Here is a 57,356-nt window from a genome sequence, read left to right on the forward strand (position 1 = left end):
CACCGGAGTCCGGATCGCGATGGTCGCACTTGTCGGTGCCGCCCTGCCGATCACCGCCGGTGGCCTCGCTCAGGCGGCCACCCCCGGCGCCACGCACTCCGCGGACGAGAACGACCAGCAGGGCGGCCAGGCCACCGCCGCGGCGGCCCAGAAGCAGGGCACGCAGCAGCAGTTGCAGTCCACCGGGGTGGGACGGCACGCTGCCAAGGGCAGGCCTGCTGATGCGCAGGACGCTCCCCAGATCAAGGCCGACCACGCCTTCCTGCTGGATGCCCGCGACGGCAGCCAGGAGCGGGAGATGTGGGGCGGGGCCAAGGCGGACGAGAGCGTGTCGATGGCCAGCACCACCAAGATCATGACGGCCATGGTGGTGCTCAAGCACCCGGAGTGGCTGAACCGGCAGATCACGGTGAAGCAGGAGTACCGGGACTACGTCCAGAAGGTCGGCGGCAGCACCGCCGACCTCCAGACCGGTGACACGCTGACCGTCGAACAGCTGCTGCACGCCATGCTGATCCCGTCCGGCGACGACGCCGCGATGGCTCTGGCCGACAACTTCGGCGCCGGGGACACCGCGGACGCGCGGATCGCCGATTTCGTGCGCCAGATGAACGCCGAGGCCCAGCAACTGGGCCTGACCGGCACGCACTTCGACAGCTTCGACGGCATCTCGCACGGCAACAACCTCGGCACCGCCCGCGACCTGGCCAAGCTCGGCCAGCGCGCCATGCTGAAGCCGGTGTTCGCCGACATCGTGAAGAACAAGCAGTTCAAGGCCGAGGCCCCGGCCGCCAACGGCCACACCCGGTACTACACCTGGGACACCACCAACACGCTGCTGAGCAGCTACGACGGTGCCCTGGGCATCAAGACGGGCAGCGGCCCGGAGGCCGGCTACGCCCTCGTCTTCGCCGCCGAGCGCGACAACCGAACCCTGGTCGGCGCGATCCTCAAGGACAGCGACGACAAGAGCCGCTTCGACGACGCCACCAAGATGCTCGACTGGGGCTTCGCCCACTGAACGAGTAGCGAGAGCGTGCGAGAGACGAAGCCCTGCCGGAGCACTCCGGCAGGGCTTCGTCGTGGGGCGGGCCACGACGGCGTGCAGCGTGTGACGCAGGACATGCAACCCGCCGGCGGTCCGGCGTGGTCCCTGAGGCGTGCTGCACTCTTCTTCTCTCCCTGCCGCCACCGGCGTGCCGACGGCCGGCACCGTCGACCTGACGGTGGTGGTGCCCGCGTACAACGAGGAGCACCGGCTGCCTCGGACCCTCGATGCGATCTGCCGCTATCTGCGTTCCTCGCCCGGCCGGCACGCCGACTGGGAGCTGATCGTCGTCGACGACGGTTCCACGGACGCCACCGCGGCCGCTGTCCGCGAGGCGGCGGCGGCCGAGCCGCGGATCCGGCTGGTGGGGTCGCCGTCGGGCCCCGGACTGCCTGCCTCGCCCGCGCGCAACCACGGCAAGGGCCACGCGGTGCGCCTGGGTGTGCTCGCCTCGCGGGGCGGCCGGGTGCTGGTGACCGACGCCGACCTGGCCACTCCCATCGAGGAAGTGGCCTTCCTGCACGACCAGCTCGACGCGGGGCACGCCGCCGCGATCGGTTCCCGCGCACAGGCGGGCGCACAGGTCGAGGTGTGCCAGCATCCGCTGCGGAAGCTGCTCGGCCGGGTGGGAAACGGGGTGATACGGGCGGTCGCCGTGCCCGGTGTCCGTGATACGCAGTGTGGCTTCAAGCTCTTCGACGGCGACCGGGCACGCGCGGTCTTCGGGCGTTCGCGGGTCGACGGCTGGGGCATCGACGTCGAGATTCTGCGGATGTTCCACGAGGCGAAGTGGCCGGTCGCCGAGGTGCCGGTGCGCTGGGCGCACCAGGCGGGGTCCAAGGTGCGCGCGCTGGACTACGCCGGAGTACTCCTGGAGCTGGTGCGGCTGCGGGCGCGCGGCGCCCTGCGAAGGATGCGGCCCGCCGACCGGGTGGTGGTGCTCGGCTATCTGCTGGCGTCCGTATGGCTCTTCAAGGGGTTGTGGGACGACCCCGGCGGGAGCTATCTGACCGACAGCGGGCAGGACCAGAACCAGTGGGAGTGGTTCTTCGCGGTCACCGCGCACCATGTCTTCGGGCTGCACGACCCGTTCTTCACCACCCTGCAGAACCATCCGCTGGGTGTGAACCTGATGGCGAACACCGCCATGCTCGGGCTGTCCGTCCCGCTCGCACCCGTCACCGCGCTCTTCGGGCCCGCCGTGACCTGGGCGCTGGTGCTGACCGGCGGCCTGGCCGCGACCGCGGCCGCCTGGTACTGGCTGCTCCTCAAGCGATGCGTACGGTCGCGCCGGGCAGCCGCGCTCGGCGGGGCCCTGTGTGCCTTCGCGCCGCCGATGATCTCGCACGCCAACGCGCACCCGAACTTCGCCGTGCTGTTCATGATGCCGCTCATCACCGACCGGCTGCTGAGGCTGTGCGCGGTGCGCGGCAAGGACGGTGCCGGCAAGGACGGTGCCGGCGAGGGCTGTCGTGGCCATGACGGTGGCGGCAAGCACGGCGGCGGCCATGACGAAAGTGGCGGAACCACTCGTCGTCGTACCGTCCGGGACGGTGTGGTCCTCGGCCTCCTCCTGACCTACCAGATCTTCCTCGGTGAAGAGGCCCTGCTGCTGGCAGCCATCGGCCTGCTGCTCTTCGCGGTGGGCTACGCGGCCGCGCGCCCCGCCGTCATCCGGACGGTCTGGCGCGCCCTGGCCCGCGGCCTGGCCGTCGCCGCGGGTGTCTGTTTGCTGCTGCTCGCCTACCCGCTCGGCCGGCAGTTCTTCGGCGCCCAGAGCTATACCGGTGTGCTGCACGGCCCGACGGGCAACTCGCCGCGTGCGCTGGTGGAGTTCGCGGGCCGCTCGCTGGCGGGGAACCCGGCCACGGCCGACGCCCTCGCCCTCAACCGCACCGAGCAGAACGCCTTCTTCGGCTGGCCGCTGGTCGCACTGACCGTTGTGGTGGTCGTGTGGCTGTGGCGCGATCCCCGGGCCCGGGGGCTGGCGACGGCCGCCTTCGGGGCGGTGCTGCTGTCCCTGGGCCGCACGATTCCGGTGCCGGGCACGGACGTCACGCTGCCGGGGCCATGGCGGCTGCTCCACGACCTCCCGCTGTTCGAATCGGTCATCGAATCGCGGATGGCGATGGCGGCGGCCCCCGCGCTCGGCATCCTCCTGGCCCTCGCCTGTGACCGCTGGGACGCGCAGGCCCGGCCCGCCGGCTCCACCGGGCGCGTTGCCGCCGACGACCGGGCGCTGAGAGCCGTGGGGTGGGCGGCAGTCACCGCCGCCCTCCTTCCGATAGTGCCGACCCCGCTGGCCACCGTCGACCGGGCCGCCGTCCCCTCTTTCATTGCCGACGGCACCTGGCGCGCTTCCGTACCGCAGGGCCGCACTCTCGTCCCCGTGCCGCTGCCCGACCCCGCCCACACCGAGGCCCTGCACTGGCAGACCACCGCCGGCCTCGGCTTTCCGCTGCCCGGCGGCTACTTCAACGGACCGTACGGGCCCGACCGGACCGGCATCTACGGCCCGGTGCCCCGCTCCACCTCCGCCCTCCTGAGCGAGGTCAGCCGCACCGGCCGGACCCCGGACATCGGCCCGGCGCAGCGACGGGAAGCCCGCAAGGATCTGCGCTTCTGGCGGGCGGGGGCGGTCGTGCTCGTTTCGCAACCGGGAGACCAGGCGCTACGTCTCACTGTGCAGCGGCTGATGGGGGCGCCGGGGCGGTGGATCGGCGGCGTCTGGGTGTGGCAGGTGCACGGGGACACCGGCGCGGGATCGACAGCGGCCTGAACGCGAGAGTGTGAGCGGCAAGACATGACCGGGACCGGACCCGAGGACCGTATCGAGGCCGAGCGGGCGTACACGGAGTACGTCTCCGCCAGGCTGCCCACGCTCCGCCGCATTGCACACCTGCTCTGCAAGGACTTCCACCGGGCCGACGACGTCGTGCAGACCACCCTCACCAAGCTGTACGTCCACTGGCGGCGCGCCCGCGCGGCCGACGACCTGGACCGCTATGTGCACACCATGCTCGTCCGGTGCTTCCTCAACGAGCAGCGGCTCGAATGGGCGCGCGTGCGCCTGTCGGGGTCCCCACACGAAACCCCCGGGCTGCCGCCGGCCGCAGGCGTGCCAGACATCGAGACGCGCACCGTCGTCCACACGGCGCTCCTGCGCGTCCCGGCCCGGCAGCGCGCCGTGCTCGTGCTGCGCTACTTGTGCGATCTGCCGGTGGCGGAGGTGGCTGGGATCCTGGGCTGTTCGGAGGGAAACGTGAAGAGCCAGTCCGCCCGCGGCCTCACCCGGCTGCGTGCCCAACTCGGCGGCCAACTGCCCGTATCCGCGGCGTCCAGGAGGGAGGCGTAGCGGCCGTGCACGACGACGAACTGGAACGGGAAGCAGCCCAGCTGCTCACCCCGCTGCACGATTTCGAACCGGGGCCCGGGGCGCCAGGGGTGGATGTGGCCCGCGCCATTCGGCAGGGGCGGCAGCGGCGACGGGTCCGCGGGGCGGCACTGCCGGTGCTCGCGGCAGCCGTGGTCGCGGTGGTGGCCGTGGCCTTCTTGCTGGTGATCCACGCCCTGCCCGGCAGCCGCAGCGTGCCACCCGCCGACCGTCCGCTCACCCCCAAGCCAGGGCCGTCCGCCGCCCGCACACCGACCCCGAGCAGCACCACGGATCCCCCTTCGCAGGCACCGAGCCCGCCCCCGGGCCCCACGGAAACACCGACAGATACGTCGACTCCGACACTGACCGGCACACCGACCGAAACGCCAACCGATACGTCGACATCTCCCACAGGAACTCCCTCGGGTACAGGGACTCCCTCGGGCACGGCGACGCCGAGCTCACGTGCGCGGGTCACTGCGACCCCCACCACCGGTGCCCCGGATCAGAAGCCTTCCGGTGCGGATCTGGTGCGACACGCCTGAACTGGCCCAGACAACGAGCAAGGCCCCGGTCACCGACCTGGGCCTCAACTACGGAGCGGACTACGGGAATCGAATCCGCGCGCTGCGCTCGGAAATCAGGGGCTTTCGGGCGCCTAATATCCGGCCGAGCGATAAAGCAGGCATGACCGGCGGCGAGGGACGGGCCGCCGAGCAGTCGGCCCGTCCCTCGCCGTACCCCTTCTCAAGCCGGTCTTGATCGACGTACTGGTGAAAGGTGCCTGAGTGCAGACGGGTCGGGAAGCGTCCTCGAGGGCTCCGCAAGAAAGCCGGTGCCGGCTTGGCGTCATCGTCGCCTCACCGGACTTTGTACGCCACGGTCCGAGCGGGACGGGCGTAGCGCAGCGGGCTGTACCCGTGGGAGCTTGTACAGCCCGCAGCATGTGTGCGGGCGTGTCAGCCGGGGCGTCGGACCTCAGCGGCGCTCGCAGGCAAGTGTCAGGCACAGCATCAGCACCTCGTAGGGGGTGTTGTCGCTCTGTGCAGGGGGCGTCTCCTCGGAGTCCGCGACGAACCGCCACTGCGATGGCTGGGCGTGCTCGGTCTCTCCCTTCTTATCCACCTCGACGTGGAGTGTGCGGGCCTGCGGATCGTTCGTCTCGACGAGCACTTCGTCGCTGTCGACCGAGAAGTGGTCGTGTAACAGGACCAGACCGAACCGGTCCAGGTTGCCGTGCTTCTCCAGCACGGCCTTGATGTCCCTGGCGAACTCCGCGTCCTGTGGGCCGAGCGGTTCTGCGTCTTCGAAGCGAGGAAGGTGGTGCGATGCGCGGCTGGTCTGCGTAGGCATGCCGATCTCCCTTCGACCGCGCTCTGCGGTCTCAAGACACCTTAGACACATGGTGAGTTGCAGCAGAAGCGCCCGAGGAAGGGATCCCATGCGAGCCGGACGGCGCTGCTGGGACTCAACGCCCACGCCGGGGCGACGAAAAGGCGGTACTGCAGGCCACCCGCATCCCCCTGTGCCTCCTGGCCCATCGAATCCAGCAGTTCACATGTGAAATCGTCCGCGGCCTCAAGCGGTTACGTAGTACGCGACGTCTTCCGCCTGATCCGGCCCGGGAGTACACACCGGTCCGGTGAGAATGAACCCATGGACCGTCTGCTGCACCTCGACCGCACGCTCGACGAGCTGGACCCACCGCGCTGGGTGCCGCCTGCCGATGACGCGACCCGTTTGGTGCGCACCGTGCATGAGTTGCGCCGTGTGCCCTTGGGGGAACTCGGTCCCGTGGATCTGCGTACCCTCATTTCACAGCAGGTGGCGCTGCCCTATGTCCTTCCGCTCGCCGTGCGCTTGCTGCTCGAGGAGCCGCTGCTCGACGCCTGCTTCTACGAGGGTGACCTGCTGCGCGCCACCGTCAATGCCCCTGCCCCGGTCTGGGCCTTCCTGCCGGAGCTCGGCGCCCGGCTGCGGACCGTCATCACGGCATTGCCGGAGAGTGCGGTTGCCGGCCTGCCTCGGGGTACCGCGGAGGAGCTTGCCCGCTTCGTCGGGGGGCCCGCACGGTGAGGCTCTGACCTGGGGGGAATGCCCTGGGTGGGGCGCAGCCGTCGGTTGGGTTGGGGACAGGGCCGGCGGCGTGGTGGTGCCGGCGGACGGGTGCGGGACGTCCGGTCAGGCCGTCAGCATTCCTGACGTGTCGATGACCTGGCGGATGGCGCGGCCCGAAGTCAGCTCCTCCAGCGCGGTGTTGATGTCGCCGAGGGGCAGGGTGCCCGTGTGCATCCGCTCGACCGGCATCAGGCCGGCTCGCCACAGGTCCAGGAACCGGGGGATGTCGCGGCGTGGGACCGCGTCGCCCATGTACGAGCCCAGGAGGGACTTGCCTTCGCCCGCGAAGGTGAGGGCCGGGATCTCCAGCACCCGGTCGGGGGCGGGGAGGCCGACCGAGACGACCTTGCCGCCTCGGGCCACGGAGGTCAGGCACTGCGCCATCACTCGGGGGCTGCCTACCGCCTCCACTGCCAACTCGGCGCCACCGCCTGTGAGTTCGCGTACTGCGTCGAGGGCTTCGGCGGGGTCGTAGGCGTGGGTCGCGCCCAGTTGGAGAGCCAGTTCGCGCTTCTCGGGGACCGGGTCGACGGCGATGACGGGGTAGGCGCCCGCCGCGCGGGCGCCCAGAACCGCGGACAGGCCCACTCCGCCCAGACCGTAGACCACCGCCGACTGGCCGGGACGCAGGGCGGCGGTGTTGATGACGGCTCCGGCGCCGGTCAGGACCGCACAGCCGAACATGGACGCCACCCCGAAGGAGATGTCCTTCGGGATCGGTACCACCGACTCCTGGGCCAGTACGGCGTATTCGGAGAATGCCGAGACGCCCAGCTGGTGGTGGACGGGGGCGCCGGAGGCGTCGGTCAGCAGGGACGGGCCGTGCAGCAGCGCACCCGACCCGTTCGATGCGGCGGCCTGGGCGCACAGCGCGGGCCGGCCGGCCGCGCAGTCGGCGCAGAAGCCGCAACTCGGCACGAACACCATGGCCACATGGTCGCCGGGACGTACCCGGCCCACGCCCGGTCCGGTCTCCTGGACGACGCCCACCGCCTCGTGACCGAGCGCCATCGGCAGCGGGCGGACCCGGTCGCCGTTGACCACCGACAGGTCGGAGTGACAGAGCGAGGCGGCCGCGACACGGACCAGCACCTCGCCCTCGCGGGGGCCGCCCAGCTCCAGCTCCGCCACCTCCACCGGACGGGTCTCGGAGTAGGGGCGGGCGGCCGACACGCGGCGCAGTATCGCGGCACGGGTCTTCATGCCCGCACCTCCGGGCGCGGGGCGCAGCGCAGCACGTCGCGGCTGTCCAGCAGGGGGACGATCAGGCCGAGCACGATGTCCTGGAAGTGCGGCGTGGCGCAGTGGGCGGTGAAGTCGGCCTCGCAGCCGTACTCCTCGTACAGCACGACGGTCCGCGGGTCCTCGAGGCCCTGGTGGACGCGGTAGGCGAGATTGCCCGGCTCCCGGCGGGAGGCGGCGGCCACGGTGTCGAGCAGGGAGAGGACGCTGTTCTCCTCGCCCTCCTTGGTGCGGTAGCGGGCGACGACGACGTATGACATGGGGTCTTACTCCTGGGGTGGTGCGGTGGGCCTCTTCAGGGCGGCGGGCGGGACCGGCGGCAGCTGGTCCCGGCGCAGGTTCCAGAGGCGGGGGTCGGAGGTGGCGGCGGCGACGGACCCGAGGGCCAGCGCCAGCGCCACGTCCGCGGGGGACTCGACGAAGCCCGCGGCGACGGACGGGGACATCGCGCGCTGTGACTGCGGGCTCATCCGGGCGATGACCGGGGCGGGCATGACTTCGACCAGGTCCGGCGCCCCGCGCGAGACCGCGTCCATGGAGCGGCGGAGATTGGACCGGTCGGTGACGAACACCTTCATCATCGTCAGCAGGCCGAGCGGCCGGCCCTTCTCCGCCAGGGACAGCCGGGTACTGACCACGCCGTGGGCGCCCATGGACTTGATGAACTCCAGCGCGCCCCGGTCCTGGGCCAGGCCCGGGCTGCTGTCCACGTTCACGAACACGGTCTTCCCCGCCCGGCCCAGCGCCGGCAGGACCTGTGGCAGCTGCCCGACGGTGAGCGAGGCGACGATGCACAACTTGGCCGGTGCGGTCAGGAACTGCCGCACGGGCTGGGTGCCGACGACCGACGCGACGACCGGGATGTCGGCGAGCGCCGAGGTGAGCCGCGGGTCGAGCGCGGCACCGGACCGGGACGGGGAACGAGTCATGGCAAGGGCCTGTCTGGGGAGTGAGGGGGTGCCGTGACGGAGGTCAGCTCAGCGGGGACGTGCCGAAGCGGCTGGGGAGGCCCAGCTTGCCAGGGTTGAGGATGCCGGCCGGGTCCAGGGCCTTCTTCACCGCGACGAACGTCGCGAAGCCCGCACCGAGGGACTTTGCCATGTAGGGGCCGCGCAGCAGACCGCAGCCGTGGTGGTGGCTGAGCGCCGCGCCGTGCGCGACGAGCACGGCGTTGGCCGCGTCCCACACCGCGCGGTACCAGTCGCGGCGGGACTTGGGGGCCACGTCTCCGCGGAGCGAGAAGTAGACGCACGCGCCGTCGGTGTACGCGTGGGACTGGTGGGCCGAGGCGGCCAGGGTGCCGTCCACCGCCTCGATCGCGGCGACCACCTCGTCGTAGATCACCGGGAGGTCGGTCCAGGACGCGGCCATCTCCAGGGTGTCGGCGACGAAGCCCGGACCCGGCTCGAAGCCCTCGGCGGACTTGCCGACCAGCATCCGCTCGTCCAGCCAGCGCTCGAAGACGGCCCGGCTGTCCAGTTCGGGGCCGTACACCTCGCAGACCTCCTTCGCCACTTCGATGGAGGCGTCGACGAGGGCGGGGTCGCCCTCGTCGGCGATGAGCAGGAGGTTGGTCTCCGGGTGGCCGAAGTGGGTGCCCGACTCCAGGGCGTCGTACAGGCGCAGGACGGCCGGGGTGGCACCACGCTGCATGATCCGGCGGCAGGCCTCAAGGCCCTCGGCGAAGCTCTCGAATCCGTACGCCACGGCAGAGGCGTACTCGGGCAGCGGGTGGACCCGCAGCCGGGCCGAGACGATGACGCCTAGGGTGCCCTCGGAGCCGATGAACAGCTGGCGCAGGTCCGGGCCGACCGCGGCGCGGGCATAGTCGCCGTATGTGGCTCGCGTGCCGTCGGCGTGCACGACGTCGACGCCGACGACCATGTCCTCGATCTTGCCGTACCGGGTGGAGAGCTGGCCGGCGCCGCGGCAGGCGATCCAGCCGCCGACGGTGGAGACGGCGAACGCGGACGGCCAGTGGCCGGTGGTGACGCCGTACTCCTCCTGGAGCTGCTTCTCGAACAGGTCGCCGAACATGCCGGCCTGGACGTCCACGACGTTCGACCCGGCGTCGAAGCCGGTGATCCGGTTGAGTCCGCACACGTCCAGGACGACACCGCCGAAGACGGGCAGTGCGGCGCCGGTGACGTTGGAGCGGCCGGCGGACGGGGTGACCGGGATGCCCGCCTCGTGGCAGATCCGCAGCACGGCCGCGACCTGGTCGGCATCGGCGGCCTCGACGAACACGGCGTCCGGGGTCGCGGGACGGCCCTCGGTCTCGCCGATCATCGAACCGGCCCACCAGTCACGGGTCCGGGTGACGACCTCGTCGCGGGAGGTGTGCACCGCGTGCGCGGCCTCGCGCAGCGCCTTGACCACGGTCTCGGGGACCTCGACCGGGTCGGCCTGAAGCGCGGCCGCGCCGTCGCCGACCGGGGTGTTGCGCGCCCACTTGCTGGGGCTGGGGGCACCGACGGTGTAGTTGCCCCGGTTGAACGGGTGGGTGATGGTCTGACGGCTGATCATGCTGCGGTCCCTTCGAGGAGTACGGACTTTTCGTGACGGACGGCTGCGAGGTACTCGGCGACCGAGCACTCGACCTCCGCCTCCGTGAGGTTCAGTTCCCGGCCGAGGATCGCGCCGACGGCCTCGGCGGCGTCGGCGGAGGCGTCCCGGGCGAACAGGCGGGCGCGGGTGCGGCGGGAGAGGACGTCGTCGACCGAACGGGCCAGCTCGGCCCGGGCCGCGTACACGACCTCCGCCTTCGTGTAGGGGAGCCCCGCGACGACCGGCTCGGCCAGCGACGGGTCCTCCTGGATGAGGTCGCCGACGAACCGGGCCTCGGTGCCATAGCGTTCGCCCAGGTGGGCGGCGATGCCGCCGGACGCGGCGACGGCCTCGGCGTCGTAACCGGCGCCGCCCAGGAGCGGGAGGCGGGTGGTGCGGCTCTTCGCCGTGCGGCCGAGGACCGTCATCACCTTGTCGATGATGAGTTCGCCCATGTGCCGGCTGGTGGTGAGCTTGCCGCCGGTCACCGTCACCATGTGGGTGCGGCCGATGGTGATGTGGTGGTCGCGGCTCATATCGAGGGTGGCGCCCTCCTTGCTGCCGACCAGCGGCCGCAGTCCGCCGAGGGAGCCGACCACGTCGTCCGGGGTGAGCTTCCCCTCGAAGGCGGTGTTGGCGCCCTCCAGCAGGAAGTTCATCTCCTCGCGGGTGCAGTGCACGTCGTCGGGGGAGCCCTGGTAGTCCTCGTCGGTGGTGCCCAGCACCACGCGGTTGCCCCAGCGGGTGCAGGTCGCGCGGCGGGCCCTGCCGGGGATCGGCACGGTCACCGTGCAGTTGATCCGCACCTTGTCCCACGGCACCACGATGTGGACGCCCTTGGCGGGCCGCACCCGCGGTGTGTGGCCGTCGTCCGCCTTCGCGTCGAGTTCGTCGGTCCACACCCCGGTGGCGTTGACCACGGCCCGGGCGCGGATGTCGAAGGTGTCGCCGTCCGCCGAGACCCGGGCACCGGACACCTTGCCGCCCTGCATCAGCAGGCTCCCGGCCTTCGCCCCGTTGAGGACCGTCGCCCCGAGCGCGGCGGCGGTGCGCAGGATGGTGAGGACGAGGCGGGCGTCGTCGGTGCGGGCGTCGAAGTACACCAGCCCGCCCTTGAGGTTCTCCGCGCGCAGCGTCGGCGCCTGGGCCAGGACCTCGGGAACGGTGAGTCGCTGGTGCAGCTTGCCGATCCGCCAGCCGCCGACCAGGTCGTACGTCCACAGCAGACCCTCGAAGCCCTTGGCCAGACGGGCGTCGAGGACGCCTTCCTTCTCCAGGATCGGGAAGAGGAACGGCAGCCGGTGCACCAGGTGCGGTGCGTTCTTGCGGAACCGGTGGCGTTCGAGGAGCGAGTGGCGGACCAGGTTGATGTTGCCCTGCTCGATGTACCGCAGGCCGCCGTGCACCATCTTCGACGACTTCGACGAGGTGCCGGAGGCGAAGTCGTCCTTCTCGACCAGCGCCGCGCTCAGACCGCGCGAGACGGCGTCGAGCACGGCGTACGCCCCGGTGACGCCGCCACCGATGACCAGCACGTCGTAGGTGTCGTCGGCCAGCCGGCGCTTTTGGCCGGCCCGTTCGAGCAGCAGCGGCGTCCGGCGGGTCGCCGCGGCAGTGCGCCGCGGTTTCCTGGCGGGCATGGTGATCACCACATCAACTCCTGGTGTTTCGGTGTGGCAGCCCCGGCGTCGGGTGCGGGCCGCCGGCGCGGCGGCCGGGGGCTGTCAGTGGGGGGGTCGGGGTTCGGGGTTCGGGTGCTTCCGTGCGCGGGGGCTACGACGCGGGGTCGTTGAGATGGGCGCGCAACCCCTCGCGCCAGGCCGCTCGTTGATCACCGCGCACGGCTTCGGTGATCGACGGCTCGAAGATCCGGCCGCGGGGCTGCGCCTCGACGACCTCTTCGAGCGAGGACCACAGCCCCTGGGCGACCCCGGCCAGATAGGCGGTGCCGCGCAGGCTGGCGGTGGCGGAGTCGGTCACCCGTTCCAGTGGCAGGCCGGTCAGGTCCGCCTGGATCCGCATCAGGGGGTCGCCGCCGGAGACGCCGCCGCCGACGCGCAGCCGGGCGAACGGGCCGCCCATGGTGGCGGCGACGGCGTCGATCAGATCACACACCGAGTGCGCGATCCCGTCGACCACGGCACGGGCGAGGTCGGCGCGGGTGGTGGCGAGGGTGAGCCCGGTGAGGGAGGCGGTTGCCTCCGGATGCCAGACCGGCGTACGGACACCGGCGAGCGCGGGGACGAAACGCGGGGTGCGGCCCGGCCGGGCGGGGGCCGGCCCGGCTTCCTCGCAGAGCTCCTTCGGTGAGGCGAACAGCCCCAGGTCGTCGCAGAGCCAGCGCAGCGCCGACCCCGCGGTGGAGGTGTACGCCTCCAGGCTGTAGTGGCTGATGCCGCCCTGCCGACGGCCCGGTTGGGCGACCACCCCGGAGAGGTCCGGCCGGGGCAGGGCGGGTGTGGTGCCGGTCGCCGCGTCGACGAACGCACCGGTCCCGTACACGCACATCCCCTGCCCGGTGGCGAGCCCGCCCAGACCCACGAGTGCGGCGTGCTGGTCGCCCATGGAGGCGGTCAGCGGGACGGCGATGCCGAGGGCGTCCGGGTCGGTCGTGCCGAATCCGGCGTCGTCGGAGCGGAGTTCGGGCAGCAGGTCGAGGGGGAAGCCGAGGCGGCCGATCCATTCCTCGTCCCAGGCGTGCCGCTCCAGCAGGTAGCCGCCGGTGGACGCGGCGTTGGTCGGGGTGGTGGCGTGCACGGCGCCGCCGGTCAGGCGCCAGATCAGCCAGGTGTCGACGGTGCCGAACAGCAGCCGTCCCGCCCGGTGCGCCTCGGCGGCCTCCGGGTGGGCGGCGATCTGCCGGGCGGCCCACAGGAACGGGGAGCGGGCGCCGACCGGCCGGCCCTGCCGGGCCAGCAGGGCGGCGTCCCACTCCGCCTCGTACGCGGCGAGCTCGTGCGCGTAGCGCCGGTCCTGCCACACCACCGCGGGCAGCAGCGGCATTCCGGTCACCCGGTCCCACAGCATCGCCGTGGCCCGCTGGGTGGACAGTGCGACCGCGGTGATCTCGATGCCTTCCTCCCCTGCCCGGCTGACGGCCCGGCGTGCCACCTCGACGGTGGCCGTCCAGATCTCCATCGGGTCCTGTTCGACCGAGAGGTCGTCGGGGTGGCTGACCCTGATCGACCGGTAGAACACCTGCGAGGCGGCGCCCGAGTCGAGGACGACTCCGGACCGGGTGCCCGTGGTGCCCTCGTCGATCGACAGCACACCGCGCCGTGGGGCGGCGCCGGGGAACGTCTGCGTCATGGCAGCCCTTTCCTTGACTCATGGCAGGCATCGACTCATGGCAGGCATCGCGAGCGAGCCGGACGGAGGGATGGTGGGGGTGGGGGTGGGGTGGCGTGGGATTCGGAGGGGAGGGGCCCTGGGGGCGGGGACCCCGGAGTGGGGCGGGGTGGGTCAGAGGGCGGCCACGGAGCCTTCCACGGCGGTGTCGTCGCGGGCCTGTCCGGCACTCTCGTCGGGCGAGGCGGCCTTCGTCGGGTCCCACTTGATCACCAGGCAGGTGATCAGGCCGAGCAGCGGCACGATCGAGAGCACCAGGAAGGTGTCCGCGAGCCCGAGCGAGTCCTTGATCTGCGGGAACACATACAGCCCGACGACACTGCCGAAGCTGCCGACCATCCCGGTGACACCGGTGCCCAGCGCGCGGACATCGCTGCTGTAGGAGAGCGCGGCGATGGACTTGCCGTTGGCCCCGGGGCCCGCCGAGTGGCAGAGGATGAACAGCACAGGCAGCAGGAACGCCACGGCCGTGGGCACCTTTGCGAAGGTCAGGCCCATCGCCACCAGGGCCACGAACACCCCGGCGAAACCGGCGGCGGAGCTGAGCCGCAGTCCGAGGCGACGGCCGAAGTAGGCGGAGAGCAGCCCGCCCACGATGCCGAAGGCGTTGAACACCATCGCCCCCACCGTGGCCTTCTCGAAGCTCTCGCCGAAGATCGCCAGACTGATCAGCGGGAGGTACCAGCCGACCGCGAAGTACTGCATCGACTGTCCGAGCGAGATCACCGAGGAGAGGATCGTGCGCGGCAGGTACTCGCCCTGGAACAGCAGCCCGGCCTGACGGAACCCGACGGCGGGCGCCGCGACGGCGGTGCGGGTCGTCTCGTCGGGGGTGCCGGCGGCGGCCTTGATCCCGTAGATCCTGTCCAGGTTGGCGACCGACTCGTCGAGCCGTCCCTTGCCCGCCAGCCAGGTGGGGCTCTCCTTGAGCATCAGCGCTTGGGCCAGGAGCAGCGCGGCGGCGACGACCGAGGCCGAGCCGACCGACCAGCGCCAGATGTCGCTGCCCACGTTCAGGTGGAAGAAGAGCAGTGCCAGGGCCAGGTTGCCGGTGGTGGCGATGTACCAGACGGCCTGCCACAGGTTCAGCCGGCCGCCCAGCTTCGCGGGCGTGTACTCGGCGAGCAGGGCCATGGCGACCGCGAAGTCGATGCCGTACGCGACACCCACCAGGATCCGGCCGAGCCAGACGGCGTTGAAGTCACCGGCGAACGCGGCGAACAGCGCGCCCGCGATCGCGAACACCTTGGCGATGAGCAGCGGGGGGACGCGGCCGATGCGGGTGGCGAGCCAGCCGCCGACCGGATTGAAGACGATCGCCAGGGCCGGAGCGGTGGCCGTGAGGATCGAGACCTGGGTGGTCGTGAGCTCCATCTGGGACGTCATCGGCCCCAGACCGGCGCTCAGGGCCGCGTTCGAGTAGGCGTCGAGGAACAGCCCGCCGAACACGAGGAACCAGATGATGCGCGCCCGGCCAGTGATCCTTCCCAGCCCATCGATGAGCGCAACGACGTCGGCGGCGCCCTTGACGCCCGGACGTTGTGCCATGATCCACCTCTTTGAGGAAGACCCATCGGTGGCACGGGGAGCACAAAACAGGCATGACGAGACCACCGACAGGTGGTCTATGTCTATGCCTGTCAAAACACTGCGGAGTACACCGCAGCAAGTGCCTTGCGGGAACTGCAACTACGCGGCGATGTTAGGAACATGCCCGGAGGAGCGTCAAGGGTTTCGGCCAGGTTGCCGAAATGTGGCGGGTGCCCCGCGGAGGCCGTCGGTGCGGAAGGGGTGCGCCTGCGCCGTCCCCGCGCTGCCGAAGAGCAGCGCGGGGACGGCGGCCGGCAGGAGCAGCACCCCGGTGCGGAGTGATCGCACGGTGATGCTCCCTCTCTCAGCCCCGGCGCGCGGCCAGGGCGTGGACCGTGCCGTCGTCCGTGAGGGCGACGACCCAGTCACCGCTGACCGAGAGCGCCGAAGCCACTCCTCCGCCGAGGGGGTACGAGGCCCGCTGCCTGCCGGTGGCGCGGTCCAGGACCAGCAGACGGCCGTCCCATGTCCCCACGTACACCAGGGACTTCGACACCAGCGGGTGCATCGTGGGTGATCCCGCGCCGGCCTTGCAGCCCATGGCGCGCCAGGGGTCGTCCAGCGGGCTCTTGCCCGGCAGATATCCGGCCTTGGTCTCCCACACCGGCTTCGAGGGATCGGACGCGCTGGTGTCGTAGGCGCGTACGACACCGTCGCGGCCCGCCACATAGGCGATGTCGCCCCACACGGCGGGGCTGGTGAGCGGGGCCTTCCCGGGCTCACAGGTGCTGCCGCCGCCCAGCTTGGACGCCCAGGTCACGTTGCCCGTTTTCGGGTCGTGTCCGCGGACGCCGTAGGCCGTGAACGTCACCAGCTTCGCCGGGCCCGAGGCGGGTTGGGTCAGCACCGGCGAGGAGTGGCTGTCGATGTCGCCCGCGGTGTCCTTCGACCAGGTCTGTTTGCAGGTCGCGAGGTCCATCGCGAGGACGGAGTTGCTCGACACGGAGTGCACATAGGCGGTGTTGGAGCCGGGCTCGCGGATGGCGGTGCTGTGCGCCTGGCCCCAGGAGGAACAGCAGCACGAGACCGAGCCCGCCCACCGTGCGTATGCATTTCATGGCAGCGGACACTAGCCAGGAATAGCCCCTTTCCAGCCGAGACCGAACGACTTTCACCAGGCCGTCCACAAGAGTTCAGCTGTGGAGCAGAGACGCTGCTGCGAGCCACCGCGCAGGCCACCGCGCAGACCACCGCCCAGGCTGTGGCCCGCGCCCGCGCCGGGATACGCGCTCTGCATCGGGCCCGGAACGAGCCGTACGCGGGCCGTAGGCCGGGTTCGTGATCTGTGCCTGCTGGTCAGCCCACGCGCCCGCTCCACCAGGCGCTTTCGTCAGGTCCGCTCCACAAGGCCCTTCGGTCTGCGGCCAAGTTCAGACTCACGTCTACCCCCATCCTTTTCGCCGCGCTCGGGGGCAGGGCGAACCCCTGCGTCTTCACCTTCGTCATTCCGGGCAACAGGAGCGTTTTTCCCAGCCCGCGGGAATGGTCTTCGCCTTCGAAGACGGCTTGGGCCGTCCGCCCGTTGGCGTCCGTGGCCCCGATGCTGAGGAATTCCTCAAGATCCACCATGTTGGTCGAGCCGTTGCGGATCGTGACCTCCACAGCCCGTGTCCGGTTGCGCGGTGTATACCCGCTTGGCCCGCCGGATTCCGTCGTGCGGGGGGTGTACGGCTTGGGTGCCGAGACCGTCACCTGCACCCCGTTCTTGAAGCACCACGTGGTGCCGAAATCCGTTGTTCGCTGCCGGCCGGCCTGGCACGAGATCTGGTGGAAAGGGTCGGTGGCGGCCACGGCGCCATTGAGGCACCACACGGTGGCCAGGCCCCCGAGGACCGCGCCGGTCAAGCACCTTCCCCGGTTTCCGGCGTAACCCTGCTTCACCCGCCGGGCTCCGAGAATCCCCAGGGCCAGAGCCGTGGTGGTCAAGAGCCCCGCCACCCAGAACAGGACCCGGGCAGGGCCGGTCGAGCCGACGACGCCGAGGGTCGCGAGAATGAGGAGGCCGAGGACGGCGAGGGTGAGGGCTGCAATGCCAAGGCCGTTGCGGGGCGGCCCGGTACGGGGAGCAGGACCTTCGGGGGAGTCCGGCTCGGCCGGGCCACCGGGAACGCCGGCCCCTGTGGGAGACGGCGGCGATATGTCTCCGTGGGAGGGTCCCGCCTGCGGCTTCGGGGAATCTGCCATGGCCACTCCGTTCTTGCGACGCACGGCGCGTGCCTGCTCGGGCACCGTCACCGGGCGGTTGCGTCCTTTCAGGCGTACGGGTTGCCTGGAGAGAGGGGCAGGAGACGCGCCGGGTTGCTTCGCGGCGGTGCACAGGAGGCGGCGGGGGTGTTCGGCCTCGATCATCCGGGCGGGAGCGGGGATCCCGCACCGCCGAAGCCGCATGCCGCATGCCGCATGATTTCGCCCGGTTCGATCTGCTGCGGCTGCTCGGTGGCAGCAGGCGTGTGGTGCCGCTCCAGGCCGGCCCGCTGCACTCACACGTCGCGGCGCCTCACGACAAACACGGCGAGAGCGACGGTGATCAGCGGCCAGAGCGCGTACACGATCCAGGAGCCGGGAACTGTGGCGGTGTAGCCCAGGGATCCGGGTTCCGGCCCCCAGTTCTGGATCAGGCGGCTCCAGGCGGCCGACACCAGCGCGTGTTTGACGTCCGCCGACCAGCGGTTGCTCTCCGAGAACATGGTGGGCAGCATCAGCAGAGTGAAGACGCTGGTGACCATGGTCCCGGCGGCGTGCCGGAGCAGAACGCCGAGGCCCAGACCGACCAGGGCGCAGACCGGAGCCAGCAACGCGGATGCCACCATTTGGGCGGCCACCTCAGCGCCGGGCCGCGCCCCGAGGGCGGCTTCCGGGGGGCCGCCAGGCTGCCGCTGCCCGCGCCCATCGGAGTTCCGGTGGAGGCCCGATGACCGTCCGGGTGGTGCTCGCCGACGGCCAGCCGTTGGTGCGGTCCGGCCTACGTGTGATCATGGCCGACTACCCCGACCTGGAGGTCGTCGGTGAAGCCGCCACCGGCGCCGAGGCCGTCCGACTCGTCAGGGATGCCAGTCCCGACGTCGTGGTCATGGACATCCGGATGCCCGGCATGGACGGGATCGAGGCCACCCGCCTGGTCACGGCCGGTCCGGCAACCACCCGCGTCCCCGGCTCCCCGTGGCGAGCCGGAGCCGACGATCTCCTCGATGACCTTCGTCAGCTCCGGACGATCTTGCCCGGAGAGGGTGAGGGACACGACTGCGCCTCCGTACCGGCGGATCATGATGAGCTACGACGAGCCGGGGCCCACCCGCCATGAGTTCCACCGCAGTAGTGATTCCGGAATCCCGCCGGGAAGGCCGTTGGCCCTCGGCTTTCTGCCGTGTGTGGCTCTCCGGAGTGCACCGGCCTCAGGTTTCTCAACTTTGCGACCTCCCAAGACTGAGCAACATTATTTTTCTTATGGCTTTCCGGTTGTTTCGCCAGGTAGAAAGGACGCGGCAGTGAAAGGCATTGCCGCGTACAACAGGGGGAGGAATTGTTATGGCTTCTGAGAACGTATTCATGGATGACGCCGAGAACCTGATCGCCGGCTACTCGACCTACGCGACGGCGGAGGAGCTCGACGCGGACATGGGTGACCAGGCGCCGGCGAACACGCCGTCGGTCGTGGTTACCAGCACCATCGCCTGGAGCTGCTGACCGGCACGGTGCAGGCGGGCCCCGGTGCGAGCAGAACGCACCGGGGCTCTTTCCTGTGGTGGTGATCTCCGGGTGGGTGAGCGGTGCGTCCCGATGTCGCTCCGGGTGACGGGAGGTGCATCTCAACCGCATGAGGCGGCCAAGTCAGCAGACTGCTCGGCCCCGATGACGACGCCGGTGAAGCGGGCGGGGGCGTAGAACTCCTGCGCCACGTTCACGACGTCGGTGCGGGTGACGTCTCTGAGGGCCGCCACATGGCCGTGCAGCCATTCCGGGCCGAAACCACTCGCCATGGAGGTGAGGAGAAACTCCGCCATGCCTGCCTGGGACGCCGCGCCGGCGGCGGTCGCGCCGATGATGAATTCGCGGGCGGCGTGAATTTCCGTGGACGACGGCGGATCGGCCGCGAATCTCCCCAGTTCCGTCTGGATCTCGCGGAGTGCGGCGCCGGTGGCGCGGGTGGCCGTGTCGGCCTGGACGAGGAGGAACGTGTTGCCGCGGTGTTCGTCGAGGGTGGCCGAGGTGCGATAGGCGATTCCCCGCGTTTCCCTGATGCCGAGCGCCAGCCGTGATGAGAACGATCCCCCCAGGGCGCAGCCTGCCAGGCTGAGGGCGGGGAACCGGGGGTCGGACTGACCGAAGGCGGGGGCCGCCAGCAGGATCTGGGACTGGACGGCCCCGGGGCGGGGGACGGACGCGATGCCTTTTCCGGTGATTGTCGGCGTGCGCGCAGGGCTGGTGTCGGCGTGCGCCGGGGAGGGCCACTGCGAAAGCTCCGCCGGCAGGTTCCGGATCGCCGCTTCCGGGGCGAGATCCCCCACCAGGACGAGCGTGGCGCCCTCTGTCCCCATGAGTTGGGAGTGGAGGGCCGTCAGGCGCCCGGCGGTCACAGCGGCGAGGTCTTCATCGGACGGCAGGAGGCGGTGGAACGCGTCCCCGTATGCGTGGGCGAGCAGTGCCTCTCGCGCGTGTGTTGCCGGCTGGACACGCGTGAGTGCGCTGTGCGCCGCCACTCTCCGGACTGCCGCCCGGCATACGTCGTCGTCGTACCGACGTGGTGTCAGGGCGGTGGCCAGGCTCTCCAACAGTGGGAGAAGGCCTGCGGCCGACGTCGTACCGGAGAGGGTGAGGCCGGTGCTGTCGAGTCCGGCGGTGAGAGCGGCGCCCGGCCAGGCCGGTGCGCGCCCGTGCAGGAGAGCGCGGGCGAGCACCTCTCGGAGGGCCGGCGGATGGTTCGGGCCCGTGGGCAGAGGTGTCCGTAATCTGACTTCCACCAGGGGGACCGAGGGAGCCTTGACGGCCACCACCCGGAGCCCGTCGCCGAGGACCGTGTCCGACCAGGGGGGCATCGGGAAGTGCTCGTCGGGACCGAGGGCGGGGAGTACGCGTGGCGTACGCGGCGGATTCATCGGAGCCCTCCGGGGACGAGGGTGAGGACGCCCCGGCGCTGCCCTGCGAGGTGCTCGGCGGCTCGGGAGATATCCAGGGAGTCGAGGGTGAGCAGTAGTCCGGAGAACTCGTCGACGAGTTCGGCCCGTCCGTGCAGGACTTCGTACGCCCCGGCGTTGCGGACCCGGGTCAGCAGGGTGTCATGCGCACGGAGGATCTCCCGGTTCGCCCGCGCGCCCGCCTGTCGCAGGTGTCCCGGATCGGGGCCCCGTCCCGCCAGCTCCTCCAGTTCCCGGTCGACGGCGTCGAGGACCTGCTCCACGGAGTACGGCTGACGGTGCGTCACCGAGACGCCGAAGGTGTCCGGGAAGTGGGCCTGGAACGGGCCGAAGAAACCGCAGTGGGTGCGGACCGATGCCGCGGCACCCGAACCGTCGACCAGGGCCCCGCGCAGCCGGTGCCCGAGCAGCCGGGCCAGCAGTACGTGCGCCAGGTAGGCCCGCTGTTCGGCCGCCGGGTCGGGCAGCCGGTAGCCGACAGCGACCGCCGGGAGCGGGGCGAAGGGGTCGTGGTGCGTGCCGTGCCGGTCCGTCTCCGGTGCGGGCTCCGTCTGCCGGGGCCGCGCCGCACCCGGTCGCCCCGGCAGATCGCCGAAGTGGCGGTCGACCAGGGCTGCGACCCGCTCCGGATCGAACCGGCCGGTGAGCGTCAGAACGGCGTTGCCCGGGGCGTAGTGCGCGGCGAAGAAGTCCTCCGCCTCCTCCACGGTCGCCCGCTCCAGGTCGGCGAAGTGGCCGTATCCGTCGTGGGCATTGGCGAACTCCCGGTAGAGGACCTGCGGCAGAAGGGGCCAGGGGAAGCCGCCGTACGGCTTGTTGGTGACGTTGAGCCGGATCTCCTCCTTGATGACCTCGATCTGCGTCCGCAGGCTCTCCTCGGTCAGCCGGGGCCCCCGCATCCGGTCGGCCTCGAGGAAGAGGACCCGCTCCAGAGCCCGCGGCGGGACGGCCTGGAAGTACTCGGTGTGGTCGGGGTGGGTGGCCGCATTGGCGACGCCACCGCTCGCGTTGACGATCCGGTGGTGGTCCGCCCTGCCGACGTTCTCGCTGCCCTGGAACATCAAGTGCTCGAAGAGATGGGCGAATCCGGAACGGCCCGCGGGCTCCGACCTGTACCCCACGTGGTAGTGGACGGCGATCTCGGTCACGAGAGCGGACGGTCTGGGGTCGAGGACGGTCCGGAGGCCGTTGTGCAGCGTCAGCCGGTGCACGGGGTGCTGCCGGCGCTCTCTCCTGTGTCGGCCTCGTAGACGGAGACATGGCGCGTGCTGCGGAAGGTGTAGGGCTGCCTCGTCCAGTCCTCCCAGCGTTCCACCAGGCGTAGGCCGGAGAGCTTGGCCAGCAGGTCCAGCTCGAAGGGGAAGGCGTACCGGAGCAGATGGCGCTTGGTCTCCGGCGGTCCGCCGTCGAGGATGGTGTGCGTACCGAGCATGATCTGCTGGGAGCGGTCCACCGTCAGGGTGTTCAGCAGGACGCCGTTCTCGCCGAGTGGCTGCATGGAGAGTTCCTGTTTCTCCATGGTGTGGTAGACGGCGGGGTCGAACGCTTCGAGGATGAAGCGGCCGCCGGGCGCCAGCTGATCGGCGGCGTTCCGCAGGCAGCCGAGCTGCTGCTCCTGGGTGATGGCGGAGAAGAAGGTGTTCATCACCACCGTGATGACATCGAAGCGCAGCCCTGTGCTCCGCTCGGTGAAATCACCCAGCACGGTGGACACGGCACCCTTGGCGTCCTGCTCCTTGAGCTTGGCCAGCATGGCCTCGGAGCCGTCGATCCCGTGCACCTCGAAGCCGCGCTCGGCGAGCGGCAGGGCGATACGCCCCGTCCCCACGCCGAGTTCGAGCACCCGGCCGCCGGGCGGGGCGAGGTCCGCGATCAGCGCCACGGCCTGCTCGGTGTCGGCCGTGACCGGATACATCTGGTCGTAGACCCCGGCCAGCTTCTCGTCGTAGTGGGCGTGATCAATACTCATGTCGTCCTCGGGGTCATCGGGTGTCCGTCCGCGCACAGCGCGGCGGCGCCCTCGGTGTCGATCAGGTCTGCGGCGAGGTCCAGGTGGTGGCGGAGGTCATCGGCCCATCCGACGTACGCGGCGAAGTCGTGCGCGTGGGTGAGCACGCGCAGCGCCGCCATCCGGCCCGCCCGCGCGGCGTCGAAGGAGCCGGTTCCGTATCCGGCCAGGAACTGCCGTACGGCGTGGGCGCAGTGCGACGACGCCTCGGGGCGTGCGGTGAGATGCCGCAGCCTGAACTCGGCCAGCTCGCCGAGGAGCCAGCCGATGTCGTACTCGGGCGGGCCGGCGGCGAATTCCTCGCCGGCCAGCAGCGTGCCGTGGCCTGGTGCCCCGGCCCCGCCCACGGCCGCCGGAATCAGTGAGCCCATGCTCACCCCGCCGCACAGGAACACCGCGTTGGCCCGGTCCGGGACGGCCTCCTCGCACCATGTCCGCGCGCGCTCCCAGCGCTCCGGGCCGAGCCGTGCGCGCGCCGCGGTGTGGAGGGCGGGCCCGGCTCCCGGCCCCTTCTCGCCGTCCAGCCAGAGCGAGAGCCGCGCGGCCCCGGCGGGCTCCCGGGCGGCCCATGCCTTGGGCAGAGCAGTGTGCAACCGGTGCAGCAACTGCCCTACCCCATACATCAGTTGACTCAGCCCGTGCCACCCGGCGTTGTCGGGTCCACCCGCGAGGACATGTCCCGCCGACCGGTCCGCGCCGGCCGGGTAACTGCGTCCTGCCCCGGCCGGCACGCCGAGGTTCAGCACGACCGGTCCACCGGACAGCCCTGCCACCGCCTCGCGGATCGCGGGCGTCACGGGGGAGAACGGCCGAGGGCGCCGCGGGCCGGGGAACCGCACCCAGACGTACGGCTCGCCGCCTTCCGGGCCGACGGCAGCGATCCTGGTGGCGAGATACCCGGTGGCGAAGGCGGCCCGCACCGTGCCCTCGGGGGTGCCCGTGGGAGCGGTCACGGTGCCCCTCCGCCGTTCCGGAGGGCCTCCGCGGCCTCCACCAGCTCCGGCAGCGGAGCGGCGACGGTCGCGTCCATCCGGCCGGTGGTGGTGCTCAGACCGGGCATCGGCGGTACCACGACGACGTTGCGGTGCTCGGCGAGCGCCCGGCAGTGCCGCCGGTAGGCCACGGATTCCACCCCGCCCGGCGGCAGCGCCGGAGCGACGACCACGGGTGCGGTGGTGCATTGCAGCGCGAGCAGCACCGGGGTGTCGGCGCTACCGAGGGCGAACCTGGCGAGGAAGTTCATGCTCGCCGGATTGACGATCACCGTGTCCGCCCACTCGGCCAGTTCGACGTGGAGCGCCGTGGCCGTCGGCCCGTCGGGCCAGCGGTCGACGAGGATGTCCCGGCCCACGACGGGAGCCAGGGCTCCGCGGGTCACGAAGCGCTCCGCGCTGCGGGTGACGACGACGCGGAGCTCCAGGTCCGGGTATCCGGTGCGTAGCCACTTCATCCAGAACGGCGCGTGCGCGACGCTGAGGGCACCGGTGCCGACGTACAGGAGCCTGCGGGCCGCGAACGGCGGCAGCTCCGCGCCCCGGCGGCCGCCGGTCATCCGAGACCTCCGGCACCCGCGATATCGCGCAGGTCGCGGTGGGCGGCGGCCTCGCCTTCCGTGAAGTGGACACCGGAGAGGTTGAGGATCACCTCGTCCACCCCGGCGTGGTGGAACCGGCGCAGTGCGGTGGCGATGTCGTCCGGGGTTCCGGTGAGGAAGACCTCCGACTCCACGAGGGCCTCCGCGCCCTTCATTGGCTCGCCGGGGTCGGCCTCGACCCCGGCGCGCCGCAGCATGTCCGTGTAGTGGTCGGTGGACAGATGCGCGCCCACCGCCGTGTACGCCGCCTGAGCGGGGTTGCGGCCGGGCCGGCTCACCGCCGCGTGCACGACAGTGGCCACCCTGGGAGCCTTCCGCCCGCGTTCGGCGGCGCCCGCCTCCATCGCGGGACGCAGTTGCTCCGCGACGTAATGGGGTGGGGTGAGCCAGGTGATGGCGACGTCGGCGAAACGGCCTGCGGTCCTCGCCATGCCGGGGCGCAGCACGCCCAGCCCGACCTCGGGGCGCGGGGCAGCGAGGCGCGGGAGGCGGGCCGTGAGCCGGTACTGCTCGCCCTCGTGCTCCACGGTCTCGCCGTCGAGGAGCCTGCGGACCACGGAGAGGTATTCGCCCATGGCCTTCAGCGGCCGGTCGAAGGCCTCACCGAGGAACGATTTCTGGAACTCCACCGACCCCGGCCCGTAGCCGGCGACGAGGCCCGCCCCGGACAAGGCGCTCAGGGTCCTGGCCTCGACCGCAGCCTGGTAAGGGTGGCGCAGCGGTGCCAGCGCGATGCTCGTGCCCAGCGGCAGGCCGGGGACATGGGCGGTGAGGGCTGCCATGGTCAGGTGGGAGTCCAGCCGCAGCGACTGGCCGAACCACAGCCGCGTGAAGCATGTCTCCCGGGCGAAACGCGCGAATTCGACGGCCGGACCAATGGCGTCCGGCTGTGCGGGATACATGAGGGAGAGTTTTCCCGCGGCTCTCTCAACCACGATTTTCCACCTTCTTCAGTCGCTGGAGGCGCCAGGTATATGTGCGACGCGGGATGTCGAGGACCAGACAGAACCTCGAGATGGGGATCCCCAGCTCTTGACGTATCAACTCGAGGTCCGGGAAGGGATTCCGCGATGACTCCCGACCCGTCGCCACGTCATCAGCTCGACGTATGCCTCACCGAGTGCGACCTTCAGATTCCGCACTTCATGGCGGAGTTTCTGCTCCTGCTGGGAGGGCGGCGCAGACGTCTTTTCGCTGCCCGCCAGCCCCTCCGTGCCGCTGTCGATGAACTGTCTTCGCCAATTGGCTATGGATTGTTCGGACACTTGGGAGAGCTGTGCCGCCTCTGCCGCCGTGCGTTCTTTCGACAGCACGGAGAGCACGATCTTTGCCTTCTCCTGCGGTGGCAGCACCGGGCGCCGTGCCATGAGTCACACCCCGCCTTTTCCGTATGAGAGTTCAGGTGAATCGATGTTCCGGGAGATTTCGAGTGGGTCTGTTCCGGCGGCCGTGAGTGCCTCGGCGACATACGCGTGGCGCCGTGCGCCCGCGGGCTCCCGCCGGGACGCCAGCAGGCCCTCCGCGAGGGCCAGCGCCCGATGCTGGCCGAAGCTCAGCCCGGCGTGCCCAGGCCTCCGGTCGTGCGGCTCCCAGCCGGCGGCGACCCCCGGAGCCAGCAGCTTCGCGAACGGCGAGACACCCGGCGCCAGTCCGGGTGCCCCTGACAGCTCCTCGACCAGCGCATCCAGTGCGGGCCAGGCATCGCTGCCCAGGTAGACGACGAGGGAGTCCCGGCGCGGCAGGAGCCGAGGGGAGGAGATGACCTTTGCCCGGTACGGGACGGCCGCCGCCTCCATCCGGGCCAGCACCGAGCGCCAGATCCCGGTGGCATACCGCGCCTCCGCGATATGGACGTAGACGCGGAGCAGCGGCCCCCTGGACGGCCGTCCCCGCGAGCCGTCGACCAGGAAGAAGCCGGGGGACAGGGCGGGACGGGCGGCGGGCAGCCGGAGCACGTCCTCGGCCGGGTCCACGGCCGAGGACGGAACGGTCACCCGCACCCCGTCGATCTCCGCCACGAGGTGTCCGCCGGCCGCCCTCACCGCCGCGGCCGGGTAATGCGTCGTCCCGTGGGGGACCGCGGCCGCCAGGGCCGCCTCGGTGGCCGGGTCGCGCAGCCGCTTCGGGAGCGGGCCGTCCTCGGACGGCAGCCCGGCGTGGAGGTGTTCGTACAGCAGGTTCGCCAGTTCGCCCGTGCACTCCCGCAGCGATTCCCCCCGGACCGTCCGACCGCCGAACTCGACGGTCAGACCGTCCTCGGCGACGACGGCATCCCGCAGGACCGGATGCAACCGACGGCATATCCGCTCGGTCGTGGCTGTCATGGACCGTCCCCCAGACCCAGCGTCCTGACGAATTTCTCGGGGTGCACCAGCGCAGTCCGGCCGACTCCCATCGCCGCCCGGGTCGCCGCGGACAACCGGGAGCTCTGCTCCGCCGCGCCCAGTGCACGGTCGATGAGATGCCAACCGGCGAAGGCCGTGGCGCGGACCGCCAGCCCGCTGTCGACCGCTGCCCGCGCGCTGCGGTAGCCGGTCCAGAACTCCGCGATGCGGGGCTGCAAGCGGGCGAGTTCCCGCGTTCCCGTCGCCACCAGTTCCTCGTGTGACGGGCCGCGGTCGATCCGGCCGTGCTCCGTGCGCCCACCGGCGAGTCCGCCGAGCGCTCGGTGCAGCCACTCGCCGGCGAAACTCCCCACGTCACGCGCCGGGTCGGCCAGCCGGAACTCCTCACCGTCGATGAGGTGGAGCAGGCCGCCGGCCAGCAGGAACTGGTCCAGTCGCAGATCGCAGTGGACGGGGCGCCGCTCGGCGGCCGACTCCCACCGACGCAGCCTCGCGAGCGCCGCGCACAGTTCGCGGTCGGCGTGGACGATGTTCCACAGACTCACCTCGGCGAAGCTGAGGTTCAGGAACAGCGGCAGGGGCAGCGCGTCGCACCAGGCGACGTTGGGCAGCGCGGGGGCCGAGGTGTCGAGGGCGGGCGCCGCGCCTTCGGTGGGTGCACCGTGCAGCAGCCCGACGGCCCGCCCGGCGCGATGGGACAGGTCCTCCTCGAACGTGCCCCGCTCCGCCAGCTCCGTCCCGTTGACGGCGTCCGTCAGCAGCTCCGTCACGATGAGCGGGGCGGCTTCGCCGTGGCCGAGCACCGTGGGGGTCAGCAGTTCCTCCCGGCCCACCCGCCCGACCGTCGCCTCGAAGGCGAGGGAGCGCCTGATCTGGCGCTTCGCGGTTCCGGCGCCGCCCAGCACCCGCTTGACGAACACGGCGACGCCCCTGGACGTGACGCCCGCCCAGTTGTCGTTGCGCCCGATGAGGGAGGCCACATCCGGGTCGGCGAGTTCGCCCAGGCCGATCCGGCCAAGGAACTCGTTCACTCCGGGGGCGTCCCGGAGCGCCACCGGGTCGAACGTGGTGCGCACGGGGACTCCTTGTCGGCTGGAAGCGTCTCGCACCCCAGAATGGCAAGACCTCGAAGGGCCTCGTCCCCGACTTTGGTCGTGGTCGGCCGGCGACGGGAGTAGGGGCCGCCGGCCGAACGGGCGGCGGCCAGAATGGGGGCGGCAAGGACATCGATGCCGCGCTATCCGAAGGTGTGAAGCCGTTGATGCACAAGACAGGCGCCGCTGCTCTGCTCCGTCTGGAGGACGTCGGCCATCGCTACGGGGACCGGGAGGTGCTGCGCTCGGTCTCCCTGCACCTGGAACCCGGCGCATGTGTGGCGCTGGTGGGCCACAACGGATGCGGGAAATCGACGCTGTTACGGCTGGCCGCCGGCCGGGAGACCGCCGTCGAGGGCGAGGTGCTCTTCGACGGCGCTCCCCTCCGTGAGGACGATCCGGCCACCCGCGCCCGGATCTCCTCCGTACTCGACCCGGCCGCCTACTACCCCGACCTGACGGTGCGCGAGCACGTGGTCTTCGTCGCCCTGGCCCACGGTCTCGGCGCGGCCGCCGACGACGCCGTGGACCAGGCCCTGGCGGACCACCATCTGACCGATCACGCGACGGCCCTGCCGGCCTCGCTCTCCTCGGGACAGAGCCAACTGCTGCTCCTCGCCTCGGCTTTCGTACGACCCCACGACCTCCTTCTCCTGGACGAGCCGGAGCAGCGGCTGGACTCACGCGCGCGGGCCGGGCTGGCGGACCGTCTGGTGTCGCACAAGGAACGGGGGACGGCCGTCCTGATGGCCACGCACAACGCGCAGCTCGCCGAGCAGGTCGCCGACCGCGTCCTCGTCCTCGAATCGGGAGTGCCCGTGGACGGCGGGGAGCACGACTGGGCGGAGGCCGGCCGTGCCCGGTGAGGCGTCGGCTCCGGCCGCCTTCCGCGGATCCACCGCCGAGGCGCTGGGATATCTGCGCGGTGCCACACAGGCCCGGCAGCGGGCGCAGCGACGCGGCAACGCGGTGATGCTCTACGGGGTGCTGGTCGTCGCCGCCCTGCTGGGCACCCCGTACCTGCTGGCCGCCGCGAACGCGTCGCGGGCGAGCCGCGGTCACAGCGCCTTCGCGGAACCGCTGCTGACGGCGCTGCCGGTGACGCTGCCGAGCGTCCTTGCGATCGTCCTCTTCCTCACCCTGCGGGATGCCGCGTGGCGGGGGCCTGTCCTGGTCGACCTGCCGACGGCGTTCTGGGCCGTGCCGCAGCCGATCCTTCGGCGCTCCCTGCTCATGCCCCGCTTCGTGGCCTCCGTCGTCCTCGCCACGCTGGCGGGCGCCGTTGCCGGAGCCGTCGCGGGCTTCCTGCTGGCGACCGGAACGGACGGCTCCTGGCCGGCCGCGACGGCCGCCGGCGCCTGGGCGGGCAGCGCGGCCGGGCTCGGCTCGGCGGCGGCCGGTGTCCTCGTCGAGCGGCACGACAGCGCCGTGGCCGGCATCGGCCGGCGTCTGTTCGCACTCGGCTGGACGGCATCGGCCGGTCTGCTCGGGCTGTCGGTGCTCTCCTTCTTCCAGGACCTGCCGGCCTGGTTCGGCGCCGTCCTGGTCTGGTCCGGCCCGTGGGGCTGGGCCGGCCAGCCGCTGCTGGCGGCGGTGGGCGGGACGGCCCCTGGCTGGCCTGTCGCCTCCGCGCTGCTGGTGGCCGTGATCCTTTTGGGGGTACGGAAGGCCGGGCGTTCGGTGGCGCTGATCCCGGGGGAGTCGCTGCGCCGACGGGCTCTGGTCGTCTCCCAGGTGACGGCGTCGCTCTTCTCGCTGGAGCTGCGCCAGGCCAAGTTCTCCGTCCAGGGCACGCACCGCCACCGGTCCCGCCCCGTCCTGCGACTGCCCGCACCACGCGCCCGGTGGCTGGTGATTCCGTGGCGCGATGCGACGGGACTGCTGAGGGCACCGGGGCGGCCGGCGTGGGCCGCCGTGCTGCTGGCCGCCGCGGTCGTGCTCACCGCGACCATGGACGGGCCGTCGCTGCGCCTGCAGATCCTCAGCGCAACGGGCGCCCTCGGCGCGATGTATCTGGCCGCGGCCCAGCTGGCGGAGCCCGCCCGAGTGGACAGCGACGATCCCCGGAGGTCGGCCAACCTCCCCTGTTCCCCGGGCTCACTGGGGCTGTGGCACGCCGCCGTCCCGGCGGGCCTGCTGCTCACCGGGGCCATGGCGGGGCTCGCCGGCTGCGCGGCCGCCGGGCTGTGGCACCCCGGCCTGCCGGCGCTGCCGCTCTGTGTGCCGACGATGGTGGGGGCGGCCTTGGTGAGCGCCTACCGTGGGGCCATGCCGCCCCATGTGGCGATCGGTGTGGAAACCCCGTTCGGGAACACGGCGCCGCTCCAGATGGCGGCCTGGTATCTGCGCGGTCCCTTGGGGGCATTGCTGCTGACCGTCCCGGACCTCGTCCTGACCGCCGGCCGCGGGGCGCTGGGAGCCGGCGGAGTGCTCTGGCTGTCCGCCGTCGGCGCCGTGCAACTGCTGTGGGCGTGGCACGCCGCCAGGCGGCAGCGGTGATCCGGCGTCCCGCCGGCCCCGGACCGCCCGGAGGTGCGTTCACCAGGACTCATTCGGCCAGTCCGGCGCGGTCCGCCAGCAGCGCCGCCTGTACGCGATTGGCCGCGCCGAGCTTGGCCAGGATGCGGGTGACATGTCCCTTGACGGTGGCCTCGGTCATGTCCAGCTGGGTTCCGATCCCCGTGTTGGGCAGCCCCGTCGCGAGGAGCACCAGCACGGTCCGCTCCCGCGGGGTCAGCGACGCCAGCTGTTCCCGCAGCTCCGCCGTGACCGCCCCCGACCGCCGCCGGAGCGCGCTGAGCACCCGGCCGGTCACGGCGGGCGAGAGCATGCCGTGCCCCGACGCGACGGTGCGCACCGCCTCGATGAGCCCGCCCGGCGGGGTGTCCTTCGTCAGGAACCCGGCAGCCCCGGCCCGCACGGCCTCGGCGATGTATTCGTCCTCGCCGAAGCTGGTCAGGATGACGACGCGCGGCGGGCTGGGCAGCGTCCGCATCTCCCAGGCCGCTCGCAGGCCGTCGACGCGCGGCATCCGGACGTCGAGCAGCGCGACATCGGGCGCGAAGCGGCGGGCGGCCTCGACGGCCTCGCGCCCGTCCTCCGCCTGGGCCACGACGTGGACGTCCGTACCGGTCTCGAGAATGGTGGTCAGCCCCTGCCGGACGAACTGGTCGTCGTCCGCCACCAGAACCCTGATCACGACAGGACCTCCAGCGGGCCCCGCGCCGGCTGCCGCACATCCGGCTCCGCGTGGCCCCGGACACCTCCCGCGGCCCCGCGACCCCACACACCGTCCCCGTCGACGGGTATCGACGCAGTGACCCGGAAGTCGCCGCCCGCCAGGCGTCCCGCCGTGAGGACGCCGCCTTCCTGACGAATCCTTTCCGCGAGCCCGACCAGCCCCCTTCCGCTGCCCGGCATTCCGGAACCCCGGCATCCGGCGGCCGTGTTGACGACCTCCACCACCACCCAGCCGTATCGGTGCGTCACACGGATCGCGATGTCCGCGCCGGGCGCGTGCTTGAACACATTGGTGAGCGACTCACGGATCAGCCGGTACAGGGAGTGCCGCACGCCTTCCGGCAGGGCGTCGACGTCGGCGGTCATGCGCACGGCGACCCGGCGGCCCAGCGCCCGAGCGTGTTCCACCAGCTGCTCGATGCCGGCGGCGGCCGACGGCGGCGCCCAGGCGAGGCCGTCCTGGCCCGGCCTCGTCACCAAGTGGTGCATCTCGTGGAGGGCCAGCCGGCCGGTGGCGCCGATCGTGCGGGCCTGGGCGCGGACCGTCTCCGCGCCCTGCTCGGCCGTCACCTCCAGCACTCCGGCGGCCAGCACCATGCGGCTCACCTGGTGGCCCACCGCATCGTGCAGTTCGCTGTGGAGCCGGGCCCGCTCCGCCACCCGGACGCGCTCGGCCAGCAAAGCGCGCTCCCGCCGGGACTGGCACGCCCGCTCGGCCGGCATGTCCCTGCGGGCCTTCCGGATCAGCGTGAGCAGGACCAGGAAAGCCAACCCCAACAGGACCGGAGGGAAGAGGAGTTCCGGCGAGGGGCGGAGGACCGACCGCCAACCGTCCCGGACGAAGAGGGCCTGGACCACTTCAACTGCCGTGATGGCCCACGCTATTGCCAGGTCGGACCGGGAGACCGGGAGCAGACCGTGTAAGCGCGTCCGCCGTCGGCCCACCGCATCGGTGCTCTTCATATCGACCCGGAAATGCCGCCCAATGCGTGCTTCGACTGCGGCGGCGCTCCTGGGGGCCGTAAGGGCGTGCAGATACGTCTGCAGAGCACATGTAATCTCGCCATGTGTGACTTCTCCCCGTTAATGAGCGTGAGCCCGTGTGAGCACCATGGTGCCTCAGCTCTCCGCCGACCGGGTTACTCAGGTCGGGAATCGGCCGAGCCGGCGCGGACCGCTGTCCGGCACCCGCCCCTCCCCGGCACTGCCGGGGAGGGGCGGCGTGGTGGGGCGGGTCGCCACGGTCGATGCCGTGTCCCGCTTGTCAGAACAGGCCCTGGGTCAGTGCCACCGAGTCCGGTACGGCGACCTCTTCGGGTGCGCTGAGCGGCTGGATGCCCAGCATCTGCTGGGTGACGTAGTGGGCGGACATCATGACGCCCTCCTGCCGGCCGGGGTGGCGAGATCTGGTCGCCCGTGAGGTAGAAGATGTCCTTCCCCTCGGGCTGGAGCAGCTGCCGGTAGGCCTCCAGCGGTGCCGGGACAGTTCAACCGGCACGATTGGGCATGTCCCGGGTGCGCATGCGGGAGCAGGCGCACACTGGTTCCTCCCGGGGGTCACCAAGTCGTCCTGGTGATGTCGTGGTGCTCACGGTGTCGCAGCCACTCGCAGCCGGCCGAGCCGGAGGAGGCGAGATCGGGCGAGGGCAAAGCCCGCGTCGGCGGACAGCGGCGGGCGGGCCGCCACCTCCTGGAGGCTCTCCCCGTCCGGAAGGTTGATGGCAGTCAGGAACTCACCATCGTGCGGGTGGCTGTTCGGTGTGCAAGCGGCGATCAGCTCGGACATGGTGACCTCCCGGTTCGAGGCGGCCGGGGACAGTTGAGACCCGGCCGCGCCTGGCAGCCGGGTCTGCTGACGCGGCAGCGGTGTGGGCTCCCTTACGGTCGTGCCTGCGGGGGCAGGGTGAGAATTTCGGCTCCGTTGTCGGTGATGGCGATGGTGTGCTCGCTGTGCGCGGTCCGGCAGCCCGTCGCGCTGCGCAGCGTCCAACCGTCGGCGTCGGTGACGAGTGTGGCGGTGTCGGCCATGACCCAGGGCTCCAGGGCGAGCAGCAGTCCGGGGCGCAGCTTGTATCCGCGGCCGGGCCGTCCGGTGTTCGCGATGTGTGGGTCCTGGTGCATGGTCGAGCCGATGCCGTGGCCTCCGAACTCGGTGTTGATCGGGTAGCCCGCCTCGCTGAGGACCGTGCCGATGGCGTGGGAGAGGTCGCCGATGCGCGCCCCGGGCTTGGCGGCGGCGATGCCGGCGGCGAGTGCACGTTCGGTCGTATCGATCATCGCGACGCTCTTCGCCGGCCTGGCCTTGCCTACCAGAAAGCTGATCGCGGCGTCCGCGGCCACCCCGCCCCTGGATACGGCGAGGTCGAGAGTCAGCAGATCCCCGTCCGCCAGCGTGTAGTTGTGAGGCCGCCCATGGAGCACTCCGTCGTTGACGGCCGTGCAGATGTAGTGCCCGAACGGGCCGCGCCCGAAGGAAGGCGCGTAGTCGACGTAGCAGGACTGTGCTCCCGCCTCGGTGATCATTTCCTTGGCCCACTGGTCGATGTCCAGCAGATTCGTCCCGATCGTGCTGCGCTGCTTCAGCGTGTGCAGGATGTCTCCGACCAGGGCGCCGGTGCCCCTCGCCTGCTCAAGCCGCGCGGAGTTCAGGATCTCAATCATGGGGGGCCTCTCGTGTACGTCCAATAACTATCCCGGTCTAACTGTACCGGTATTAGAATGGGGTCATGGTCAGGTTGCCGCTCACCCCCGCCGAGGTAGAACGCGGACAGCGCCTTGGCGCCCTGCTCCGCCGAGCCCGGGGCTGCCGCTCGATGCTGGACGTGGCGCTCGCTTCGCACATCTCGCCGGAAACTCTGCGGAAGATCGAATCCGGCCGTGTGGCTACTCCCGCCTTCCCGACCATCGCAGCGATCGCCGACACCCTCGGCCTGTCTCTCGACGCCGTCTGGGCCGAGATCAGCCAGGCGGAGCGAACCGTCGAGGATCAGTCGGTCTTGCCTGTCACACGGCACCCATCGCTGGTTTCGTAACGCCGCACTCCAAGACTCAGCGGTTCACTGACCGCGCTGTGCCGGTACTCCTGCGCGCACGCTGTTCACCTCTTCGACCAGCCTGAGCACCGCCTCGCGGACCTCGGCGGCTACACCGCCCCGGCCGCCTGCCGGCTCCGTCGCTTCCTGCCCGAAGGCCGACCAGATGCTGGACGGGTTGGTGCTTTCAGCACCCGCTACATGGACGCCGCCGTCAACTGGCTGTGCACGGACGGTTTCGACCTCCGCGACCAGGACCTCGTCTGCTTCTCCCTGTTCGCTGGACACCGCGTCAAATGCCCGGTCGCTGCCCGTTCCGGCTTCCCGGCCTGCCCGACAGGCTGCACCTTCGGGTGATACGGAGGCCGCAGATGAGGCGTAAAACCTAAATGTCACTCAAATGGGTTATCAGTGCGCATTGAGCTGCGGCGATGCGCGGGGATTCGTCAAGGTTGATGGCAACCTGGCACCAGCCGGGCCCCGCCTCCGGCGCTTGGCCGCTTGCGGCAGGCCAGAGCTCAGCACTCTCCGACGTATTACGGACGGAGCCAGAGCCGGATCGCACACATGGCCGCAAGGCCGCAGCCAACCGCCAGGCGCATCGGGCTGGGACACGAACTGCGCCAGCTCCGCAAGGCGGCCGGTCTGACGACCGCTGAGGCAGAAGTAGTGGGCCTGCACTTCGGCGAGAGCCGCGTTGGACGCCATCGCGAACCCCGGCCCGCTGAGCTCAGGCGTTTTCGGCCATGACGTCGTCCAGCCAGTCGTAGATACGGGCGAAGGCCAGGCGCTGGGCGCCGGCCTGGCAGTGCGCGTCCGCGCCCTGTCCGGCGGTGAATTCCAGCAGCGTCTTCGGGCAGGTCAGATGCTCGTGGAGCAGTTCGGGCTGGCCCTTGAAGAACACGTCGTCGGCGGCCGAGCAGACCAGGGTGGGGCAAGTGATCTTCTCGGCGATGCCGTCGCGCAGGTGATAGCCCAGCAAGGTGGCGAGGAGCTCGCGCGAGGTGTCGCCGCCCATGACGTACCTGCCCTGGTCGGCGACCCAGCGAGTCATGGGGCTGGCGGCCATGGCCGCCTCCACGGCGGCCTCGAATTCGGGGCTGTGGTCGGCGCGCAGCCGCTGTTCGGCCTCGGCGCGGTCGAGGGACAGGAAACGGGCGGCCAGGTCGCCCAGGTCGTAGACGCCGTCGAGGGCGATGACGGCGGCGAGACGGTGATCGAAGGCCGCGGCGCGCGGCGCGAGCAGGCCGCCCATGCTGTTGCCCAGCAGGGCGATCCGGCCGGGATCGGTTTCGGGGCGGGCCAGGACGTAGTCGAGGACCGGGCCGACCACGTTCTCCCAGTCGTGACGGAACAATAGGCCCTGGTGGTGGCGGGTGCCCGGCTGTCCGGGGCCGTCGAAGGACAGCACGTGGTAGCCGCGCTCGGCTGCCGCGGCGGCGGCGCCGAAGTGCATTTCCTCGGCCGTGCCGTCGAACCCGTTGAACATGACCACGGTCGGCCGGGCGGCGCCCGAGTCGTCGGCCCGGTACAGGTACCCCGGCAGCACGGTGTCCTCATAGGGGATCTCCACCGGCTCGATGACGGGAGTGAACAGCGCGGCGGCCTGGCGAAAGCACCTCACCGACGCGTCGTATGCGTGCCGGATACGCGGGTCTGCGGCGTCGCCGTGCAGGAAGAACTCGGCGTTTCGGTAGTAGTTCGACGCCCGCAGGAAGGCGTCCCGGGCGCTGACGCGGTGCCCGCCGGCCAGGGCCGTACGTCCCTCGTCGGCCACCCGGTCGGCGGTGGCGAGCCACTCGTCGTGCCAGCTGTCGTGGTCGCCGGCGGTGATCCGCTCCGTGGTCACCACGACCTCACCGAAGTCGGCGCCGCCGTAGGCGATGTGACCGAAGGACCGCAGCGTCTCGAACCAGAAATGTGAGTTGTGCGGGAAGAACAGGGGCTCCATCGACACTCCTAAAGCAGTTGTCGGCTGCGTTTAGTGGGACTGTAGGGCCGTGGAAACGGCAAACGCAAGTCTCGACTGCGTTAAGGTGAGGGGTATGGAGAAGGAACGACAGCCGGCCCGCCGGCCCGGTGGCCGTGCTGCCCGCGTCCGCGCGGCAGTGCATCAGGCGGTCACCGACCTGGTCGGCGACCGCGGATACGGGAACTTCACCGTCGGCGATGTCGCCGCCCGCGCGTCCGTGGCCGATACGAGCATCTACCGCCGCTGGGGAACCCTGGAAGCCCTCCTCTCGGACGTGGCCCTCACCCGGCTCGCCGCCACCCTCCCCGCCGCCGACACCGGCAGCCTGGAAGGCGATCTGCGCAGCTACGCGGCCACCGCCGCCCACCACATCGCCGGGCCGGACGGGATGGCGGTACTGCGCCTGGCCATCTCCCTGTCCCACGCCGGGCAGCCGGGCCTGCAGGCACGCGACGCGTTCCTCGCCGAGCGCACCCGCCAGCTACAGGTCATGCTCGACCGGGCCCGCGACCGAGGCGAAAACCCGCCGGACGCCCTGGAGGTACTCGATCTCATCCTGTCCCCGATGTACCTGCGCGTCCTGCTCGGAGCGGGCCCGCTCACCCCCGCCTACCTCGACGAACTGGTCGACCGCCTGCTACGCCTGAGCGCCGTCACCGAAGGGTGAAACAGCGACGAAAAGCCACACAGTCCGTGAGACGCGTGAGGAACCCCCGTCGGCTGAAGTGGCTCCGGCGGGGTTCGTTGTGCGAGGGGCTTGGGCTCTGCCCCTTCCTGCACGACCTGACCGGAACCGTCGGACACGCACAGCAGATCCTCACCGTCCGCCCCCTGCAAGCCGTTGGTAGGCCGTTCAGTCACCTGACGGCGGGAACCCGCCCGGCACAGTGGCTCGTACCGGGCGGGCGGGAGGCGGCGCGCACCGCGGGGGCGTGTCAGGTGAGCTGTGCGGCCGTCGTCGTGGCACAGTCCTTGAGCGCGTCCCAGATGCCCTCGCCCAGAGACTTGAAGAGCTCCTCCGGGTGGTTCTGGAGCCAGGAGACGATGTCGTCCCACTTGCCGATCGTGAACTGCTCGTCGAAGTGGAACTGGACCAGGTGCACGTCGAGCAGGTAGGCGTCGCAACTCGCCGTCAGGTGCAGCTTGACCCCGTTACCGTCGATGGTGAGGTCGAAGCCTCCCCCGGCATGGATGCCGACCAGCTTTCCGGCCGGAATCGGGATGCCACCGAGTACCACGCCTCGCGGAATGTCGACGTCGAAGTCCAGCTTGACGTGGGCCGATGCCCGCAGTCCGGTGCTGTTGAGCGTGCAGCTCAGGTCGCTGTGGAGGATGTCCAGCAGATCCGCGGCCACGGTGAAGGCGAAGCCCTCGGTGCCGAGCTCGGCCTCGACCGCGACCCGCGAGAGCCCGAGGAGGTCGAGCCGGCCGGAGAGGTAGAAGATCTTCGCCGGGAGCCGCCCGTTCCGGATGCCCCGGGTGTCGAGGAGGTACTGGGGACCCTTGGTTCCGCTCGCGTCAGAGAGGGTGAAGACGTCGGCCAGCTTCAGCGGTTGGGCGATGTTGCTGTACGCGTAGAGGCCGTCGTCGCTGACGTTGACCTCGAAGCGCCAGTTGTTGCCGAAGAAGTCGATGTCGCCCTTGGCGTAGAAGCCCTGCTTCCATTCCTCGTGGGTCACCGGGTTGGTCCAGGCGCCGGTCGCGGTGACCACGCAGATCGCCAGCTTGTGGAGCACGATCTGCTTCAGGAAGGCGAGCCAGTCCGGCGGGTTGGCAAGGACGGTGAGCATGTCCCAGATCGAGATGCCCTTGTCCTTGTGGACGGTCCCCAGGTCGAAGCGGAAGACGGTGACGAAGGGCTCCGGGTTGAACCCGCCCTCGATGTCGAGGTCCAGGGTGGCCTCGCCGATGACCACCGAACCGCCCGCGCCCAGGGTGAGGCCGGTTTCCGGCCCGTAACCGATCTGCAGGTAGAAGTAGTGGACGTCGAAGCCCTCGACGCCGAAGGCGTTCCTCCACGTGGGGCGGTCGTCGGACGGGGGCGGGCCGGAGAGCCCGGCGAGGCGGCTCGCGGTGTCGCGCACCAGGTTGTCGGTGGTCTCGCTCGCCTGGTGGGGCGTGGCGTCGTGGAGGAGGTGGCCGTCGGCGCCGGGTACCGGGTCGGCGGTGAGCAGGGTGTGTCCGGGGGCCCGGAGGGCGTAGGCCAGCTGGTGCGGCGCGGGCCGTCCGGCGGTCTCTTCCGCCTCGGCGCCGGCGGCGGGCTTGAGCACCAGGAAGAGGTGGAACTCGGTGCCCTTGAGAGCGCCTCCCGCGACGAACTGGAGCTTGGTCGCGGGGGCGGACCCGACGGCCGGGACGGTGAAGATCCAGGAGGTCTGGAGGGACACTTCCCGCTTCGCCGGGCGGAACGCGAGGGTGAGGCCGCCGAAGCCTTCCTTGGTCTTCTGCTCGGCGATGGACGCGGTGAACTCGGAATCCTGGACCGGGGTGGTGAGACGGGCCGTCAGATGGATGCCGCCGGCGTCCTTGAACAGCTCGTTCAAGGGCGCCAGCGGGCCGGTCAGCCCCAGTTCGGTGAAGAACGTGAGGCCCTTGTCCAGCGTGGCGGGGAGGGTGTCCGGCGGGTTGGCCCCGGCATCGACGGTGACCCCGTCGGCCGAGCTGACGGCAAGCCCGGACTTGGCGAAGGTGATGCCGTCGAGGAAGCCGAGCGCCGGTGCCCAGTCCGAGACCTTGCCCGGCGACCACACCCAGTCCTGCTGCCATAACGCGGCGGCGAAGAGGGTGCCTCCCTCCGCCTTCTTGGCGGCCTTGCCGAAGAACGTCAGCTGCGCCCCGTCGAACGTCGCCGTGGTGCTGACCGCCAGTTCGTAGCTCTTCCCCGCGGCCGGCTGCCCCGACAGCGCGCTCCCCAGGCGTACGGTCACGGCCGGGTGGAGGAGGCGGACCTGCGGCAGGCCGTCGGGCAGGGGCACATCGGCCTGACAGGCGAGGGACTTCAGGAGTGCGGTCAGGTCGACGTCGGGGAAGGCCCCATCGAGCTCGAAGGCACCGGGGAGCGTCCATTCGGCGGCGAACTTCATGACGGAGCCGTTGCCGCCGCCCTCGGCGGGGCCGAGCTCGGCCTTGGCCGACAGCGTGCCGGTGGTCCGCGAGCCGCCGTTCCCGGCACCGGCTGCGCCGTCCGGCTGCTGCACGACGTCACCGCCGGTGCCCTCGTTGCCGGTGCGTGCCAGCTTCAGGCCGGCTTCGGTGAGGCCGATACGGGCGGCGCCGACATCGATGTGCCACTCGGAGGTGACGGACGCGTCGACCTCGTACGCGCCCTTCTTGGGCGTAGCGGTGCCGGAGAACTTCTTCAGCTTCAGCTCGGGGGCGCCGGTGAGGTCGGCGTGCGGCAGGAAGTGGCGGAGTACGTCGCGCAGTTCGGCGGGAGTGCTCTCGTCGAGGCTGAGGCGGAACGTGCCGGGCGGTACCTCCGCCGTTGCGTGGAGACTGACGTCGCCGGCGACGGTGAAGTCGCCGTGGCCGGTGACCTTCGCCGCGCGGGACTTCTGGAGCGGTTTCGTCACGGTCAGGGTGGCGCCGACGCCGGTCAGGGCGAGGTCGTCGCCCACGATCGGCCAGGTGGTGCCGGGCATGGTCTCGACGGTCGCGGTGACCTGGGTCAGCGCTGCCGGCAGCCCGCCCTTGCCGAACGCTGCGGGGTCGATGGTGGCGGTGATCCCGGTGAGGCGGACCGAGTCGCCGAGCGCGAAGCCCTCCTGGTCGACGAGCTGGTGGACCGCGGGGCCGGTGCCCTTCCACGCGGCGAGGTCGCCCGGGGCGAGCTGCCCGGGTAGCCGGTCGGCGCTGAGGATGAGCGCACCGCCGCCGGAGGGCAGCGGGGTGCTGATCGTCGTCCCGGCCGCCTGCCCCAGAACCAGGTCCGCGGCCAGCCGCAGACCGTAGGTGACCGGGGAGCCGTTCGCCCCCTCTCCGCGCGATCCGGCCCACAGGGAGAAGGAGGCGGAGAACTCCCCGTTCGGCTGGGGCGTCGAGCGCAGGGCGATGTCGGTGCGGACCTCGCTGTCCGGGCCCTTGACGGGACGCCGTACAACCGGTCCGGTCAGCGACAGGGTTCCGGGCCGGGGCCGGAGCAGCGCGGCGAGGGCGCCGAGTTGCCCGGGGTCGGTGACTTCCGGGGCGTGGAAGGTGAGGCCGGGGTCCAGTGCCGGGTACCCGTCGCGGGCGGGCCGGGCCACCGAGGTCAGCAGCAGCGCGGGTGGTGTGGGGTAGGCGAGGGTGGCCAGGTCGGTGCCGTCGGTGGCGGGGAAGGAGGTGGCGAAGGTCCAGCCCGTGGGCAGGACGAGCGGGACGTAGAGGGTGGGTTCGTGGTCGACGGGGTCGAGGCCGAATGCGATCCCGTGGACCGGCTGGTCGGTGAGGCCGAGGCCGGTGACGGTGAGCGTGCCGTGCACGATCACGCTGTCCTCGCGGTCCTCGCGCTGCAGGTCGGTGACGGTGAGCGTGCCGTCGAGCCAGGTGCCGATGAGTGCGACGGCGGGCCCGGTTCCGAGGTCGGCGGCGGGGAGCGTGAGGGTGCTGTCCTGAGTGTGCCGGGTGATCAGGGCCCGGAGTTCTTCGAGCGTCATGGATGAGTTCAGCCCTCGAGCTTGGTGTGGATGACCGCGCGGGCGTTGTCGGTCAGTTCCTTGGCGAGGTCGGCACGGTGCGCATCCGCCGCTTCCTGCACACCGTTGATGATCTTCTGCTTGATCTCGTCCTTGTTCAGCACCTGCTGGATGACCTTCTCCAAGGGGCTGGGCTCCTTGAGGCGGATCGTGACCTGCAGGTCCTTCGTGGCGAGGGCGAGGGTGAGCGAGTCCAGGCCGATGGTGAGCTCGTCGGCGTCGCGGCCGGTGACGGACAGGCCGGCGCTCGCCGAGGGCTGGTCGATGGTGACGGTGAGGTCACCCTGGATCGTGTCGTCGTCGCCCGCGGCGCTGCCGCGGGTGTCGGGGAAGGAGACGACGACCGTGCCGGTGAGGGTGAGCGGGGGCGCGGGAACCTTCGCGTCGCCGGGGAGCCGGCCGAACCTCAGGGTCGCCCCGATGCCCCCCTCGGTGAGGGCGGCGTCCTTGACGGGGATCAGGACGTTGGAAATCCCCTTGATCGTGCCGCTCTTGAAGCTGAGGTCGGCTGTCGCGACGCCGATCTTGTACGAGCCGAGCTCGATGTCCCCGACGCCGTACGGTTCGAGCACCGGGCCGGTCGCCCCGAGGACGACGGACGGGGGGTAGAAGCCGGAACCGGTGTCGTTCACGGAGGCCCGCAGCCGGTCGAAGAGGTAGATCTCCAGCGGTCCGTACTTCCTCGGGAAGCCGCAGTCGTCCGACGGGAGGGTGCCTGCCGGCACCGCCCCGAGCACCCCGTCGAGCGCCTTGGCCAGCTGGGCGGTGACCGTGGTGGAGAACTCGTCGTGGAAGGAGGGCTGGGCCAGGGTGTCGACAAGCTTCGCGGTGAGGGCCTGGCCGGCGTCGGGGCTGTTGAAGGCGTCGGCCGCGGCCTGTTTCCAGGTTCCGAGGGTGTTCTCGTCGATCGTGCTGCCCTCGATGGTCAGGGACTTCTCGTCGAGGTGGAACGTCGGCTGCGACGCGACGGTGATCGACTCGACGGTCAGCTGCGGGGTGCGGTCCGCGCCGGTGCCGGTGGTCTCGGCACCGAGGACGACGTCGAAGGCGAGGTTCTCGGCCGTCACGGTGAACTGGCCGTGGCCCTCGATCTCCTGGCGCGGCCACTCCACCCCCTCCAGGCCCTTGACCACGACCTTCGTGGGCGGCTTCAGGTCTCCCCCGTCCCCGTCCCCGTCCCCGTCCCCGTCCCCGGGGTCGTCGACCACCACGACGTGCTGCACCAGGCTGTACGTGCCCTGGATGGCGATCTGCTTCTTCCACCCGTGTGTGCCGTACGCCGCGGTGGTGACCCGGACCGTGCCCCGGTAGCCGCTGTCGACGGGGGTGAGGTGCTGCAGCTCCCCGACCGAGGCGTTCGGCAGCCCGTCCACGGTGAGGGTGGTCAGCGACAGCGAGGGGTAGGGGCGGTCGGCGTCGCGCTGGCTGGTGAAGGCGTCGAGGCTGTCCGGGAGATCGGGCACGCCGCGGTCCTTCGCGTCGTCGAAGGCGGCGCCCACGAAGATCCACCACGCGGAACCGATGGTGTCGCCGATCGTCTTCCCCTCGGTGCCGTCGAGCTGCCCGATGTCCCATCGGTCGACGGCCAGGGGATTCAGCGTGTGGCCGTCGGCCGTGCGGACGTCCTTGAGGACGGTGGGCAACCAGTAAGGGCTGTCCGGGTTGTTGATGCGCTTGTACATGGTGGCGTAGATGAAGTCGACCAGCTCGGTGGCCACGGACCTCTCCTTCGGGGGCTCGGTGTACTGGACCGGGACGGGCCGCCGTGCTGCTCAGACCCCGCGGTCCACGACGTGCAGGGCCAGGTCTTCGAGGGCGTAGCGGTACCGTCCGGCCGGGAACGGGCGCAGCAGCTCGACGGCCTCCAGCGCCTGGCCGCGGGCATCGGTGTACGCGCGCGAGAAGCCGGCGCCGCCGCGGACCTCGGCGAGCGTGCGCTCCAGGGCGGCGGGATCGGTGGCCTCGCCGCGCATGATGCGGCTGACCGTGTGGTCCGGACCCCACTCCTGCATGGCGTAGATCAGGGGCAGGGAGGCGCGGCGGCGCAGCAGGTCCATGCCGCGTGGCTTGCCGGAGCCGGACTCGTCCTGGGCGAGGTCGAACAGGTCGTCCATGACCTGCAGGGCGCGCCCGAGCCGGCGGCCGTAGAACCCGGCCCGGCGGGCGTCGCCGCTGCGCCCGTCGGCCAGCGTCACCCCGGCCTCGGCCGCGAGCCCGAACAGGGCGGCGGTCTTGCGGTCGGTGGTGCGCCAGTAGGTCCTGGCCAGCAGCTCCGGGTCCTGCGAGAGGTCCGTACGCAGCTCGTCGAGCTCCCCGCAGCCGATCTGGAACGCGGTGTCGAGGACGAGCTCGACCAGGCCCATGTCGCTGTCCCGGTCGATCGTCCCCACGAAGCCGCGGATGGCCTGGACGAACTGCAGGTCGCCGACGAGCACCGCGGCCTCGGTGCCCCGCGCGGCGTTGACCGAGGGCAGACCGCGGCGCAGGGCGGCGCCGTCCACGATGTCGTCGTGGATCAGCGTCGCCACGTGCAGCATCTCCAGAGAGACGGCGCCCTGGAGCACCTTGTCGGGAAGCGGCGCGGGGCCGTGCACCATGCGGGCAGCCAGCAGCAGGACGGCCGGGCGCAGCCGCTTGCCGTGCCGGTACAGGGCCCGCTCGCCGTCGGTGAGGTACTCCTGCTGCGGGGCCAGCGCCTGCTCCAGGAACGCCTCGAAGCGCGGCTCGTCGTCGGCGAGAAGGTTCGTCCACACCCCGCCGAGGACGTTCTCGGCGGGGGCGGTGGTGTCGAGGATGAGCACGGGTCAGGACCGCCCGTCCTGCGGGAGGGCGTAGCCGGCGATGCCGGTGAGGGCGGCGTGGCGGACGTTCTCGGCGATGGCGTCCTGCAGCAGCGTGTGCACGAACCGCATGGCGGCGAGGCGTTCGCGGGCCACGTCGGCGGCGCTGCCCTGCCACTGCTCGTCGTCGATGCTCAGAGCGAGGCCCGGCAGCTCGACCGTGACGTCCGCCGGTGCGCCGTCCGGCGCGAGGCGGGTGGTGATGCGGACGTCCTCCAGACGCGCCGCGCAGTCGCCGGTGTGCAGGGTGTCGGTGGCCCGCGGCCCTTGCTGCGCCTCCTCGTGGTAGGCGGCGGCGCCGATCTCGTGGACGATGGCGCGGTCCTCGACGGACAGCGCGATCCAGTCCTCCTGCTCCTGCGGCTGGTCCTGCTGTTCCGCCCCGGGTGCCTGGACCTCCCCGTCGGTGAACATGGCGAGTCCGTTGTAGCGGGCCATTTCCCCGTGGGAGACCGCCGGTGGTTCCCCGGAGTGCTGGTCGATGGTCGTGTAGACGTTGTCCTGGGTCATCGGGGTGGTCTGCGAGCCGTCGTTGCCGGTCTGCTGGACGGACTTGGAGAAGCTCTCGGCGGCCGTGGCCGCAGCCGCCAGACGCTCGGCCTTCGCGGGATCCTTCCGCTTGATCCGGGCGGCTTCGGTGGTGAGCGCGGTTTGCACCGTGGTCCGCTGCTGCCAGGCGTGCCCGTTGTACGTGACGCCCTCGTGCGGGTCCTGCCAGTTGTTGACCTGCTGCGGGTCGTCGGTGGACGGGCGGGCGCCATCGGCCGTTTCCGGATCCGTTGCGTCGTAGGTGTGCTGCGACATGCGCTGGGTGACGCCCTTCTCGGCCCACTTCTTGCGGAGGGCGGAGGACACCGAGGAGCTGCCGTTGAAGATGTCGTAGTAGCTCTCGTTGTGGGTGCCGTACTGGATGAGGACCTTGCGGCCGTTCTCGGTCTTCATCAGCTTGGTGCGGTGGGCGTCGGCGCGGCCGGTCCACCTGCGGATGGTCTCGTCGTCCGGGTGGCCGGGGGTCGCGGCGCGGGCTCCGGCGGGGAGCGTGGGCTGACGTGCTTCCTCCGAGAGCGGGCGGAGGTTCCCTGCGGTGTCGATCTCCCGGATCTCGTCGGGCCGGGTGTCGAGGGCGTAGCGGCCGGTGAGGATGAGTGCCGGGATGCGGTGGGTGATACGGCGGGTGTCGCCGCGGGTCTCCTCGGAGAGGGCCTCCGGCTGCCCCTCGGCGCGTAACCGGAGCGCGCCGAGGCGGAAGCTCAGCGATCCGGTGGGGTAGTTGAGGGTGTCGGGCATCTCCACGCTGCGGGCGAGGGGGTAGCCGGGTGTGTCGGCGAGGTGGAGCGTCTCGGCCTCGCGGCCGGGCCGGGCGTCGCCGGACTGCGGGGGCTGTGGCGTGCTCAACGGGTCTCCTGCGGTGGTCGATCGGACATGAGAGGGCGGTGCGGCCGGGGCTGGCCCCGCCGGGCGGTGCGGAGACCGTTCAGGAGACGACGAACATGCCGCTGACCATGAGCATCCCGTCGTGGGAGCCCAGTTCCGGCGACGTCAGCTTCACGGACACGGTCTGGCCCTGGACGGTGACGTCGGTGCCCAGCGGCTTGTCGAGGGGGATGTCGACGCTCTTCTTGCCCTCCAGCGCGTCCTTCAGGACGGCCGGGGCCGCGGCGGCCAGCAGATTGGCGGGCGCGGCGGCCAGCTTGGCGGCATCGGACTTGGGGTACAGCCAGAGCGAGTTGAGGACGATCTTCTCCAGGGTCGCGGAGAGGGCCGTGTCCGTCAGGCCGGTGGCCTTCAGGGTGACGTTGGGTTCGGTCGGGTCGAGGACGACCTCGAAGTCGAGCAGCGGATCCACAGGGCGGACCTCCTGGGTCGCAGGGGACGGGTGCGGGACGACGGTGCGGGACCTACGACTCCTGGGACGCCTTGAACAGTGCGCAGCCCTTGCCTGGGGCGATGGGGAACAGGTCCAGCCCCACGGACCAGGGGATGTCGAAGTCGGCCGAGACCGTGGTCGGGTCGCTCTCGTCGACCTTCACGTTGTCGGCCTTGCGGAACGTGGCTTTCCACCAGACCGAGGCGACGCCGGTCAGGGTCCTGTCGTCGTCGGCCAGCTTCGTGTCCCGCCACTGGTCGAGGGCGCCCTGCAGCAGCCGGGCCAGGAGGTCCCGGCCGACGAGGAGGAAGACCTGCTTGTCCGACGGCCAGTCCGCGGCCGTACCGGCGGTGGGGGTGAAGGCCGTGGACCGGCTCGGGCTCGCGGTCGCCGTGAGGACCAGGTGGGTCCCGGTGACGTCCAGGAGGACGGGGGTGAGGGCGACCTGCTGGCCGAAGAGGTCCTGGGCGGGCAACTTCACCCCGTTCACCAGGTGTTTCGCCTGGTCTAGGACGTTCGGCACGATCACCTTCTCGACCATGATCCTCGTGTACGCGTCCGGGATCTCGGACAGCCACACGCCGAGCGGGACGACGCTGATGCCGCCGCCGTCGACCTTGGCCTGGACCGCGACTTTGACCTCGCTGACGCCCTGGGGCAGGGCGTCGCCGGCGATGGTGCCGTTCACCTGTAGCTGCGGGACGTGGACCTGCAGGACTCCCGAGTCGGGCAGGTCCGTGACGCCCTGCGCCTTGATCATCTTGTTCCAGAGATCGGCGTCCGGCTTCCGCAGGGTGAGCCCGGGCGGCTCGAGGAAGTCCCAGGCGAAGGTGTACTCGACGCCTCCGATGGTCTCGGGGCCGTAACTGCCCTGGAACACCGCACGGTGCTGGCTGTGCAGGTTTGTGATACCCGAGTTGAGAGCGTCGGCGTGGATTCCGAGTGCGAGATCATATGGCGTTTCGGTCACGGTACTTGATCTAAAGGCTGTGCGGAGCGAGAGACAATCGGTTCCCGGCCATTGTCCGGGAACGGTCACCAGAGCGAATAAAAAGAGCCGTGCCGGTATTGCCATTTGCGTCGAATTCGATGCCGTACATGCGCAGCGCAAAGCCGATCAGGTGGCGCTGCGGCGGAAAACTGCCGAAATGCAGCCGGTGCCGGAGGGGCGGCCGGACGGAAACACGACCCCGGCCGGAACGCGTCCGGTCTCCGCGTACGGACATGCGTTCCGGTGCCGGGCGCGAGGCGGGAAGTCCTGGGCCCGGCACCGGCTCCGTGGTCTCCTACCGCTTGGTGACGGTCACCGTGCCCTGGAGCGCGAGTGCGTCACCGAAGCGCGCGAGGGTCAGGTCCGTCGGCGTCACGTCGAGGTGGACGGGCTCGACATCGACGGGGATGGCCGGGAAGTTGCCCACCGGGAACTCGACGCCGCGCAGCGCACTCCCGACGATGCCGCCGAACGTCGACGACAGGGCGTCGACGACCCACGAGACGATCACGCTGACGATGTCGCCGCGCGTGGGCACGAGCTTCAGATCGAAGGAACTCACCTCCACGGCAGTGGCCTTGAGCGTCGTCCCCGACATCGCCAGCGTCAGCGTGACGGTGGGGTCGGGCTCCAGGTGGAGGTCGAAGAACGCGTCGGTCGACCCGCCCCAGAGCCAGTTGATGCCGGCGCTGCCGCTGCCGGAGACGGAGGTGCGGACGCGTACGGTCGGCACGTCGTCCCACACCACCTCGCACCGGACGTGGTGAATGGTGATGTCTGCCTTGTAGTACCCGCTGCTGCCCAGAAAGTCCTTGTGATCACCGGCATGGAAGGTCTTCCCCTCCAGGTACGCGGTCGCCATCCGCGCGATCTGCTCGACCGCGTCCCGCCCGAGCACGGCGAAGAAGGGGCTCTCGGGCCAGCTGTCGGGGAAGGGGGGCTTGGGGATGCCGTGCTCGGCCAGGTTCAGGGCGGCCACGGCCCGCTGCGGCTGGATGACGGGGACGGGCGTCGACAGGGACAGGCCCGGCATCTGCGGGGCGGGCAGGGTGATGCCCGACAGCACTTTCCGGGACTGGTCCAGGACGTTGGGCAGCACCACCTTGTCCAGGAAGATCTTGTCGACCCTGCTCGGGGCATCGGCGGTGGCGCCGAGGGGATTGAGGCTGAACAGACCCGTTTGCGAGGTTACGGCCTGGACCTGGACGGTCACCGCGATGTCTTCCTCCGCCGGGTTCCCGTCCCCGGAGTCGACCTTCACGTGAACCAGGTTCAGCCGCACCTGGAAGGTGCTCCCGTCCAGCGAGTCGCGCAGGGCGGCGACGTGCTCGGCCAGCTCACCCTCGGCCATCCCGCCCGCGGCCGGCCCCTCGGTGAGGCGGGACCGTAAGGCGGCCTCGGACTGCGCCGGCGGGGTCAGGTCGAAGACCGGGGCCTTCTTGACGTCCCAGGAGACCGTGAAGGTGACCTGCTCCACGTCGAAGGGCTGGGAGCCGGTGAAGTACTGCGGATAGAGCTGTCCGTAGACCTCCTTGGATGTCGCGTTCACGACGTCGACATTGGCTCCCACCATGAGGTCGCAATTCATACGCGCTCCTTTTTCCATTCTGTACCACTGATTCGCAGTCGCCCCATGGAAAACAGCCCGGACAGCGGCCTCGACACGGCGACTCCGGGCATGACAACGTGACCGACCTGGGCGACGGGTCAGATAATGAAGCTACGGCCGCGGCCCGTTCAAGACCGCAGGAGAAATCCCGACACATCTCCGACGCCCGGACACCTCCGAAACCGGCCCGTCGACGCCCGCCGGCTTCCCGCTTTCGGCACTGTGCGATGTCCTCGCCAAGTGACGGTGTTTGGCGCGATCCGGCGCCGACACCAAATCGGAACCGCTCTATGCCTAGAACACAGCCCGGGCGGTGCTGAGCGGGCGGGCACGCGCGTGCTTGCGGAACGCCACGCCCCGCAGCTGCTCACTGTGGTGGGCATCGGCCCGGATACGGCCGTCACTTTGCTGATCACGATGGGGGACAACCCGGAACGTTTGCACAGTGAGGCATCCTTCGCCGCGCTGTGCGGGGTCAGCCCCGTAGAACGCTCCTCGGGCAGTCGGCAGTACCGTCACCTCAACCGCGGAGGCGACCGGCAGGCCAACGCCGCCCTCCACCGGATCGTGCAGACCCGCCTACGCTGCGACCCACGCACCCAGGACTGCTACGAACGCCGCACCAAGGAGGGCAAAACCCGACGCGAAATCGTCCGATGCCTCAAACGCTACGCCGCCCGCGAGGTGTTCCACCTGGTCAGGCCCACACAGTCATGACCCCCGTTGTAGGGGCAGTTGTGGCCGGGGATGGTGCGTTGCTGGTACCCGCAGAACTCCCCGTGTTCAGGAGCTCAGTTGCCTCGGGCGCAGTCGTAGAGGGTGAAGCTTCCGTCCGAGTTCCGGCCGTAGGCGCTTGGGGGGACGGGGGTGCAGGTTTTCTTCACCCAGGCCGATGCCGGTGTGGACGGGCGGCGCGTGGTGAGCAGGGCGTAGCGCAGTTGGTGGGTGGAGACCAGGTCGCTGAGCTGTGGTGCGGTCGGGTAGGGGGTCAGGCCGGTGAAGCCGCCCATGACGAGCATGGGTTGGGGGGTGGCGCGCAGCAGGGGCGCGGCGCCGTAGGCGGCTTGGGTGGCGAGCAGGTACTTCTCTCCGGAGCGGTGTGCGAAGAGGTAGTTCAGGAGCGCGGTGTCCCGTGGGGATGGTTCGTTCAAAGGGTTTCGTCGGATCTTGGCCCGGTGGCCTTGCACATCCTGGTAGCCGGGGCCGACCGGTCCGGCCAGTGGTTCTATCGGTGAGCCGGGGTAGTGCGGATTCAGGCAGGATGCGGCCCAGACGGCCGGGGCGAGCAGTACGGCCGTCAGGGACGCTGCCAGGGCACCGTGCACCGCCCTTCGTGGGGTGCGTGGCCCGCTGGTCCACAGACCGACGGACCCGCACATGCCGAGCATCAGCACCATCGGCAGCAGCCAGGGCGCGAATTCGCTGTGCGGGCCTTCAATTGCCGTGGTCCAGAGGGCTGTTATCCCGACTGCGATGGGCAGTGCCGCCCGGCGTCGGCCACCGGCGCGGTACTCGGCCCAGAAGAGGGCGACTCCGCTGCCGGTGAGCGCGGCCAGGGCCGGGGCCAGTACGGTCGTGTAGTAGCCGTGGTTGCCGTTGGAGTTGCTGAACACCAGGATGTGCATCCCCAGCCAGCCGCCCCAGAGCAGGAACCCTGTCCGTGGCCCGTCGGTGCGCGGTTGTCCGGTGCGCCACCACACGCCCAGTGCCAAGGCCAGTACGGCGAGCGGCAGGAGCCAGGCGATCTGCGGGCCCACGGTCTGGTTGACCACCATGGTCCAGCCCGTGTTCCCGGTGGTGCGGCTGGCGGCGGTGCCGGCGACGGCGCCCAGCGCGTGCGGGTCGTCGCCGAAGCGGCTCAGCCCGTTGTAGCCGAAGACCAGAGTGAAGGGGTTGTTGTTGGCGGTCCCGTCGACGTAGGGACGGTTCGTGGCGGGGGAAGCCCATACCAGCAGAAGCCAGGAGCAGGAGACGACGAGTGCGGCCGTCCCGGCGAGCAGCAATCGTCGGGCCCGGTCCCACCGGGAGCCGGGCGCTGCCAGTTGGTACACCGCGGCGAAGACCGGCAGGACGAGCCACGCCTGGAGCATCTTTGCCTGGAAGGCCAGTCCGACCCATGTCCCGCAGACGAGCAGCGGAAGCAGTCTCCGGGTGCGGACGGCCTTCTGTAGCGACCCTGCCGCGAGGACCAGCAGCAGGACGAGCAGGGTGTCGGGGATGTTGTGCCGGTTGAGTGCGACTGTGGCCGGGGTGAGGGTGAGTGCCAGCGCGGCGAGCAGCCCTGCGAGGGGGCCGGCCCAGGCACGGACGATCCGGTGCAGCGCCCAGACGGCGAGTACGCCCTCCAGCACCTGCGGCAGTACCGCCGCCCAGTTGTACGGTCCGAGGAGCCTGACGGAGAGGGCCTGCGGCCACAGCGCACCGGGGATCTTGTCCAGGGTGATCGAGCCGCTCGGGTCGAGCCCGCCGAAGAAGAAGGCGTGCCAGTCCGCTGCCATCGACCGCACAGCCGAGGTGTAGTACGGGTGCACCGCGGCACGGTCGATGGCCCAGGTGTAGAGCACCGCGGCAAGTACCAGGATCAGCAGCAGGGCGTATGACTCCCGGCCGATGCGGATCCGTTGACGGCGCTTGGCGTGGACGGCGCCTCTGATCGAGCGCGAGCGGTGGCGGCGGTCGGTGGCGTCCTGGGTGACGGGGGCGGTGGCCATGGCGGGGTCTCTCCTGGGGCGGCGGGCTGGGGGCGTCGGCTTCACAGGCGGCGGGCCATGCGGAACCCTTGGGCGTAGAAGCCATGGCCGTCGAGCGTCGCGCGGCCGGCCAGGTCGCCCATGGTGGGCCCGTTGGCCCGCGAGCGGCTGGAGTAGAAGCGCGGGCGCCCGTCAGTGTCCGGCCCCAGATATATGCCGCAGTGGTCGATGCCGTGCGGTCTGCCGATGTCGATGGCGAAGAAGACAAGGTCGCCGGGGAGCAGCAGGCTGAAGTCGGCAGGTGGCCGGCCGGTGTTCGGTATCAGCAGCACGCCCGGGGCCCGAGAGGCGATCGCGTAGGCCCGGCGGGGCAGGCCGATCCCCGGGCTGTTGGTGGCGTGCATGGGGTAGCCCATCCGGTAGCCCCAGACCAGGCGCATAAAGCCGGAGCAGTCCACGTCCCCGTAGCGCTCCTTCTCCGGGTACTTGCGCATGCCGTCCGGAAAGGTCCAGGGAGTGCCGAGGTAGTCGTAGAAGTCGGACTTCTCATCGCGGTAGTGGAACGACGTCGGTGACTGCCCGGGAACGAGCGGCCCGAAGTGGGCCTTGCCGGCGTAGCGCACACCCGATGCCGTGTGCAGATCGTGTGCCCCGTCGCCGTACTGGAAGGCCACGGCGATGGCGTCCGGACTGCGGTCGGCAAGGGCCTTGGGGAACCACTCCCGGAACCAGCGGGTTCGCTCCTTGCCCTGACTCCATGCGCTGCCCATCAGCCGCACCCAGGCGTCGCTGTGCACCACCGCGCCGGTGGTGCGCGGCTCGCTCCAGGTACGGGTCGGGCCGGTCAGCAGTGCGGTGCGGGCGCCGTCGGTGAAGGTGGCCAGCTCGCGGTCGTCGGCGGCGCGAACCACCGTACGGGCGGGCGCGGCGCGGCGCTCGAAGCGGTAGCTGCCGGCCGGTACGGCGAAGTCACCGCCCGGTACGCCGCTTCCCAAGTGGTGCCATGCGTATCCGGTAACCGCTCCGGCAGCGGCCAGGCCGGCGGCGCATGTCAGGATCTGACGGCGACTGGGCCTGCCGGGCGGGGTGGGGCCGGTCCCCATGGTGCACCTCCTCTACGTATGCGTACGGACGGGTGTGGCGGACGTGTGCGGCTCGTTCAGCCGACGGGCAGTGCACCCAGCAGCAGCCCGGCAACCAGCACCACATACGTGCCGAGGGTCACCGCGGTGGTGGAGATCACGGTGGCCGCCAATGGCTGGCGGACCAGCTGATAGGCGATCAGGCCGGGCACGATGAAGCCCAGGGTCTGGGCGGTATACAGGAGCGGGAACTCGTGCTGGAGGCCGAGCATCACCGTGGTCTGGAGCAGTACTGCGGACAGCACCACGGCGGCGAACAGCCGCTTCCCGTAAAGGATCACATGACGCTGGAGGACCTTGGTCGCGACGAGGGTGAGGGCCGTGATGCCGATCATCATCGCGGCCCGGACCACATCCGTGACCAGGGTCAGCGCCAACCAGCCGGGGGTGATCATGCCGCCGGGAGAGAGGTTGGTGGTCAGATAGCAGATCAGCGAGAAGAGCAGTCCGAGGGCGATCCCCAGTGCGGCGGTCTGCGGAGTGACGATGACGGGGATCACAGCGGCTTCCTTGCGGTCTCGTACCGGGCGTCGGCACGGGTGGGGGAGGGGCTTGGGATATGTGCGCCGGATGTCGGGCCGTTCAGCGGCGCCACCCAGGTGTACGGCACCGGCTCGGGCGGGTGCGCGACCGGAAGCGGCTCGTCGGTGTGGTCCGAGGGCAGCTTGTCGAGGTGCTCCAGAAGCAGTTCGCCCTGGCCGTGGATATTGCCGATGGCCACCAGCGAGGAATCCGGGGCCAGTTCGGCGAGGATGGCATGGGTCAGCTCCTGCGCGTCGCGCCGGTCACCGCCCAGGTCCACCACCCGGCCCGACGAGCCCGGAGGGATGCCGTCGCGGGCGCTCTTGGTGGGATGCCCGATGAGGAAGACCGTCTCCGGGGCCAGATCGGGGACGATCGCTCCCATCTGCCCATTGCGTTCCACCCGGTCGGGGCGACAGTTGATGACCAGGTTCAGCGGGCGGCGGATCGCACCGAGCTCCTCCAGCTGACGGACGTTCATCAATGTCGACTCGGGGTCGTTGGCGGCGAAGACATTGGCGAAGCGCAGCCGCTTGCCGTCCGGTGTGCGGTAGCGCTCGACGGAGAGCACGCCGGGGTCCGGCGGCGCGTCCCACATACCGCGCAGTGCGGTGGCCCGGTCCACGCCGAGCAGTCCGGCCACCGCCAGCGCGATGGCGACGTTCTCCTTGAAGGTGAACCAACTGAACTCGCGCAGCTCCTCGTCGGTGACCGACTCCGGATCGACCGAGATCAGGCGGCACCTCCGTTTGTCCGCCTCCTCCTTGAGGAGGTGCAGCCGCTCCTGCTCGGCGGTGACACAGACCCCGCCGACCGGCATCGACCGGGACAGCGAGCGGGCCACATCGTCCAGCGTCGGGCCCATTTCGGCGAGGTGGTCCTCGCGGACGTTGCACAGCACGCCGATGGTGGAGCGGATCAGCTTCTCCTGGTTGACCTCCTGAAGTGCGGGCATCACCGCCATGCACTCGATCACCAGAGCCTCCGGCCGGTACGCCGCCGCGCGCCGGACGATGCCGATCTGCTCAACGACATTCGCGATGCCGAACTTCCGGTACACCGGTTCCTCGGTGGCATCCGGGTGGATGAACCGGGCAGCGGTGCCGGTGGTCTTGGCCACGGTGACCAGCCCACCCCCGCGCAGTGCCCCCGCGCACAGCCGCGTGATCGAGCTCTTGCCGCGAATGCCGTTGACCAGCACCCGAGTGGGGACCTGCGCCAGCGCGGCGTAATGGCGCCGTTGCTCCAGCACGCCGGCGACCAGCAGCACAGCACAGCTCAACAGCAGCACAACATAGAGAAAAAGCACGTCAGTTGGTCCTTCACTGCTGCGGCGGGCCGCCGGTTCGGAACGATGGGGCAGGGACAGAGGCCACGTAAGCTCGCCCGCCGCCGCGGTCCCGCTCCACCAGCGCCTGCCGGAGCAGTTCCAGACTGCGGGTGACCGAGCCGCACTCGTCGTGGTGGACCGGGTACAGGACGGTGCGGCGGTCACCGCCGGCCAGCCGCTCCGCGCATCCGGTGACGGCGCGCAGCGGCCTGACCACCACGATGTGCAGCCAGCCGAGGCAGGCGCCCCCCACGGACAGGGCGAGCAGCCCGGCCAGCATGGTGCGTGCCTGGACCTGGAATGCCGCCAGTTTGAGGGCTTCGGCGGGCTCGGCGGAGACCACCCGCCAGCCGAGTCCAGCGGCAGGCCCCGTCTGTGCCAGTGGCGCGGCGGCCACGACCGACAGGCCCTCGCCCGGCGCGGTCCCCGCGTGGAGTACGGCCGATGCCGGGTGACCCGCGCCGCCGGGTGCCGCGTCGGTCTTGGTCACCAGACGGGTGAGGTGCCGGCTGGGAAGGGACTGGAAGGCTTGAAAGCCGACGCTCGCCGCGAGCACTCTGTGGTGCTCGTCGGTCAGCCACACTCTGCCGAGCCCCGGTCGGGCAACCAGGTCATTCAGCGCGTCAACGCCGATCTCTGCGACGACTACAGCCGGGGTGCCTTCGGCGTTCTTGACGTCTTTGGCGTTCCTGGCCGGCGGGATCTGGGCGTAGGCGGCGATCGCGGGGATCTTGCCCGACGTCGTGACCTGGGTGACTCCGTCGCCGGTCGGACGGACGAGGGTGTGCAGCGGGTGCTCGCCCGCCCGCAGCATGACGGCACCGGTGCGGTCCAGCACATACAGGGATCGGTACATGGGATGGCCGGCGTGTTCACGTCGCAGAACCTTCGCCGCCCGCTCCCGTGGCGCACTGGTGATGGCTGATGCCATCGCCGCGAGGTCGGCGTGGCTCTGGTCGAGTGACTGCTGCACCCGGTCGGCGGTGGCTTCGGTGCGTGCCTGCTGGTCGGCGACGGCGGCTGCCGGTACGGCCTTGGCTGCCGGTACACGGTTGAGCAGGAACAGCAGCGGTACCCCCCACGCGGCGATCACCAGTGCGCACACGAGCACCAGAGCGCGGGCACCGGGGCGGCGCCGCACTGGCCGCACAGGCTCCGGTCCGGTCTCGCCGAGCAGCTGGCGGCGAATCGCCTCCAGCGCCCGGCCGAGCCTGCCGGGCTCGTCGAACGCGAAGACCGGCACCGACCGCGCCAACTCCTCGCGTTCCCCGGGTCTTTCGCAAACCTTGGCCAGCCGGGCGGCGGACAGGTGCAGCCGCAGCAACGGCCGCTGCATCGTGCCCCACAGCACCAGGGTGACCAGCACGGCGATTACCACCAGCGCACCCGCGGCGGCGAGGGCAAACCACGTATGGTCGACTTTCTCCCTCGCCGGAGCCACATCCCGGAACGTCAGGACGGTCAGCCCCAGGCCGGAGGTGTCGTCCTTGCCGTCCGTCGCGGCGACCGACGCCCACCCCGTGACCCTGCGCAGCCCGTTGTGACCGTCACCGAGCACGCTGCCCGCGACATCGCCGGTGTGAAGGTCAGCGTTCGCGGCGTTCGCCGCAGCGGCGGGCAGCGCGCGGTGGTCGGTAGGGGGCACCAGGGTCGTGCCGGTGGTGGCGGCGGTGGCAACCACCTTTCCGTTCCGGTCCACCAGTTGACCGGTGCGCCCGGCTCCGTACACCGCTGGAGCAGAGATCTTTTCCGAGGCGACAAGTAGCAGTTCGCGTTCCTCAGGGCCCTGGTCCCCTACCAGGTCACCTGCCTGATCGTGGTACTCGTCCTGCTTGCGACCCGGAGCGGGGACGGCCACCCGGGCAAAGAGCAGCAGCCGTGGTGCGGCACTGCCCGAAACGACCAGTCGGGGCGCGATGTTCGCGGTATCGGGCCGCACCAGAGCCGCCGCATCCACCCCGGTCAGCGGCACCGTTTCACCACTGGCCGCCAGCGGTCTGCCGGTGCGCGGGTCGAGCAGCACACCGCCCTCCGCAGGGTGCCCGGTCGGGAGAAGGGACCGCAGTAGTGCCGCCGGATTGCTGCTGCCGGCGGGCGTGTCCGACGCCGCAGAGCGGCGCACTGCCCTGGCTCTTGCGTTGATGGAGCTCCCGACCGAGTCGGCGGCATCCTGGGCGATCTGGCGTTCGGCGTCGCGTAAAGCCTGGGGGACATCCTGTTCGTGAACGGTACTGAGGCCGAGGGCGGTGAACGCGGCAACTGCCAGCAAGGCGCAGAGCAATGCGGCGATCGGTGGGCGGATGCCTCCGAGCAAAGGCATGTCGGCGCGGCGTCGGGTGCGGTGCGGACGGGGCGCGCGGGCAACAGCGTGCAGGGCAGCGTCCTCTCGGCATGCGGGGGGCGGTAGTGCGGCAACTCGATGAGTATGAATACCGGGATCACAGGATAATCACAAGGTGGTTCGTGCTGTGCTCTCCATGTCGGCCCACACGGAACCGGGCTCAACTCACCTTTGGGATAGGTTACTTATGCGTCATCGATCTCATCCCGGCGTGCGGGAAGTCCCAACCTGCCTCCTGGCAGCTCAGATTGACTGCTCGTTACCGGTCTGCATTCGACGCCTCACGCACAGTTGCGGTTGCGCCGAATGCTGCCTCCAAAACGGCCCTTCCGAGGGAATCTACAAACCCACAGGGGCGGTTGGCGAGGCTCTTCAGTTACGAACTGGAGCGTAATAAAAGCGCTCAGTGAAAACGGTGAGCAAATCTTCTGGAGTCTGGATCCGATGGCCACCATCCGACGATGGCGTTAATCAGCCATCTCCCGCAGAGGTGTTCTGACCGGCGTGAGTGTTCCGGAAGCCATCGCGCTGAGGCGATGGAACGGTCGCTCAGGTCGGCCCTCTGCCGGCTCGGTCCTTGCTGCTGCAACTGGTTGCCTGAGGATGTCGAGTGGCCGATCGCCGGCAACTACCACACGTCGTGCCAGGAGTTTTCTCCCGCGCGCATCCGTATGGGCACTCGTCGTTGCTCAACTCGGTAACGTGCTCCACGAGCGCCTACAGATCGTTCCCAGCCATATAAGTCCAGCGAAAAAGACCGGTCGCAGGGACCGGCGGCGGACGGGGCACGAAGTAGACACCGTGCATTTCTGGACGCGTCATCAGTGCTCGCCTCACCAGTCACCGTAGGCATAACTCGCCGCACAATCAGGTGGGTTGGTACGGCCATGGCAAAACTGCCTATACGATGACCGCCAGCCGATCGTTGATCACGTGCCAATTACCACCATGGAGGGGGCTGCCCATGAAGCATGCACGCAGGCGCCACAGCCGGTTGCGCACCCGGGTCGCCGGCACCACAGGACTACTGGCCCTCGCCCTGGGCGCCGGAGTCGCGCCGGCTGTCGCCGCCGGGAAGAGCAATGTTGTGCCCGTGACCGCGGCGGATCCCGGCACGGACGAAGCCCCGGACCAGGCGGCGGCCTTGGACGCGGCGCAAGCTGCGGGCCTGGTGCCGTCCTTGGACGACGCAGCGGAAACCCCGCGCCTTGCGGCGCAACCCCAGCGCCATGCGGCGCCCGTGGCCCCTGCCCCGGCACCGGCCCCGGGCCAGCTGACTCTCCCCGCCCCGACCGGGCGGCATGGCGTCGGTACGGTCGACCTCCACCTGCGCGACTCAAAACGCACGGATCCGTGGGTGCCCGGACAGCAGCGCGAGCTGATGGTCTCGCTGTGGTATCCGGCCACGGACACGTCCCGCTATCCCGCCGCCCCCCTCCCCAACAGCCCTCAGGTGCTGCCGGGCGGGGTGACCATGCCCACCACTGCCGGTCATACCGGCGCCCCGGTTGACCGCAAGGCTGGCAAGCTGCCGGTGCTGCTGTACTCGCCCGGCGGGCGCGGGAACCGGGGGACGGGGACCGCACTGGTTCAGGACCTGGCCAGCCGCGGCTACTTGGTCGTCACCATCGACCACACCCACGACACCGGCGACGTGGTGTTCCC

Annotated in this window: 48 protein-coding genes and 2 pseudogenes (2 of these 50 only partly in view); 12 read left to right on the forward strand and 38 right to left on the reverse strand. The window is 70.7% G+C overall.

The window, feature by feature from the left end; genetic code table 11:
- From ABR737_RS36230 to ABR737_RS36240, 3 genes are all read left to right on the forward strand, one after another.
- Nucleotides 1–1,021, forward strand: the 3' portion of a protein-coding gene (locus ABR737_RS36230) for a D-alanyl-D-alanine carboxypeptidase family protein (protein WP_350255369.1). 35 nt of this gene lie to the left of the window's left edge; the window shows 1,021 of its 1,056 coding nt (coding positions 36–1,056); its start codon lies off the left edge, out of view; it ends in the stop codon at nt 1,019–1,021.
- A gap of 142 nt (nt 1,022–1,163) precedes the next feature.
- A complete protein-coding gene (locus ABR737_RS36235; protein ID WP_350257061.1) occupies nt 1,164–3,827 on the forward strand; it encodes a glycosyltransferase in 2,664 nt (887 codons plus the stop codon).
- 24 nt (nt 3,828–3,851) lie between these two features.
- Nucleotides 3,852–4,403 (forward strand): SigE family RNA polymerase sigma factor, encoded by a 552-nt coding sequence (locus ABR737_RS36240; RefSeq protein WP_350255370.1) that lies wholly within the window; start codon nt 3,852–3,854, stop codon nt 4,401–4,403.
- Between the two features lie 999 nt (nt 4,404–5,402).
- Here ABR737_RS36240 and ABR737_RS36245 read toward each other — a convergent pair.
- Entirely contained in the window at nt 5,403–5,777 is a 375-nt protein-coding gene (locus ABR737_RS36245) for a hypothetical protein (RefSeq protein WP_350255372.1), read from the reverse strand.
- Between the two features lie 303 nt (nt 5,778–6,080).
- On the opposite strand from ABR737_RS36245, the gene ABR737_RS36250 reads away from it, so the two are divergent.
- Complete coding sequence (locus tag ABR737_RS36250; protein WP_350255373.1) at nt 6,081–6,500, forward strand: contact-dependent growth inhibition system immunity protein; 420 nt, start codon at nt 6,081–6,083, stop codon at nt 6,498–6,500.
- A gap of 105 nt (nt 6,501–6,605) precedes the next feature.
- Here ABR737_RS36250 and ABR737_RS36255 read toward each other — a convergent pair whose 3' ends face one another.
- The 10 genes from ABR737_RS36255 to ABR737_RS36300 form a co-directional block, all read right to left on the reverse strand.
- Nucleotides 6,606–7,745, reverse strand: a complete 1,140-nt coding sequence (locus tag ABR737_RS36255) for a zinc-binding dehydrogenase (RefSeq protein WP_350255375.1) — start codon at nt 7,743–7,745, stop codon at nt 6,606–6,608.
- Nucleotides 7,742–8,044 carry a putative quinol monooxygenase gene (locus tag ABR737_RS36260; protein WP_350255376.1) on the reverse strand — a complete coding sequence of 101 codons (303 nt, stop codon included), beginning with the start codon at nt 8,042–8,044 and terminating at the stop codon, nt 7,742–7,744. Before ABR737_RS36260 ends, ABR737_RS36255 begins: the two co-directional genes overlap by 4 nt.
- Before the next feature lie 6 nt (nt 8,045–8,050).
- Complete coding sequence (locus ABR737_RS36265) at nt 8,051–8,713, reverse strand: glycerol-3-phosphate responsive antiterminator (protein ID WP_350255378.1); 663 nt, start codon at nt 8,711–8,713, stop codon at nt 8,051–8,053.
- A gap of 43 nt (nt 8,714–8,756) precedes the next feature.
- Complete coding sequence (locus ABR737_RS36270) at nt 8,757–10,310, reverse strand: FAD-binding oxidoreductase (protein ID WP_350255379.1); 1,554 nt, start codon at nt 10,308–10,310, stop codon at nt 8,757–8,759.
- Nucleotides 10,307–11,980, reverse strand: a complete 1,674-nt coding sequence (locus ABR737_RS36275; RefSeq protein ID WP_350255380.1) for a glycerol-3-phosphate dehydrogenase/oxidase — start codon at nt 11,978–11,980, stop codon at nt 10,307–10,309. Before ABR737_RS36275 ends, ABR737_RS36270 begins: the two co-directional genes overlap by 4 nt.
- Before the next feature lie 124 nt (nt 11,981–12,104).
- On the reverse strand, nt 12,105–13,640 hold the full coding sequence (locus ABR737_RS36280; RefSeq protein ID WP_350255382.1) for an FGGY family carbohydrate kinase: 1,536 nt from the start codon (nt 13,638–13,640) through the stop codon (nt 12,105–12,107).
- Nucleotides 13,641–13,793: 153 nt separating this feature from the next.
- A complete protein-coding gene (locus ABR737_RS36285; protein ID WP_350255383.1) occupies nt 13,794–15,227 on the reverse strand; it encodes an MFS transporter in 1,434 nt (477 codons plus the stop codon).
- A 346-nt stretch (nt 15,228–15,573) separates the two neighbouring features.
- Nucleotides 15,574–16,221 carry an outer membrane protein assembly factor BamB family protein gene (locus ABR737_RS36290; protein ID WP_350255385.1) on the reverse strand — a complete coding sequence of 216 codons (648 nt, stop codon included), beginning with the start codon at nt 16,219–16,221 and terminating at the stop codon, nt 15,574–15,576.
- A gap of 344 nt (nt 16,222–16,565) precedes the next feature.
- The gene (locus tag ABR737_RS36295) at nt 16,566–17,504 is read right to left on the reverse strand and encodes a DUF4190 domain-containing protein (RefSeq protein ID WP_350255386.1); all 939 of its coding nucleotides are present in this window, start codon (nt 17,502–17,504) and stop codon (nt 16,566–16,568) included.
- Nucleotides 17,505–17,749: 245 nt separating this feature from the next.
- Nucleotides 17,750–18,079, reverse strand: coding sequence for a hypothetical protein (locus tag ABR737_RS36300; protein ID WP_350255388.1), 330 nt, complete (start codon nt 18,077–18,079; stop codon nt 17,750–17,752).
- Between the two features lie 101 nt (nt 18,080–18,180).
- On the opposite strand from ABR737_RS36300, the pseudogene ABR737_RS36305 reads away from it, so the two are divergent.
- Together ABR737_RS36305 and ABR737_RS36310 are read left to right on the forward strand one after the other, a co-directional pair.
- Nucleotides 18,181–18,417, forward strand: a pseudogene (locus ABR737_RS36305) (response regulator); the annotation flags it as partial.
- 377 nt (nt 18,418–18,794) lie between these two features.
- Nucleotides 18,795–18,953 (forward strand): LxmA leader domain family RiPP, encoded by a 159-nt coding sequence (locus ABR737_RS36310; RefSeq protein ID WP_350255389.1) that lies wholly within the window; start codon nt 18,795–18,797, stop codon nt 18,951–18,953.
- Between the two features lie 122 nt (nt 18,954–19,075).
- On the opposite strand, the gene ABR737_RS36315 is transcribed toward ABR737_RS36310, so the two are convergent.
- The 9 genes from ABR737_RS36315 to lxmK all read right to left on the reverse strand — a co-directional run bounded on the left by ABR737_RS36315 (nt 19,076) and on the right by lxmK (nt 27,424).
- Nucleotides 19,076–20,362 carry a M16 family metallopeptidase gene (locus ABR737_RS36315; protein WP_350255390.1) on the reverse strand — a complete coding sequence of 429 codons (1,287 nt, stop codon included), beginning with the start codon at nt 20,360–20,362 and terminating at the stop codon, nt 19,076–19,078.
- A complete protein-coding gene (locus ABR737_RS36320) occupies nt 20,359–21,612 on the reverse strand; it encodes a M16 family metallopeptidase (RefSeq protein WP_350255392.1) in 1,254 nt (417 codons plus the stop codon). Before ABR737_RS36320 ends, ABR737_RS36315 begins: the two co-directional genes overlap by 4 nt.
- Nucleotides 21,600–22,370, reverse strand: coding sequence for a class I SAM-dependent methyltransferase (locus ABR737_RS36325; protein ID WP_350255393.1), 771 nt, complete (start codon nt 22,368–22,370; stop codon nt 21,600–21,602). Before ABR737_RS36325 ends, ABR737_RS36320 begins: the two co-directional genes overlap by 13 nt.
- Complete coding sequence (locus tag ABR737_RS36330; protein ID WP_350255395.1) at nt 22,367–23,362, reverse strand: hypothetical protein; 996 nt, start codon at nt 23,360–23,362, stop codon at nt 22,367–22,369. The genes ABR737_RS36325 and ABR737_RS36330 overlap by 4 nt, the downstream gene beginning before the upstream one ends.
- Entirely contained in the window at nt 23,359–23,961 is a 603-nt protein-coding gene (locus ABR737_RS36335; RefSeq protein WP_350255396.1) for a flavoprotein, read from the reverse strand. The genes ABR737_RS36330 and ABR737_RS36335 overlap by 4 nt, the downstream gene beginning before the upstream one ends.
- A complete protein-coding gene (locus tag ABR737_RS36340; RefSeq protein WP_350255397.1) occupies nt 23,958–24,905 on the reverse strand; it encodes an LLM class flavin-dependent oxidoreductase in 948 nt (315 codons plus the stop codon). Before ABR737_RS36340 ends, ABR737_RS36335 begins: the two co-directional genes overlap by 4 nt.
- Before the next feature lie 138 nt (nt 24,906–25,043).
- A complete protein-coding gene (locus ABR737_RS36345; RefSeq protein WP_350255399.1) occupies nt 25,044–25,370 on the reverse strand; it encodes a helix-turn-helix domain-containing protein in 327 nt (108 codons plus the stop codon).
- Nucleotides 25,371–25,373: 3 nt separating this feature from the next.
- Nucleotides 25,374–26,327, reverse strand: a complete 954-nt coding sequence (locus ABR737_RS36350) for a T3SS effector HopA1 family protein (protein ID WP_350255401.1) — start codon at nt 26,325–26,327, stop codon at nt 25,374–25,376.
- Nucleotides 26,324–27,424 (reverse strand): class V lanthionine synthetase subunit LxmK, encoded by a 1,101-nt coding sequence (lxmK, locus tag ABR737_RS36355; protein WP_350255403.1) that lies wholly within the window; start codon nt 27,422–27,424, stop codon nt 26,324–26,326. The genes ABR737_RS36350 and lxmK overlap by 4 nt, the downstream gene beginning before the upstream one ends.
- Nucleotides 27,425–27,609: 185 nt before the next feature.
- Here lxmK and ABR737_RS36360 point away from each other — a divergent pair, with 185 nt between their 5' ends.
- Together ABR737_RS36360 and ABR737_RS36365 are read left to right on the forward strand one after the other, a co-directional pair.
- Nucleotides 27,610–28,308 (forward strand): ABC transporter ATP-binding protein, encoded by a 699-nt coding sequence (locus tag ABR737_RS36360; RefSeq protein WP_350255405.1) that lies wholly within the window; start codon nt 27,610–27,612, stop codon nt 28,306–28,308.
- Nucleotides 28,298–29,941, forward strand: coding sequence for a DUF6297 family protein (locus tag ABR737_RS36365; RefSeq protein WP_350255406.1), 1,644 nt, complete (start codon nt 28,298–28,300; stop codon nt 29,939–29,941). Before ABR737_RS36360 ends, ABR737_RS36365 begins: the two co-directional genes overlap by 11 nt.
- A 49-nt stretch (nt 29,942–29,990) precedes the next feature.
- Here ABR737_RS36365 and ABR737_RS36370 read toward each other — a convergent pair whose 3' ends face one another.
- From ABR737_RS36370 to map, 4 genes are all read right to left on the reverse strand, one after another.
- Entirely contained in the window at nt 29,991–30,641 is a 651-nt protein-coding gene (locus ABR737_RS36370; protein WP_350255407.1) for a response regulator, read from the reverse strand.
- A complete protein-coding gene (locus ABR737_RS36375) occupies nt 30,638–31,645 on the reverse strand; it encodes a sensor histidine kinase (protein ID WP_350255408.1) in 1,008 nt (335 codons plus the stop codon). Before ABR737_RS36375 ends, ABR737_RS36370 begins: the two co-directional genes overlap by 4 nt.
- 625 nt (nt 31,646–32,270) lie before the next feature.
- Entirely contained in the window at nt 32,271–32,468 is a 198-nt protein-coding gene (locus tag ABR737_RS36380) for a hypothetical protein (protein ID WP_350255409.1), read from the reverse strand.
- A gap of 92 nt (nt 32,469–32,560) precedes the next feature.
- Nucleotides 32,561–33,343, reverse strand: coding sequence for a type I methionyl aminopeptidase (map, locus tag ABR737_RS36385; RefSeq protein WP_350255411.1), 783 nt, complete (start codon nt 33,341–33,343; stop codon nt 32,561–32,563).
- Between the two features lie 65 nt (nt 33,344–33,408).
- Between map and ABR737_RS36390 the strand changes: the two genes are divergently transcribed.
- Nucleotides 33,409–33,714 carry a helix-turn-helix domain-containing protein gene (locus tag ABR737_RS36390; protein ID WP_010983415.1) on the forward strand — a complete coding sequence of 102 codons (306 nt, stop codon included), beginning with the start codon at nt 33,409–33,411 and terminating at the stop codon, nt 33,712–33,714.
- 24 nt (nt 33,715–33,738) lie between these two features.
- Here the strand turns inward: ABR737_RS36390 and ABR737_RS36395 are convergent, their stop codons facing one another.
- Nucleotides 33,739–34,002 (reverse strand): hypothetical protein, encoded by a 264-nt coding sequence (locus tag ABR737_RS36395; protein ID WP_350255413.1) that lies wholly within the window; start codon nt 34,000–34,002, stop codon nt 33,739–33,741.
- A 442-nt stretch (nt 34,003–34,444) separates the two neighbouring features.
- On the reverse strand, nt 34,445–35,665 hold the full coding sequence (locus ABR737_RS36405; RefSeq protein ID WP_350255415.1) for an alpha/beta hydrolase family protein: 1,221 nt from the start codon (nt 35,663–35,665) through the stop codon (nt 34,445–34,447).
- Between the two features lie 94 nt (nt 35,666–35,759).
- Between ABR737_RS36405 and ABR737_RS36410 the strand changes: the two genes are divergently transcribed.
- Nucleotides 35,760–36,353, forward strand: a complete 594-nt coding sequence (locus ABR737_RS36410; RefSeq protein ID WP_350255417.1) for a TetR/AcrR family transcriptional regulator — start codon at nt 35,760–35,762, stop codon at nt 36,351–36,353.
- A gap of 268 nt (nt 36,354–36,621) precedes the next feature.
- Here ABR737_RS36410 and ABR737_RS36415 read toward each other — a convergent pair whose 3' ends face one another.
- The 7 genes from ABR737_RS36415 to ABR737_RS36445 form a co-directional block, all read right to left on the reverse strand.
- Nucleotides 36,622–40,320: a hypothetical protein gene (locus ABR737_RS36415; protein ID WP_350255418.1), complete on the reverse strand. Its 3,699-nt coding sequence runs from the start codon at nt 40,318–40,320 to the stop codon at nt 36,622–36,624.
- An 8-nt stretch (nt 40,321–40,328) separates the two neighbouring features.
- Entirely contained in the window at nt 40,329–42,077 is a 1,749-nt protein-coding gene (locus tag ABR737_RS36420; RefSeq protein WP_350255420.1) for a hypothetical protein, read from the reverse strand.
- A 54-nt stretch (nt 42,078–42,131) separates the two neighbouring features.
- Entirely contained in the window at nt 42,132–43,160 is a 1,029-nt protein-coding gene (locus tag ABR737_RS36425; RefSeq protein ID WP_350255422.1) for a polyprenyl synthetase family protein, read from the reverse strand.
- 3 nt (nt 43,161–43,163) lie between these two features.
- Nucleotides 43,164–44,594, reverse strand: coding sequence for a hypothetical protein (locus tag ABR737_RS36430; RefSeq protein WP_350255423.1), 1,431 nt, complete (start codon nt 44,592–44,594; stop codon nt 43,164–43,166).
- A gap of 79 nt (nt 44,595–44,673) precedes the next feature.
- A complete protein-coding gene (locus ABR737_RS36435) occupies nt 44,674–45,045 on the reverse strand; it encodes a hypothetical protein (RefSeq protein WP_350255425.1) in 372 nt (123 codons plus the stop codon).
- 52 nt (nt 45,046–45,097) lie between these two features.
- A complete protein-coding gene (locus tag ABR737_RS36440) occupies nt 45,098–46,036 on the reverse strand; it encodes a hypothetical protein (protein ID WP_350255426.1) in 939 nt (312 codons plus the stop codon).
- Between the two features lie 316 nt (nt 46,037–46,352).
- Complete coding sequence (locus ABR737_RS36445; protein WP_350255427.1) at nt 46,353–47,645, reverse strand: hypothetical protein; 1,293 nt, start codon at nt 47,643–47,645, stop codon at nt 46,353–46,355.
- A 360-nt stretch (nt 47,646–48,005) separates the two neighbouring features.
- On the opposite strand from ABR737_RS36445, the pseudogene ABR737_RS36450 reads away from it, so the two are divergent.
- Nucleotides 48,006–48,383, forward strand: a pseudogene (locus tag ABR737_RS36450) (transposase); the annotation flags it as partial.
- A 74-nt stretch (nt 48,384–48,457) separates the two neighbouring features.
- Here ABR737_RS36450 and ABR737_RS36455 read toward each other — a convergent pair.
- The 5 genes from ABR737_RS36455 to ABR737_RS36475 are packed head-to-tail and all read right to left on the reverse strand — an operon-like array spanning nt 48,458 to nt 55,670.
- Complete coding sequence (locus tag ABR737_RS36455; RefSeq protein WP_350255430.1) at nt 48,458–50,377, reverse strand: ArnT family glycosyltransferase; 1,920 nt, start codon at nt 50,375–50,377, stop codon at nt 48,458–48,460.
- A 41-nt stretch (nt 50,378–50,418) separates the two neighbouring features.
- Nucleotides 50,419–51,459, reverse strand: coding sequence for an NlpC/P60 family protein (locus ABR737_RS36460; protein ID WP_350255431.1), 1,041 nt, complete (start codon nt 51,457–51,459; stop codon nt 50,419–50,421).
- 56 nt (nt 51,460–51,515) lie between these two features.
- Complete coding sequence (locus tag ABR737_RS36465; protein ID WP_350255433.1) at nt 51,516–51,998, reverse strand: poly-gamma-glutamate biosynthesis protein PgsC/CapC; 483 nt, start codon at nt 51,996–51,998, stop codon at nt 51,516–51,518.
- A complete protein-coding gene (pgsB, locus tag ABR737_RS36470; RefSeq protein ID WP_350255434.1) occupies nt 51,995–53,329 on the reverse strand; it encodes a poly-gamma-glutamate synthase PgsB in 1,335 nt (444 codons plus the stop codon). Before pgsB ends, ABR737_RS36465 begins: the two co-directional genes overlap by 4 nt.
- A gap of 13 nt (nt 53,330–53,342) precedes the next feature.
- Complete coding sequence (locus ABR737_RS36475; protein WP_350255435.1) at nt 53,343–55,670, reverse strand: cache domain-containing protein; 2,328 nt, start codon at nt 55,668–55,670, stop codon at nt 53,343–53,345.
- 985 nt (nt 55,671–56,655) lie between these two features.
- On the opposite strand from ABR737_RS36475, the gene ABR737_RS36480 reads away from it, so the two are divergent.
- On the forward strand, nt 56,656–57,356 hold the 5' portion of the coding sequence (locus tag ABR737_RS36480) for an alpha/beta hydrolase family protein (RefSeq protein WP_350255436.1). The gene runs 658 nt beyond the window's last position; the window shows 701 of its 1,359 coding nt (coding positions 1–701); its start codon is at nt 56,656–56,658; its stop codon lies off the right edge, out of view.

The organism is Streptomyces sp. Edi2 (assembly GCF_040253635.1).
Taxonomy (GTDB): domain Bacteria; phylum Actinomycetota; class Actinomycetes; order Streptomycetales; family Streptomycetaceae; genus Streptomyces.

What these genes read in the sequence shown, in the direction of transcription:
- ABR737_RS36240 (WP_350255370.1), top strand. Translation starts at nt 3,852, where the DNA reads ATGACCGGGACCGGACCCGAGGACCGTATCGAGGCCGAGCGGGCGTAC.
- ABR737_RS36245 (WP_350255372.1), bottom strand. Translation starts at nt 5,777, where the DNA reads ATGCCTACGCAGACCAGCCGCGCATCGCACCACCTTCCTCGCTTCGAA.
- ABR737_RS36250 (WP_350255373.1), top strand. Translation starts at nt 6,081, where the DNA reads ATGGACCGTCTGCTGCACCTCGACCGCACGCTCGACGAGCTGGACCCA.
- ABR737_RS36255 (WP_350255375.1), bottom strand. Translation starts at nt 7,745, where the DNA reads ATGAAGACCCGTGCCGCGATACTGCGCCGCGTGTCGGCCGCCCGCCCC.
- ABR737_RS36260 (WP_350255376.1), bottom strand. Translation starts at nt 8,044, where the DNA reads ATGTCATACGTCGTCGTCGCCCGCTACCGCACCAAGGAGGGCGAGGAG.
- ABR737_RS36265 (WP_350255378.1), bottom strand. Translation starts at nt 8,713, where the DNA reads ATGACTCGTTCCCCGTCCCGGTCCGGTGCCGCGCTCGACCCGCGGCTC.
- ABR737_RS36270 (WP_350255379.1), bottom strand. Translation starts at nt 10,310, where the DNA reads ATGATCAGCCGTCAGACCATCACCCACCCGTTCAACCGGGGCAACTAC.
- ABR737_RS36280 (WP_350255382.1), bottom strand. Translation starts at nt 13,640, where the DNA reads ATGACGCAGACGTTCCCCGGCGCCGCCCCACGGCGCGGTGTGCTGTCG.
- ABR737_RS36285 (WP_350255383.1), bottom strand. Translation starts at nt 15,227, where the DNA reads ATGGCACAACGTCCGGGCGTCAAGGGCGCCGCCGACGTCGTTGCGCTC.
- ABR737_RS36300 (WP_350255388.1), bottom strand. Translation starts at nt 18,079, where the DNA reads ATGGTGGCATCCGCGTTGCTGGCTCCGGTCTGCGCCCTGGTCGGTCTG.
- ABR737_RS36310 (WP_350255389.1), top strand. Translation starts at nt 18,795, where the DNA reads ATGGCTTCTGAGAACGTATTCATGGATGACGCCGAGAACCTGATCGCC.
- ABR737_RS36315 (WP_350255390.1), bottom strand. Translation starts at nt 20,362, where the DNA reads ATGAATCCGCCGCGTACGCCACGCGTACTCCCCGCCCTCGGTCCCGAC.
- ABR737_RS36325 (WP_350255393.1), bottom strand. Translation starts at nt 22,370, where the DNA reads ATGAGTATTGATCACGCCCACTACGACGAGAAGCTGGCCGGGGTCTAC.
- ABR737_RS36335 (WP_350255396.1), bottom strand. Translation starts at nt 23,961, where the DNA reads ATGACCGGCGGCCGCCGGGGCGCGGAGCTGCCGCCGTTCGCGGCCCGC.
- ABR737_RS36340 (WP_350255397.1), bottom strand. Translation starts at nt 24,905, where the DNA reads ATGTATCCCGCACAGCCGGACGCCATTGGTCCGGCCGTCGAATTCGCG.
- ABR737_RS36345 (WP_350255399.1), bottom strand. Translation starts at nt 25,370, where the DNA reads ATGGCACGGCGCCCGGTGCTGCCACCGCAGGAGAAGGCAAAGATCGTG.
- ABR737_RS36350 (WP_350255401.1), bottom strand. Translation starts at nt 26,327, where the DNA reads ATGACAGCCACGACCGAGCGGATATGCCGTCGGTTGCATCCGGTCCTG.
- ABR737_RS36360 (WP_350255405.1), top strand. Translation starts at nt 27,610, where the DNA reads ATGCACAAGACAGGCGCCGCTGCTCTGCTCCGTCTGGAGGACGTCGGC.
- ABR737_RS36375 (WP_350255408.1), bottom strand. Translation starts at nt 31,645, where the DNA reads ATGAAGAGCACCGATGCGGTGGGCCGACGGCGGACGCGCTTACACGGT.
- ABR737_RS36380 (WP_350255409.1), bottom strand. Translation starts at nt 32,468, where the DNA reads ATGTCCGAGCTGATCGCCGCTTGCACACCGAACAGCCACCCGCACGAT.
- map (WP_350255411.1), bottom strand. Translation starts at nt 33,343, where the DNA reads ATGATTGAGATCCTGAACTCCGCGCGGCTTGAGCAGGCGAGGGGCACC.
- ABR737_RS36390 (WP_010983415.1), top strand. Translation starts at nt 33,409, where the DNA reads ATGGTCAGGTTGCCGCTCACCCCCGCCGAGGTAGAACGCGGACAGCGC.
- ABR737_RS36405 (WP_350255415.1), bottom strand. Translation starts at nt 35,665, where the DNA reads ATGGAGCCCCTGTTCTTCCCGCACAACTCACATTTCTGGTTCGAGACG.
- ABR737_RS36410 (WP_350255417.1), top strand. Translation starts at nt 35,760, where the DNA reads ATGGAGAAGGAACGACAGCCGGCCCGCCGGCCCGGTGGCCGTGCTGCC.
- ABR737_RS36415 (WP_350255418.1), bottom strand. Translation starts at nt 40,320, where the DNA reads ATGACGCTCGAAGAACTCCGGGCCCTGATCACCCGGCACACTCAGGAC.
- ABR737_RS36445 (WP_350255427.1), bottom strand. Translation starts at nt 47,645, where the DNA reads ATGAATTGCGACCTCATGGTGGGAGCCAATGTCGACGTCGTGAACGCG.
- ABR737_RS36455 (WP_350255430.1), bottom strand. Translation starts at nt 50,377, where the DNA reads ATGGCCACCGCCCCCGTCACCCAGGACGCCACCGACCGCCGCCACCGC.
- ABR737_RS36460 (WP_350255431.1), bottom strand. Translation starts at nt 51,459, where the DNA reads ATGGGGACCGGCCCCACCCCGCCCGGCAGGCCCAGTCGCCGTCAGATC.
- ABR737_RS36475 (WP_350255435.1), bottom strand. Translation starts at nt 55,670, where the DNA reads ATGCCTTTGCTCGGAGGCATCCGCCCACCGATCGCCGCATTGCTCTGC.